The 42,645-nt window shown below is 63.4% G+C and carries 40 protein-coding genes and 1 tRNA gene; 24 read left to right on the plus strand and 17 right to left on the minus strand.

What is annotated here, in order from left to right; all coding sequences use genetic code 11:
* Positions 1–14 precede the first annotated feature (14 nt).
* Positions 15–821 carry an AmmeMemoRadiSam system protein B gene (amrB, locus tag GY769_01825; protein MCP4200657.1) on the minus strand — a complete coding sequence of 269 codons (807 nt, stop codon included), beginning with the start codon at positions 819–821 and terminating at the stop codon, positions 15–17.
* Positions 822–955: 134 nt separating this feature from the next.
* Here amrB and GY769_01830 point away from each other — a divergent pair, with 134 nt between their 5' ends.
* Positions 956–1,450 (plus strand): hypothetical protein, encoded by a 495-nt coding sequence (locus GY769_01830; GenBank protein ID MCP4200658.1) that lies wholly within the window; start codon positions 956–958, stop codon positions 1,448–1,450.
* 771 nt (positions 1,451–2,221) lie between these two features.
* On the opposite strand, the gene GY769_01835 is transcribed toward GY769_01830, so the two are convergent.
* From GY769_01835 to GY769_01850, 4 genes are all read right to left on the minus strand, one after another.
* Entirely contained in the window at positions 2,222–2,407 is a 186-nt protein-coding gene (locus GY769_01835; protein ID MCP4200659.1) for a peptide MFS transporter, read from the minus strand.
* Between the two features lie 136 nt (positions 2,408–2,543).
* Complete coding sequence (locus GY769_01840; protein MCP4200660.1) at positions 2,544–4,070, minus strand: peptide MFS transporter; 1,527 nt, start codon at positions 4,068–4,070, stop codon at positions 2,544–2,546.
* Positions 4,071–4,154: 84 nt separating this feature from the next.
* Entirely contained in the window at positions 4,155–5,513 is a 1,359-nt protein-coding gene (locus tag GY769_01845; protein ID MCP4200661.1) for a sulfatase, read from the minus strand.
* Positions 5,510–6,877: an NAD-dependent succinate-semialdehyde dehydrogenase gene (locus GY769_01850; GenBank protein MCP4200662.1), complete on the minus strand. Its 1,368-nt coding sequence runs from the start codon at positions 6,875–6,877 to the stop codon at positions 5,510–5,512. The genes GY769_01845 and GY769_01850 overlap by 4 nt, the downstream gene beginning before the upstream one ends.
* Before the next feature lie 101 nt (positions 6,878–6,978).
* Between GY769_01850 and GY769_01855 the strand changes: the two genes are divergently transcribed.
* The 3 genes from GY769_01855 to GY769_01865 all read left to right on the plus strand — a co-directional run bounded on the left by GY769_01855 (position 6,979) and on the right by GY769_01865 (position 11,141).
* A tRNA-Pro gene (locus GY769_01855) sits at positions 6,979–7,055 on the plus strand.
* A 102-nt stretch (positions 7,056–7,157) separates the two neighbouring features.
* Positions 7,158–8,954 (plus strand): long-chain fatty acid--CoA ligase, encoded by a 1,797-nt coding sequence (locus GY769_01860; protein MCP4200663.1) that lies wholly within the window; start codon positions 7,158–7,160, stop codon positions 8,952–8,954.
* Positions 8,955–9,008: 54 nt separating this feature from the next.
* Positions 9,009–11,141 (plus strand): fatty oxidation complex subunit alpha, encoded by a 2,133-nt coding sequence (locus GY769_01865; protein MCP4200664.1) that lies wholly within the window; start codon positions 9,009–9,011, stop codon positions 11,139–11,141.
* A gap of 58 nt (positions 11,142–11,199) precedes the next feature.
* Here the strand turns inward: GY769_01865 and GY769_01870 are convergent, their stop codons facing one another.
* On the minus strand, positions 11,200–12,567 hold the full coding sequence (locus GY769_01870; GenBank protein MCP4200665.1) for a PQQ-like beta-propeller repeat protein: 1,368 nt from the start codon (positions 12,565–12,567) through the stop codon (positions 11,200–11,202).
* Between the two features lie 242 nt (positions 12,568–12,809).
* Between GY769_01870 and GY769_01875 the strand changes: the two genes are divergently transcribed.
* Positions 12,810–13,925, plus strand: a complete 1,116-nt coding sequence (locus GY769_01875) for a VWA domain-containing protein (protein MCP4200666.1) — start codon at positions 12,810–12,812, stop codon at positions 13,923–13,925.
* On the opposite strand, the gene GY769_01880 is transcribed toward GY769_01875, so the two are convergent.
* The 5 genes from GY769_01880 to GY769_01900 form a co-directional block, all read right to left on the minus strand.
* Complete coding sequence (locus GY769_01880) at positions 13,922–14,653, minus strand: Stp1/IreP family PP2C-type Ser/Thr phosphatase (GenBank protein ID MCP4200667.1); 732 nt, start codon at positions 14,651–14,653, stop codon at positions 13,922–13,924. The genes GY769_01875 and GY769_01880 overlap by 4 nt on opposite strands.
* Before the next feature lie 70 nt (positions 14,654–14,723).
* Positions 14,724–15,344: a DnaJ domain-containing protein gene (locus GY769_01885; protein ID MCP4200668.1), complete on the minus strand. Its 621-nt coding sequence runs from the start codon at positions 15,342–15,344 to the stop codon at positions 14,724–14,726.
* A 36-nt stretch (positions 15,345–15,380) separates the two neighbouring features.
* Complete coding sequence (locus GY769_01890) at positions 15,381–16,409, minus strand: hypothetical protein (GenBank protein MCP4200669.1); 1,029 nt, start codon at positions 16,407–16,409, stop codon at positions 15,381–15,383.
* Positions 16,406–17,194, minus strand: a complete 789-nt coding sequence (locus tag GY769_01895; GenBank protein ID MCP4200670.1) for a helix-turn-helix domain-containing protein — start codon at positions 17,192–17,194, stop codon at positions 16,406–16,408. The genes GY769_01890 and GY769_01895 overlap by 4 nt, the downstream gene beginning before the upstream one ends.
* A gap of 43 nt (positions 17,195–17,237) precedes the next feature.
* Positions 17,238–17,996 carry a hypothetical protein gene (locus GY769_01900; protein ID MCP4200671.1) on the minus strand — a complete coding sequence of 253 codons (759 nt, stop codon included), beginning with the start codon at positions 17,994–17,996 and terminating at the stop codon, positions 17,238–17,240.
* Positions 17,997–18,037: 41 nt separating this feature from the next.
* Here GY769_01900 and GY769_01905 point away from each other — a divergent pair, with 41 nt between their 5' ends.
* The gene (locus GY769_01905) at positions 18,038–20,128 is read left to right on the plus strand and encodes a hypothetical protein (protein ID MCP4200672.1); all 2,091 of its coding nucleotides are present in this window, start codon (positions 18,038–18,040) and stop codon (positions 20,126–20,128) included.
* Positions 20,129–20,161: 33 nt separating this feature from the next.
* On the opposite strand, the gene GY769_01910 is transcribed toward GY769_01905, so the two are convergent.
* The 3 genes from GY769_01910 to GY769_01920 form a co-directional block, all read right to left on the minus strand.
* Positions 20,162–21,022 carry a hypothetical protein gene (locus GY769_01910; protein MCP4200673.1) on the minus strand — a complete coding sequence of 287 codons (861 nt, stop codon included), beginning with the start codon at positions 21,020–21,022 and terminating at the stop codon, positions 20,162–20,164.
* Positions 21,019–21,597, minus strand: a complete 579-nt coding sequence (locus GY769_01915) for a sigma-70 family RNA polymerase sigma factor (protein MCP4200674.1) — start codon at positions 21,595–21,597, stop codon at positions 21,019–21,021. Before GY769_01915 ends, GY769_01910 begins: the two co-directional genes overlap by 4 nt.
* 86 nt (positions 21,598–21,683) lie before the next feature.
* Positions 21,684–23,423, minus strand: coding sequence for an N-acetylmuramoyl-L-alanine amidase (locus GY769_01920; protein ID MCP4200675.1), 1,740 nt, complete (start codon positions 23,421–23,423; stop codon positions 21,684–21,686).
* A gap of 126 nt (positions 23,424–23,549) precedes the next feature.
* Here GY769_01920 and GY769_01925 point away from each other — a divergent pair, with 126 nt between their 5' ends.
* Positions 23,550–24,848: a CCA tRNA nucleotidyltransferase gene (locus GY769_01925; protein ID MCP4200676.1), complete on the plus strand. Its 1,299-nt coding sequence runs from the start codon at positions 23,550–23,552 to the stop codon at positions 24,846–24,848.
* On the opposite strand, the gene GY769_01930 is transcribed toward GY769_01925, so the two are convergent.
* Together GY769_01930 and lexA are read right to left on the minus strand one after the other, a co-directional pair.
* On the minus strand, positions 24,817–26,193 hold the full coding sequence (locus GY769_01930) for a PilT/PilU family type 4a pilus ATPase (protein MCP4200677.1): 1,377 nt from the start codon (positions 26,191–26,193) through the stop codon (positions 24,817–24,819). The genes GY769_01925 and GY769_01930 overlap by 32 nt on opposite strands.
* 234 nt (positions 26,194–26,427) lie before the next feature.
* Positions 26,428–27,048, minus strand: coding sequence for a transcriptional repressor LexA (lexA, locus tag GY769_01935; GenBank protein MCP4200678.1), 621 nt, complete (start codon positions 27,046–27,048; stop codon positions 26,428–26,430).
* 135 nt (positions 27,049–27,183) lie between these two features.
* Here lexA and GY769_01940 point away from each other — a divergent pair, with 135 nt between their 5' ends.
* The 17 genes from GY769_01940 to GY769_02020 all read left to right on the plus strand — a co-directional run bounded on the left by GY769_01940 (position 27,184) and on the right by GY769_02020 (position 40,484).
* Entirely contained in the window at positions 27,184–27,759 is a 576-nt protein-coding gene (locus tag GY769_01940; protein MCP4200679.1) for a polymer-forming cytoskeletal protein, read from the plus strand.
* A gap of 39 nt (positions 27,760–27,798) precedes the next feature.
* Positions 27,799–28,395 carry a hypothetical protein gene (locus GY769_01945; protein MCP4200680.1) on the plus strand — a complete coding sequence of 199 codons (597 nt, stop codon included), beginning with the start codon at positions 27,799–27,801 and terminating at the stop codon, positions 28,393–28,395.
* A 6-nt stretch (positions 28,396–28,401) separates the two neighbouring features.
* The gene (locus tag GY769_01950) at positions 28,402–29,679 is read left to right on the plus strand and encodes an insulinase family protein (protein MCP4200681.1); all 1,278 of its coding nucleotides are present in this window, start codon (positions 28,402–28,404) and stop codon (positions 29,677–29,679) included.
* Positions 29,676–31,052: an insulinase family protein gene (locus GY769_01955; GenBank protein ID MCP4200682.1), complete on the plus strand. Its 1,377-nt coding sequence runs from the start codon at positions 29,676–29,678 to the stop codon at positions 31,050–31,052. Before GY769_01950 ends, GY769_01955 begins: the two co-directional genes overlap by 4 nt.
* Before the next feature lie 145 nt (positions 31,053–31,197).
* Positions 31,198–33,279, plus strand: a complete 2,082-nt coding sequence (gene fusA / locus GY769_01960) for an elongation factor G (GenBank protein ID MCP4200683.1) — start codon at positions 31,198–31,200, stop codon at positions 33,277–33,279.
* A gap of 554 nt (positions 33,280–33,833) precedes the next feature.
* Positions 33,834–34,322, plus strand: a complete 489-nt coding sequence (locus GY769_01965) for a DinB family protein (protein MCP4200684.1) — start codon at positions 33,834–33,836, stop codon at positions 34,320–34,322.
* 149 nt (positions 34,323–34,471) lie between these two features.
* Positions 34,472–34,753: a type II toxin-antitoxin system RelE/ParE family toxin gene (locus tag GY769_01970; GenBank protein ID MCP4200685.1), complete on the plus strand. Its 282-nt coding sequence runs from the start codon at positions 34,472–34,474 to the stop codon at positions 34,751–34,753.
* Positions 34,754–34,761: 8 nt separating this feature from the next.
* A complete protein-coding gene (locus GY769_01975; GenBank protein ID MCP4200686.1) occupies positions 34,762–35,067 on the plus strand; it encodes a HigA family addiction module antidote protein in 306 nt (101 codons plus the stop codon).
* A gap of 136 nt (positions 35,068–35,203) precedes the next feature.
* Positions 35,204–35,869, plus strand: a complete 666-nt coding sequence (locus GY769_01980; protein ID MCP4200687.1) for a hypothetical protein — start codon at positions 35,204–35,206, stop codon at positions 35,867–35,869.
* A gap of 419 nt (positions 35,870–36,288) precedes the next feature.
* Entirely contained in the window at positions 36,289–36,660 is a 372-nt protein-coding gene (locus GY769_01985; protein ID MCP4200688.1) for a hypothetical protein, read from the plus strand.
* A gap of 147 nt (positions 36,661–36,807) precedes the next feature.
* The gene (locus GY769_01990) at positions 36,808–37,218 is read left to right on the plus strand and encodes a hypothetical protein (protein MCP4200689.1); all 411 of its coding nucleotides are present in this window, start codon (positions 36,808–36,810) and stop codon (positions 37,216–37,218) included.
* A gap of 173 nt (positions 37,219–37,391) precedes the next feature.
* On the plus strand, positions 37,392–37,874 hold the full coding sequence (locus GY769_01995) for a DUF4440 domain-containing protein (GenBank protein MCP4200690.1): 483 nt from the start codon (positions 37,392–37,394) through the stop codon (positions 37,872–37,874).
* 99 nt (positions 37,875–37,973) lie between these two features.
* Entirely contained in the window at positions 37,974–38,360 is a 387-nt protein-coding gene (locus GY769_02000) for a GNAT family N-acetyltransferase (protein ID MCP4200691.1), read from the plus strand.
* A 29-nt stretch (positions 38,361–38,389) separates the two neighbouring features.
* Positions 38,390–38,941: a pyridoxamine 5'-phosphate oxidase family protein gene (locus GY769_02005; protein ID MCP4200692.1), complete on the plus strand. Its 552-nt coding sequence runs from the start codon at positions 38,390–38,392 to the stop codon at positions 38,939–38,941.
* On the plus strand, positions 38,934–39,290 hold the full coding sequence (locus GY769_02010; GenBank protein ID MCP4200693.1) for a hypothetical protein: 357 nt from the start codon (positions 38,934–38,936) through the stop codon (positions 39,288–39,290). The genes GY769_02005 and GY769_02010 overlap by 8 nt, the downstream gene beginning before the upstream one ends.
* An 11-nt stretch (positions 39,291–39,301) precedes the next feature.
* Complete coding sequence (locus GY769_02015; protein MCP4200694.1) at positions 39,302–39,721, plus strand: hypothetical protein; 420 nt, start codon at positions 39,302–39,304, stop codon at positions 39,719–39,721.
* 67 nt (positions 39,722–39,788) lie between these two features.
* Positions 39,789–40,484 (plus strand): alpha/beta hydrolase, encoded by a 696-nt coding sequence (locus GY769_02020; GenBank protein MCP4200695.1) that lies wholly within the window; start codon positions 39,789–39,791, stop codon positions 40,482–40,484.
* Between the two features lie 6 nt (positions 40,485–40,490).
* Here the strand turns inward: GY769_02020 and GY769_02025 are convergent.
* Positions 40,491–42,645: hypothetical protein (locus GY769_02025; protein MCP4200696.1), on the minus strand; the 2,155-nt coding region annotated here is incomplete at its 5' end.

Below are 42,645 nucleotides of genomic sequence, written 5' to 3' on the forward strand. Positions count from 1 at the left end.
ACCTGGGTCGTCATCTAGTTCTCGTAGAAAGCGAACGCCGCGTAGCCGACGACGCGGCTGCGATCGCCAGCGGTATCTCCGGAGTTGCGCAGATCGAGCAGATCGCAGCGCATGCCTCGCCTCCGGGCGCTGGCGAGCAGTCCGTTGACACAGTGGGCTCCGCATGCGTCGCAGGGACCAACGGTCGGCTCCAGAGACAAGACACGCTCGGCGGTGGCCCGATCGGCGGCGACCGCATCGACGTAGGACAAGTAGTGCGAGAGATCCGAGCTGACTACGATTCGCGTCTCCTCTCCACCCCACACCGTATCCAGCACCTCGGCAACCTCTTCGGGGCGGGCGTCGCCGACGACCAGTGGCAGCACGGTGAAGTCGTCCAGAATCATCTGCAGAAACGGCAGCTCGACCTCGAGCGAGTGCTCGAGGGCATGGGCCGACCGGCTCACCGCGACCTGCGGCAGCTCGGCCACTCGATCGGCCAGCTCGGAGTCGACTTCGACCTCACCCAACGGCGTCGAAAAGGCACTCGCTCCGGGCAACCCGAGTCCGCGCAGCGGCTCGCGGTGAGCCGGGCCGAGCACCACCACACGCCGGACCCGATCGACCGAATCGGCCACCGGCGCGAAAGCGGTTCCGGCGATCGGACCGGAATACTCGTAGCCCGCGTGCGGAGCGATGACCGCCTTCGGATCCGAAGCGGCGCCGGCCAGCTCCGACCCCACGTCCAGGTGGGCCCGGACGGTCGCCGCCAGCTCGGCCGGATCGCCCGGATAGAACAACCCGGCCACTGCGGGCTGGCGAACGGGCTGTGGGTCGGCCATGGCGTGCCTCGTGGCTATCCTACCAAGCGGCGCCCCCTCACGGGTCAACCGTGGAAGACCAACCGTGGAGGACCCTGGCACTCGACCAACCTTGCCGCGGTCCGAACTCTTTATCGACGGATTCGACAGTTGCGATGGCGGCGGCCCTCACAACCTTGCTGGCCGTGGCACCGGCCGCAGCGAAGAAGAAGTACAGCAAGGTCAAGGGGCAGGTGGTCACGGTCGAGCAACGGGTGATGACGACCAACGGTGGCGAGCACGACCGCCTGACGATTCGAACCCGCGATGGCGAGCAGATCCGGCTGAATCTGGGCAAGGGTGGCGCCTGCGAAGGCTGCTATCGGGCCGGCGATCAGGTTCGAGCCCGAATCCACTCGACCGGCGAGCCCGGCGCACCGCGAGAGTTCAAGTCGATGGAGATACGGCGCGACGGGAAGTCTTTCGGTCGGACCAACGCCAACGGCGAGATGATACGCAACTCCGGCAAGGGGCGGCCGAGCGCCGGCGACCGGGTGCGCGATCGGGTCCACGAGCCGGGCTCGGCCGGATGTTCCGGTTGTGACTCGGGCCGACACGGTGGAGCGGGTCAAGGGACAGGCGGCGGCAGTCGTGTTCGAGGCGGTAACTAGACACCGCGCTCGATCCAGGCACTCCGAGGGCGGCGCGAGATGCGCCGCCCTCACGGACTTCGGGAACCTCCCCGACCTGACGTGTCTCTAAACTAGAGAGACCCGAACTCCCTCAGAACCGACAACTCCCGAGAAACGCATCGCGGATGCCTCGCCCGAAGAATCGACCAACCATGCCGGGGGCCCTCTTCCACAATCGCCTACCCTACCGGTCCCGCCGCCCGACAGCGGCGCGTACGAGGTCCCCCATTTCGCGTCTTACACGGCGCGTCCCCCCACTGCCTACCCCAGTGGCCCCCGGTGTCGGCTTGGCTTCCCCGCGATGTGAGATCTCGCCCTCCCTTGCCGACGCGGTCTTTCGGGCGAGTTTGAACTAGGATCGCTCCCGTAGCGTGCTGCAATCGACGCGGCCTACGAAGTCCGAAGGGACCGAAGTCGCGCTCGCTCGCACCTGCGCTTCACTCAATGAGGGCGCACTCCAGCCGATTCCGGAGGACTAGAAGCGAGGCGGTGCGGCGCGCAGGCGAGAGCCCGACCAATGCAGGCTGCTCAGCTCGAGCCGGCCTCTGGCGACTCGCGCGCCGTATCGCCGATAACCGGTAGCAGCGTACCTCGGTCGACACCCTTCGCTTCGCTCGAGGGCAAGCGCTGGTCGACCGCTGCGGAGACTCAGCGGCTTCGAAAACCAGTCGGGAGGGGACACGTAGGAAACGTGTCCCCGAGGCGGAGGTCGACCGCGAAAACTGTCGCGCCGATCGGAGCCGTGGCTCGCTACTTGACGCCGACCGCCAACCTGTTGAACGGTTTCGCCAGAACCAGGAACACCAGGCCGCTCACGATTGCAATCGTCGCCACGGTTCCGAAAAGCTGCGGCAGAGGCAGCGCCTCGATATAGCCGGCCACCAGACCCGCGACCAGGTTGCCCAGAGCGGCACCCATGAACCAAGTACCCATCATCTGCGGTGCAGTGGCTGTCAGGCCTGCCGCGTGCCTCTTGCGAGCGAGGCTCGGCGAGCGAGATGAGCGCACCGGTGGCCCACTATCGGCCCAGTGAACAAGAGCCTGGTCGCGCCGGCGCCTGTCCTCTTCTTCCCTAGTTGATGCCCGGAGCGAGCTTCTTGATTGGAATCGAGAAGATCAAGAACAGGAGACCGAACACGGCGACGATCGTGGCAACCGTGCTGAAGAGCTGAGGCATCGGCATCGCCTCGATGTATCCAGCAATCAGGCCGGCGATCAGATTCCCCAGCGCAGCGCCCATGAACCACATCCCCATCATCTGTCCGACGTACCTATCCGGCGACAGCTTGGTGATGCTACTCAGGCCGACCGGACTCAGACAAAGCTCACCGATCGTGTGGAAGAAGTACGTGGCGACCAGCCAGGCCATTGTGATGCCTTTGGAGGGATCTCCGCCGGCGCCCTCGGGAATGTAGTTGGCGGCCCACGCGAGCACGAGAAATCCAACGCCGAGGAGAACCAAGCCCGCGCCGAATTTGACCGGAATGGAGGGATTCCTCTGATCTAGTTTGACCCATAGCATTCCCATTATGGGCGCGAAGATGATGATGAAGGCCGGATTAATGTTCTGCAGCCAACCTGTGGGCATCTCCCAGCCGCCGAAGACCCGGTCGGTGTAGTCCTGACCGAAGAGGTTAAACGAGGAGCCCGCCTGCTCGAAGCCGGACCAGAACATCGCGGCTCCCAGGAAGAGCAGGAAAATGAAAAACACCCTCTTCCTCTCAGAACCGTCATGACATCCGAACAGGATCATGTAGGCAAAATAAAGCACCGAGACGATCAGAACCAAGAGCCCAGTGGCTTGAGCGAAACCGACCAGTGTTAGAGCAAAATAGCTACTCCGGACTAAGTACACGCCCACCACCACGATCACCACAAGGGCCGCGATCGCGGAATAGAACAACCGCCAGGAATTGCCTTGCGACTCTGCGGTTGCGGCTTCTCCCTTGAGCTCGCCGGCACCGGTCAGATGACGGCGACCCAGAATGTACTGAATCACGCCCAGGGTCATGCCGATCCCGGCAACGCTGAAACCCAAGTGCCAGTTCACCTGCTCTCCCAACCACGAGCACACCGTGGGACCCAGCACCGCGCCGACGTTGATTCCCATGTAGAAAATCGAGAAACCGGCATCCCGACGCGCGGGCGTGTCCTTCTGGTAGAGATCGCCCACGATGGCGCTCACGTTCGGCTTGAGAAGGCCGGTACCGACGACAACCAGGAAGAGGCCGAGGTAGAACGACCAGTACTCGGTTCCGGAAAGGACGTAGGGTAACGCCAGAACGTAGTGCCCCGCAGCGATTACGACCCCTCCCATCAGAACGGCCCTTCTTTGCCCGACCAGCCGATCCGCGACCCACCCACCTGGAAGGGCCAGGGCATACACGCCGAAGGTGTACAGACCGTAGATTGCTGCGCCGGTCTGGACGTCCATCCCGAGACCGCCACGAACCAGGTCGGTCATATACAACAAAAGAAGAGCGCGCATGCCGTAGTAGCTGGCGCGCTCCCACATCTCGGTGAAGAAAAGGGTCGAAAGACCTCGCGGGTGTCCGAACCACTGCTTTTGGGATGCGGCGCTGACTTCAGGTTGACTCATACAGGACTCCCCGGTTGTTTCTCAATCGCGCCGCTAGGATATTCGGGAACGTCAGTCTCGGCAAGGCGAGGGACCGGGCAGCGCTCACTCTTCAAAGTTCGAATCGAGTAAACGGCTGAGATCCTGAACCACCGATTCGTACTCCGGAAGCTCGGCTAGATTCAGGTACTCGTCGGGGTCGGCCGAATGATCGTAGAGCTCGACGCCCTCTCCGCCACCGTTCCACTCTGTGTAACGCCATCGCCCGGTGCGCACGGACTCGCCCTTGATGCTGCCGTGGGAGGCCTGGCTGAAAGCGGCGCGAGACCAATCGCGCAGCGGCTCCTCGAGTAGCGGCACAAGGCTTCGTCCTTGTAGATGGCTTGGAGGTTTCAGGCGTGCCAGGGCGACCAGGGTCGGGTAGATGTCCAGCAGCTCCACCAAGCGAGACGATTTCTTGCGCTTGCGCTCCATCTTCGGCGCGTGAACCAGCAGCGGTACGCGGACCGACTGTTCGAACAGCGTGTCTTTTCCCCACCAATCGTGCTCACCCAGATGGAACCCATGATCGGAAGTCAGCACGACAACGGTGTTGTTCCAACCCTCGACCCGATCGAGGACATCAAGGATCAAACCCAACTGCCGGTCTGTGAACGAAACGGCGGCATAGTAGGCTCGCAACAGCTCGCGGCGATCGCGCCGCGTTATCCTGGGCCAGAGTCCCAGGGCGGCTGGAAGCTCCTTGGAACGTTCGCCCGGTGGGTCGTGGAGTCTCAGCCGGCCTAGTCTATAGCGCCGGTAGTGTCGCTTCGGGACCACAAAAGGGGGATGGGGCTTCTGGAATCCCACAGCCAGGAAGAAGGGCTCCCCCGCCGCGTACAGGTTCTCGAGCGTCGCCACGGCTGAGGCCGCGACGCGGCCATCGGCAAAATCTCTGTCTTTGCCCTTCGCCGCTACCCAACTGGCCCACGGGATCTCGCCGCCGGTGACGTTCCGACCCTTGCCCTCTTTGGCCTCGCGTTTGCCGTGAGGGCGATGAAAGATGTCCCAGGACTGCGCGTCATGCCAGGATTCACCGCCGGAGTCGTGGAAGTTCTTGCCGATGCCGACGGTGACGTACCCCCGGCGGCGAAAGAACTGCGGCAACGTGACCACTTCCGGAAGAAGCGTGCGAAAGTAAACCTCGTTGTTCAGAACGCCCGTCGAGTCGGGTCGCAGGCCGGTCAACATCGAGGTCCGGCTGCCGTTACAAGCGGGAAACTGACTGTAGGCGCGATCGAAGCGAACTGTCCGGTGCGCCAGGCGCTCGAGGTTAGGTGCCACCACCTGATCGTTTCCATAGGCGCCAAACTGAGTCGCCAGATCGTCGATCGTAATGAGAACGACGTTGGGCCGCTTCGGAACGGCGGAGGCACTCGCGGCATCTACGCCCATCAAGAGCAGAACAAGAACCGCCAGCCTCATGCCACCCACACCGTCTTGATGTTGACGAACTCGTAGATGCCGAAACTGCCGAGCTCGCGGCCGTAGCCGGAGTCCTTGATGCCGCCGAACGGCAACCTCGGATCGCTGCGAACGAAAGCGTTGACGAAACAGGAGCCCGCGTCGAGGCGCCGCCTGGCGATATCGGTGCCGCGCTCGACATCTCGGGTGAAGACCGCGGCCCCGAGGCCGAAGCCGGTGTCGTTGGCCACTCGAATCGCCTCCTCGTCATCGGCAACCGGCAGGATCGCCGCCACCGGACCAAAGAGCTCGTCTTCGTAGGCGGGCATGCCCGGGGCCACGTCGGTCAACACCGTCACCGGATAGAAGGCGCCCTCGCCGTCGGGAAGCTCGCCGCCCAGCAGGCATCGCGCGCCCCTGTCGACACTCGCGAGCACCTGTTGGTGAAGCTCGTCACGCAGGTCGGCGCGGGCCATCGGTCCGACATCGGTCTCTTCCGAGAGCGGGTCGCCGACGACCTTGCCCCGGAGCACCTCGATTGTGCGCCTCTCGAATTCCTCGCGCCGATCCGCGGTGACAATCCAGCGCTTGGCGGCAATGCAGCTCTGCCCGGTGTTGAGCAACCGGCCGGCAACACAAGCCTCGACGGCGATATCGAGGTCGGCGTCGGAGAGCACAACATACGGGTCGCTGCCCCCCAATTCGAGCACGGTCTTCTTGAGACACTCGCCGGCCTTGGCGGCCACTGCGCGACCGGCGGGAGTGCTGCCGGTCAGCGTGACGGCCGACACCCGCGGATCTTCGATCAAACCGGCCACGGCTCGGCTCCCCACCAGTAGCGTCTGAAACGCGCCCTCCGGAAATCCCGCTTCGACGAAGATCTCTTCGATCGCCACCGCGCAGCCGGGCACGTTCGAAGCATGCTTGAGCAGTCCGACGTTGCCGGCCATGAGATTGGGGGCCGCGAAACGAAACACCTGCCAGAAGGGGAAGTTCCAGGGCATAACGGCGAGCACCGGCCCGATCGGCTCGAAGGCGACAAAGCTCTTGCTGGCGTCGGTCTCAATCTCCCGCGCCCTCAGCAGAGACTCCGCCTCATCGGCGTAGTACCGGCAGACCCACGCCGACTTCTCCGCCTCCGCCCTGCCTTCTCTCACCGGTTTGCCCATCTCCAGGGCCATCAGCTCGGCGTATTGGATCTTGCGGTCCTCGAGAATCCCCGCAGCCAGGCACAGGAGGTCCGCTCTTTCGGCGATCGACCTCGACGCCCAGGCGGGCGCTTCCTCGGCGGCTTTCGCCAGGGCCCTTTCGACCTCCGGTTCTCGATATGCCGGGTACACGGCGGTCAACTCTCCGGTGGCGGGATTGAAGGTCTCGATGGTCATGGCAAAACTCTAGCTCATTCCCCCGATCTTGACCCGCCGCGGGAGCACCGGTATTCTCCCCTTCCCCTGATCCGTCCGCGCGGATCGACACCAACCGCCGTCGGGGCGTAGCTCAGCCTGGTAGAGTGCACGGTTCGGGGCCGTGAGGTCGGAGGTTCAAACCCTCTCGCCCCGACCATTTTTCCCGCAAGATAGCCCACTTGGGGCCGCTGGGACTTAAGATAGAATCACGCGGCCTTCTCGGCCATCTAGATTCGTTTCGTCCTCCAAGGGGGTGCATATGGCTATCCGAACGCTAGCCGATCTTCTCTTCGTCATCGAGTCGTATGACAAGTCCGACTGCCTGATGCATAAGGTCGACGGTCGCTATAGATCCATCTCCTCGCGCGCGCTCGTGGATAGGGTCCAGACGGTCGCCGCGAGCCTGGTCCAGTTCGGCGTCGAGCCTGGGGACCGCGTCGCTTTGATGGCCGAGAACGGGCCCCACTGGCCGACGGTGGATTTCGCGGCGCTGGGCGTCGGGGCGGTCCTGGTTCCGGTCTACCCGACCTTGACATCCGACCAGGCCGCCTACGTGGTCAACGACTGCGGTGCAGAGATCGCTCTGATCCAGGGCCGGGAGCGTCTGGACGGGCTGCTGGAAATCAGGGACGACATGCCCGCGATCAAGAACTTCGTGTTGATCGAAGGCGAGCCGCCGAGCGATGCCATCAAGACTCTGGACAGCCTGACACGCGATTCCGCTCCCATGCCCCTGGAGGAGCTCAAGGAGCGAGCCTCGAGAATCAAGCCCGAAGACCTAGCGACCTTCATCTACACCAGCGGCACCACCGGCAATCCGAAGGGCGTGATGCTAACCCACGAGAACATCGCTTCCAACGTCGAGGCGTGCCTCACTTGCCTCGACATCGAGCCCCACCAGACGGCGCTCTCGTTTCTGCCGTTGTCGCACTCGTTCGAGCGTACGATCGACTACATCTACTTTCGCCAGGGCGTCACGGTCGCGTACGCCGAATCGGTTCAAACCGTGGCCCAGAACTTCGGCGAAGTCCGGCCTCATGTGTTCGTTTCGGTGCCGCGGGTGTACGAGAAAGTCCTCGCCAGAGTGCGAGAGAACGTCTCGAAGAGCTCGCCTCTCAAAAGGAAGATCTTCAGCTGGGCGGTGAGCGTGGCCAAGAAAGCTCTGCCCTACCGCCTCACCCGCAAGACGCCGCCGGGATTTCTCGGCTTCAAGCTCAAGCTCGCCGACAAACTCGTCTTTGGCAAGATCAAGGAGCGCCTCGGCGGCCGTTTCGAGGTCGCCACCTCGGGTGGGGCGCCGCTGGCGAGGGACGTCGCCGAGTTCTTCTGGGGAGCCGGCATCGAGATCTACGAGGGTTACGGCCTGTCGGAGACGTCGCCCGTCCTGACCGTCAACCGGCCCGGGTTCGTCAAGATGGGCACAGTCGGTAGAGCGATCCCCGGAGTCACGCTCAAGATTGCCGACGACGGCGAGATTCTCGCCAAGGGCCCCAACATCATGAAGGGCTACCACAACCTCGCCGAGAAGACGGCCGAGGCGATCGATGCGGAGGGATGGTTTCACACCGGCGATATCGGCGAGATCGACGAGGAGGGCTTCCTGAGGATCACCGACCGCAAGAAGGAGATCATCGTCAACGCCTACGGAAAGAACGTAGCGCCGGCCCCGATCGAAGGCCAGCTCAAGGCCAGCCAGTACATCGAACAGGCGGTCGTCATCGGTGACCGGCGCAAGTTCCTGTCTGCGCTCCTAGTGCCCGATTTCGCCACGCTCGAAGTCTGGGCCGGCAATCAGGGCCTCGGCACGGACGATCGCGCCGCACTGCTGGCGGACTCAAAGGTCCAGGAGCTCTTCGCGGGTGAAGTCCGGAATGCCAACAAGGAGTTGGCCAAATACGAGCGGATTCACGCGTGGGAGCTTCTGTCGCACGAGTTCACCATCGAAAGCGGAGAGCTCACTCCGACCCAGAAGATCAAGCGTCGCGTCATCAACCAGAAATACGGCGAAGTCATAGAACAGGTCTATCGCGACGCCGAGGCCGAGCGCTCGGCCTGAGTACCAAAGCCCGAACGCGCTGAGGCGGCCGGGCGGATCGGGGAGGAATTCACAGTGGGTACGGCATTCCGTCTCGAGATAACCGAGAGCGGTCTCGCGACCGTAGTCTTCGACCTTCCGGACAAGAGGGCCAACGTCTTCACCCGCGAGGCCATGGAAGAGCTCGCCTTGCTTGTCGACGAGCTATCGGGTCGAAGTGAGGTCAGGTGCGCGATTCTGGCCTCGGCGAAAGAGCGGATCTTCATCGCCGGGGCCGATGTCGACGCGATTGCCGGCGTGACCGATCCGGCCGAGGCCGAGCAGGGCTCGCGCCAAGGTCAGGAGCTCTTCGATCGCTGGCAGGCCCTGCCGTTCCCAACGATCGCCGCCGTGCGCGGAACCTGCATGGGCGGCGGGACCGAGATCTCACTTTCGTGCGACTACATCCTGATCAGCGATCGGGAAGACATTCGAATCGGCCTTCCCGAGACCAAGCTGGGAATCGTGCCCGGATGGGGCGGCTGCACCAAGCTGCCGCGCAAGGTCGGCCTCACCGCCGCTCTCGACATCATTCTGGCCGGCAAGGCGGTTCGCCCCGGGAAAGCCTTCAAGATCGGATTGGCCGACGCGCTGATTCCGGACGCCAGCTTCCCACGCGAGGTGCGCAGGTTCGCGGAAGGTGTCATCGCTGGCAAGAAACCGAAATCCCGCGGCTCGAGCCTGCGAGCGAGACTGCTCGAGAAGAACCCACTCGGCCGCAAGATCGTCTTCGACCAGGCACGCAAGCAGGTGATGAAGACCACTCGCGGCCACTACCCCGCACCGCTGCGCGCGCTCGAAGTCGTCAAGACGTCGCTCTCGGACGGACACCAGGCCGGGCTCGAAGCCGAGGCGCGGGCGATCGGCGAGCTCGCCGTCTCGCCAACCGCCAAGAACCTGATCCACCTCTTTCACATGATGGAAGCCGCCAAGAGCGGCGGCCTCGCCGAGGGCGGCAAGCCCATTCAAATCGAGTCGACCGCCGTTCTCGGTGCCGGCGTGATGGGTGGAGGAATCGCCCAGATCCTCGCCGACAAGCTCTCGCTCCCGGTCCGCATGAAGGACATCAGCCACGACGCCCTGGCCAAGGGTGTGCAGCATGCCGCGGGCCTTTTCCGGAAACAGGTCAAGCGCAGGTGGCTCAAGCGCCCCGGAGCGGAACGCAGGCTGGCGCTCATCCGCTCCAGCCTGGACTATTCCGGTTTCAGCGAGGTCGACCTGGTCATCGAGGCGATCGTCGAGAGACTCGACGTCAAACAGAAGGTCTTCGCCGAGCTCGCGTCGATGGTCCCGGAGCACTGCGTCCTGGCCAGCAATACGTCGTCGTTGTCAATCGACCTGATCGCGCGGGACACGCCCAATCCCCAGCGCGTGGTCGGCATGCATTTCTTCAATCCGGTGCACAGGATGCCGCTGGTCGAGGTCGTGGTCGGCGAGAAGACCTCTGCCACGGCGATCAACACCATCGTGGAAGTTTCGCGCAAGCTCGGCAAGACCCCGATCGTGGTCAAGAGCGGTCCGGGTTTCCTGGTCAACCGCCTGCTCGCCTTCACCATGGCCGAGGCCATGTGGCTGCTCGACGAGGGGCACCGGATGGAGGATCTCGACGAGGCCGCGTCGAGCTGGGGCATGCCGATGGGTCCGTGTGCGCTCACCGACGAAGTCGGACTCGACACGGCGGTTCACGTATCGCACATCATGTCCGAGGCCTACCCGGAACGGCTCACCTACCCCGGCTGGATGGACAAAATGGTCGAGGACGGGCGCCTGGGGGCCAAGGCCCAGAAGGGCTTCTATCTCTACAAGAAGGGTCGGAGAACCAGGCCCGACCCCGCGGTCTACGAGCTGCTCGGCATTACCTCCAAGATCGACGACCCCAACGCCGGTCGGATGTCCGAGCGCCTGATGCTGCCGATGGTCAACGAAGCGGCCCGCTGTCTCGAAGAGCAGATCGTCCGGAGCGCCGCGGACCTGGACCTGGCGATGATCTTCGGAACCGGCTTCCCTCCATTCCGCGGCGGGCTCTGCCGCTGGGCCGACGCGCAGGGACTGGACAAGCTGGCGGCCGAAATGGAGCGCTGGGCGACCGAGCTCGGCGACCGCTTCCAGCCCGGCGACGCCTATCGCCGGGTCGTCGAGGCCGGCGGATTCTACGAGAAGTACGGCTAGGCCCTCGAGAGCCAGTCGGGAGGGGACACGATGGAATCGTGTCCCCGAGGTCCCCGAATCAGCGCCCCACGGCCACCAGGTGGTTTCTGGTTCGAAAGAAGAGGATCCCGTCCGAGATGGCCGGAGTCGCCATACAGACCTCGCCCATCTCGTTCGTCGCCAGGAGCCGGTACTCGCGGCCGGCTCTGACGACGTAGACCTCGCCCGTTTCAGCGGTCAGGTAGACCTTGCCGTCACCCGCCACGAGTGAAGCGGTGAATCCCGTGTTTCCTGTAATCCGTTGCTCATAGTGGAGCTCTCCGAACTTGGCGTCGCGAACCCGCAGGATGCCGTTGTCGCGCAGAATGTAGATCAGGCCGTCGTAGACCACCGTCGTGGGCATGTAGGAGCCGCCGCGGGGTGCACTCCAGGCCACGTACTTGTTCGCGGTCTCGCCTTCTTCCAGAGATATATCCCCCACCGCAGTCGTCTTGATGGCGTAGACGGGCATGCCACCCCCATGGGCCTGCGTCACGTAGATCAGATCATCTACCACGTACGGTGTCGGCGTCGGGATATCTCCCCGGCCGTGCATCCGCCACACCTCCTTGCCCGAGCTCAGGTCGTAGCCGCCCATGTGCCGGTAGCCGTTGACGATGACCTGCGATCCGATCTCGCCGACATGCACGGTGGGGGTGCTCCAGGTCGGGACGTCGTGCCGAGCCGTGCGCCAGAGCTCCTTCCCGGTATCGGCGGCAAACGCCGCCAGAAACGAATTCTCCTTGACATCGACCTGGATGATCACCTTGCCTTCATGAATCACCGGTGAGCTGGCGAAGCCCCACTGGTTTCCCGGAACCTCGAAGTAGCCGGCTTCGAGGACTCCGAAGTCCTTCTTCCAGAGCAATTCACCCTCCACGTCGTAGACGAACAGACCCTCCGATCCGAAGAAGGCGACAACGTGTTTGCCATCCGTCGCCACCGTGCAATTGGCATGGGAGGCCTTCGGATGACGCTCGATGCGGGGGACCCCTTCGCGCGCCGTCCGCTTCCAAAGAAGCTTGCCGTCGCGCTTGTCGAAGGCATGGACCATGAACCTATGAGTCGTTTCGTCTTTGACGGAATCGATGTCGCCGTAAAGGCCGACCTTGAGCTCGGGATCTTGCTTGCCGCTGATCGCGGTGGTCAGATAGATGCGATCGCCCCAGATCACCGGAGAAGAGTGTCCGAGACCCGCAACCGGGACCCTCCAAAGGACGTTCGTCGTGTCCGCGACCGACCACTCCGTTGGCAGCGAGGCACCCTGGGCCACGCCGCGGGCGTGGGCACCCCGGAAGCCGGGCCAATTGCCGTCGACTTCAGCCTTGGCGGGTGCGACCAAGACCAGCCTGAGGCAGGTGAGACTGACGGCTAGGGCAACAGTGTGGCGCGAATTGCGGTGGCACATCCTGAATCCTCCTTGCGATTGACCCGGAGCGTCATTATGTACGGTACTGCACTCTCTCTCGTTGCCCGGAGGGTACACTGTCATCGATTGTCGACGGTGGCCGCCGAGGTCCGCCCATCCCCCGCGAGATGATTGCCAGGAGTGGCTTGCAGTTCCGCGCGGTTTCGACCTGGCTCGGGATTTGCTCTTATTTGGGCGATGAGGGCAGGTCGGATGCAAAAACGCACACAGCAGGAGGCTTGATGAGACCCGCAAAGTACTTTTTGTCCGCGCTCGCGCTTGTTGCGGCCTTTCCGTTCTCGGCGACAGCTCAGGAGAGGAGCGCCGGTACGTTCGAGGGCGAAGTCAGTGTCAACGAGGTCCTCCTCGACGTCGTGGTCACAGACAAGAACGGCAACGTGATTCTGGGTCTCGACCGCGACGACTTCATCGTCGAAGAGGAGGACGGCGTCGTGGAGCTGACCGGCTCGACCTTCTATTCGAATCGCCAACTGGTCGATTCGAGCGACGTTGCCGCGACCTTGAAGATCTCCCCCGATGAGATGCCGGTGGACCGCTACTTCATCCTGTTCCTCCACGACCAGCGCCTCGCCGCACCCAGCCTCACCACCAAGTACATGGATCTGGCGCGACGCGCCGAGACGTGGATCCGAACCGAGCTTCTTCCCAACGACTGGGTCGCGGTTGTCCGCTACGACTTCAAGCTCAAGGTCTACACCGACTTCACCCGGGACAACGAGCAGCTCGCGCAGGCGATTCACGACGCGGCCCGAGGCAAAAATCCACCGGAAGTCTGGCCCTCGCGCCTCGAGGAGCGGCGGTCGGAAGGCCCCTCGCTGCTGGCAAACCTGCCCCAGGGCAAGGAGCTCCGGCGCCAGACCAAAAGGCTCTACAGCGGCCTCGAGATCCTCGCCGAAGCCGCGGGCAACGTAGTGGGCCGCAAGAACCTGCTCTTCTTCAGCGCGGGTTTCGGTGAGGTCACCGGCTTCGGCACCGTCCTACCGGACGAACGCTACTACGACGACATGGTGCACACCCTCAATGACAACAACCTTGCCGTCTACTCGATCTCGGTGCTCACCGGCATCGACTTCGCCGGACAGCTGCTCGTAAATACCAGAGGCGTGCAGGACAGCATGAACGTGCTCGCCATCGACACCGGCGGCGAATACCTCTTCAACCACGTGAGCTTCGAGGCTCCCCTGGCCGCGGTACTCGAAGAGAACAGCGGCTACTACCTGCTCAGCTACAGTTCAGAGACACCGGCCGGTCAATCCGGCTACCGGAAGGTCGAGGTCAGAGTGAAGAACCCCGATCTCGATGTAAAGGCTCGCGAGGGCTATCGATTCGGAGCCTAGGAGCCGGAATCTGACTCCGTAAAGCTCACCAACAGCACGGTCACGTTGTCCGGGCCGCCGCCGTCGTTGGCCGCGCCGATGAGCGTCGCGCAGCGCCCGTCCAGGGTGCCGCCGCCGCCGAGTATCTCGGCGATCTCTTCATCCTCGAGAACGCCGGTCAAGCCATCCGTGCAAAGCAGAAAGAGATCACCGGCCTGCACATCGTGGGCAGATTGGTCGACGACGAGCTCCGCCTCTCCGCCCAGGGCGCGAGTCACCACATTCCGAAAGGGATGGCTGCGAGCCTCGTCCAGCGAGAGCTCTCCCGCTGACACCTGCTGACCGACCCAGGTGTGGTCCTCGGTCAGTTGCTCGAGCCGGCCGCCGCGGAGACGATAGGCCCGACTGTCGCCGACATGAGCGATCACCGCGGTGGCGTCCCTGGACATCATCGCGACCATCGTCGCTCCCATTCCGGCCAGGTCCTCGTTCTCCTCCACCGCTTTGAAAACCGCCTGGTTCGCCCGCACCAGCGCTTTGCGAAGCTCGTCCCCGAACGGCTCGAGACTGCCCTTTCGCCCCCAGGCTTTTCTAGGCACCGCCTCGATCGACTCGCAGACCGACAACGTCACCAGCCGCGACGCGACCTCGCCGTTGCCGTGGCCACCCATGCCATCGGCGATCAGAAACAGCCCGCTCTCCGGGCGAATCGCGAAGTAGTCCTCGTTGGTCGAGCGACTCCTGCCCACGTCGGAACGAGCCGCTGCTGAAGAGTGAATGGCCAAACGACTCAGAACCTATTCTCGGGCCGGTATGAACTCAACCGGCCGACTTAGCCATCTGGAGGGCCGTTTGGAAGGCGGCTCGGACCTCGGCATCCTCGCCACCCCAGTCCAACGCCTCCTTGTACAGCCGCGCGGCTTCCGCGTACATGCCGCCGCTGTCAAAAGCCTTGGCGGCCTCTTTGAGGTACTTGGCGTTCATCGGCTCGAACTCGCAGGCCTTGGCGAAGGCGGCCCGGGCCCGCCCTTTGCCGCCGGGGCGCCTCTGACTGGCCACGCCGAGGCTGTACCAGGCCTTGGCGCTGGTCGGAGCCTCTCGCGTCGCCTGTTCCAGGTTCTCAATCGCTTGCGTAACGTCTCCGGAGCGCAGCGACTCGAGGCCTCTCGCTATGTAGACGCGAGCGGCCTCCTCAGCGGTCCCCTGCTGTGCCAGCGACGGACGCGAAAGCTCACTGTCGAGCAGCCTTCTGCGCTCACGATCGGTCAAAACGTTAAAGGCCTCGGTGATCTCCTGGAATTCCTCCTCCGCCTTGACCTTCTCCGCCCCCTGGAAACGATCCGGATGCCTTTCTCGGGCCAGCTCGAGAAACCGCTGCCGAATCTGCTTCTCGGTCGAGTTCTGAGCCACACCCAGAACCACGTAATAGTCTTTGGCCATCCTTATCGCGTATCTCCTAAGAACTCCGCGCAGCGCTCAATTTCGCTTTATTCTATACAACCTGAGCGCGGTGCTTCGAACGGCATTCGCCACGTTGCGGTCCCGGGAGAGCTGCTGCAGGTCCCGAACGGAAAGGCGCGGCACTAGGCGGGCGGCCATCCCGGCCGGCGTGCGCGGGTTCTTTGCCAGTGCGAGCATGATCGAGTACTTACGCATCCAGGACCTGGACTTCCCAATCGTATCCAGAACCTCTGAAGTAACCGCTCGGTTGTTGGCAATCTGCTCCACCTCCAGCTCGTTGACCGGGCTGTTGTGCAGAACCGAAGTCGCGACCATGGGATTCTGGTCCTTGATCAGTATGCCGCGAAGCCCCTTCGACGCGCCCCGGGTGAGCCGCAAGCGGACTGGAATGGGCAAGGTTCGAATCTGCGACTCGGTCAGTCCGATGGTCTCGTCCCTGTCGCCTTCCGCCGGGACCGCACCCCTGACCTCCTCGATTGCCTCGGCCAGTTCCTCGTCGGTGACCGCGTCGGCATCCTGCTCGAGCTCCGCACGCGACTTGCGGGGTCGCCTCTCCCTTGGCAGCAAATGTTCCCGGTACTCGTTGATTCGCCTCTTGGTATAGGCGGTCGCCTGCGGGTTCTGCTCGAGCTCGACGAGGAGCTCCGGGAACTCCACGATCACGTCTTGCCGCAGGAGGAGAACTTCCTGCAGCTCGGGATCGAGGACTGCGGCCAGCTCGCTCAGTAGCTCGGGAGATGTCTGACGCCTCCGCAGAATCGCCTCGAGCACCACCGGATGGCGGAGGTGACGCCCGAGATAGGTCATCACCTCGGGTGTGGTGCCGTCCTCGATCAGAGCTGCCGCGATCCTCGGCTGGAGGCCGCCTAAGGACTCGGCAGCCTTGCGGCGGATTTCCTCCTGCGCCCCCTCGGTGAGCCGGACCTGGAGCTGGATCAACTGCTCGGGCGGCAGCGGCAAGAGACCCGAGGCCGCAAGCAGCTTCGCCTCGTCGCCGCCCTCGAGGACCTCAAGGGCCAGTCCGTGGAGATCGTCGTGTGTCATCGAGAAGCCGAGTCCGACCCGAGGTCGTCGCGGTTGATGACCAGGTCCCGGGTAACCTCCCGATCGGACGGCGGCAGCGTGTACGGTTCGCCGTTGACCTCGACTCGAACACCCTCAGGATTGCCGAGCGTAAGGCGTACCTCTTCATCCGCCTCCAGTCGCATGGACTCCCCCTGAACGTGGAGCTCACTGATGCGGCGCCGGCCGTCCACCGAAGCCTCCACCCAGCAGTCCTCCGTGAAGTCCATGGTTACGACCAAGGCCGCCGACGGCGTCGCGGTGTCGTCGACCGGCTGCGGCGGTGCCGGCGGTAGAACCGGCGCCGCGATCGTCGGCGCGGTCGCCTCTTCCCGGTTTTGCGTCCCCCCCCAGTAGATGAGGAACGCGATCAAAACCAGGGCCACGAGCAAAGCCAGAATCAACAGCCAGGTGTTCTTGGACTCCTTGGTCCGCGGCTTGGCCCTTTCGGAGTCGTCACCGGGTTCGGAATCCGTGGAGGCCTGCTGCGCGGTGAGGTAGGAGTTGACCACCTCGTCCGGATCGAGACCGACGAACCTCGCGTACTCCCGCAGAAAGCCCTTGGCGAACACCGACGCCGGCAAGACATCGAAGCGATCCTGCTCGAGCGCTTCGAGGTACCGGATGCTGATCTTGGTGGCATCGGCGATCTCGCCGAGCGGAACCTCTCGAATCTTGCGCTGGCTCCGTAGCCACGTGCCGAAACTGGCCGCCTCACGGCTTTGGTTTTCCTCCCATGGAGGCTGGCGGCTGTTATGTACGGTCACTTTTCTTCCCAGCTTCACACTCTATTGACGGCCGCCGAGGCGGTCAAATCGCACTCTTCCCATCTCCGGTGTCCATACCCAAGAGCAGTCCGGCCTTGCGCCGCACTACCAGCGCCAGACGACGATCGGCGTACACGTCGCGCAGGTCGGACTTCTTCAGGTACACGAGCAGTCCGAGAGCCGTCGCGACCGGGGCTCTCGGGTTGCGGGCGATGCCATTTCGGATCGGGTACCGGCTGCCCCATTTGCGATCTCGCGCGATACGGCCCAGGACTTCCGGCGCAGCCCGGTCGCCGTTGATCAATGGCGCCAGCAGGCCCTCTGTCATCCTGGGGTTCTCGAGCAGCGCACCGATCACTCGCAGGTTGGGATCGCGCAGGAGGTGACCTATGACTCCGGCCCCGGCCTTGCGCGCGATCGCGATGCGCTCTCCGACTCCCAGCCGCGGCAGTCGCTCGGCGAGACGCCGCTCCGCGGCCCGGCGCACGCGCGGCCGGACGCGCGTACTGCCACCCAGTTCCACCAGATCCCGCCAGTACAGACCTGGCACCAGGTTGAGGACCCTCGGCTCGGGAGTCTTTGGGTGCTGTGCCAGCGCCTTCTGGACTTCGTGCGAAGAGAGCAGCCGGCGCTCGGCGAGCACGAGCTCGATAACCCGCCTCGAAACATGTGGGTTGCGTAGCGCGGTGCGGACTACCTCGGCGTCCAAATCGCCCAGTTCCGCCTCGATCAGCTCGAACATCTCGAGCTCGCCGCACTCCCTCAGTCTGGCGGCGAGCTGGGCGCGACGGGCCGGATCCATTGCGATACTCTACCTTGCCGAAACGTTGCTATTGAGGTCCCATGAGCCTGCCCAAGACCACCAGGAAGCACATCGAGGCCCAGAACTTCGAGGCCGTCGAAGATGATTGGCTGACGCGGCTCGACGAGGAGCCGGACGACCTCGGCTTTTTTACCTCGACCGCACGAGCCCTGGCCTCGTCCAGTGGGCCCGAAGTGGCCCAGCAGCTCCTCGAGCTTCTCGACGAGCAGCTCTCCAGCCAGGGGAGCTGGGAGGAGCGGCTCACCCTGCTCGAAGCAACCGGCGAGATCTCCTTTACCGCCGAAGATCTGAACCGGGAGATCATCTCCACTCTCGAGAAGCTCTATCCCAACAGCGAGATCGTGCAGGTCTTGACCGACAAGATGGGCCTCAGGCGAGCCATCGACGACATCCCCAGAATCTGGCAGAAGGTGCGCCGACTGAGAGGCGTCCTGGCCTATGACGTCGGCGCCATCGTCGCCATGGAGGGCAAGGGTGTCGGCGAGGTGGTCGAGGTCAATGTCCAGCTCGAGAAGCTCAAGGTCAACTTCGAGAATCACTCGGGGCTGAGTATCGGCTTCGGGGCCGCCAGCAAGGTCCTGGAGCCCCTCGCCTCCGACCACTTCTTGCGGCGGAAGATCGAAGCTCCCGACGAGCTTGCCTCACTCGCCAAGTCGGATCCCTCGGAGCTTCTGCGGCTGATTCTGATCGGTCAGCCCAAACTGACCGCCACCCAAATCAAAGGCATGCTGAGCGGGCTGATCGAGGAAAAGAGCTGGAGTTCCTGGTGGGCCAAGGCCCGGAACCACCCCCAACTCGTGGCTGCCGGCAAGGGTGCCCGCCAGATCTACAGCTGGGCCGACAGCGCGGCCGCCGCGGGCGAGGAAATACGCGCCCAGTTCGAGCGCGCGGATCTCAAACAGAAGCTCGAGATCTTCCTCCGGGAGGCCAAGCGAGGCTCGGAGACCGCGCTCGAGCACGGCAACGCCTTGGTCCGGATCGCGGATGCGCGGAAAGAGAAGAAGCCGGACGAGGCCATCCGAATCCTGGCCGCCCTCGAGCGCTCGGACCGCGTGATCGAACGACCTCCCTGGACCATTGAAGACATTCTCAAGACCACCAGGGATCCCGCTGCGGTGGTGCGTGCGATCGGTGACCGCAGCCTGAGGCTCACATGCCTCGGCGCTCTCGTCGATCTTCGGACCGACTGGCCAGGTATCTTCGGCAACGCTCTAGCACACGAGCTGGACGCTCCGGTCCTCGACTTCCTGTTCCAGAAGCTGTGGGTTTCCGAGCGCGAGCAGGCCGAAGAGCTCGTCGATCGCATCCTCAGCCAACCGGCCAAGCGCCCGGCCGCGTTCCTCTGGCTGCTCGAGCACCTCGAACAGACTCCTTACTTCGGCAAACGCAATCCGGCCCGTGCCCTCGGGCAGCTGCTTCGCTCGAAGAGCCTACCGGAGTTCTCCAAGCACAAGGTTGCCATCAAGCGCATCCTCGAGGACGGTGCCGTGACTCAAGCCCTCATCCAGCGGCTCGAGGCCGATCAGGCGGAGAGCGTGCACGAGTTGTTCGAGCGGACTCCGCTCGAAGAGCATCTGCGCGACCGGCTGTTGACCGCGCTGCACCTGCGCTTCCCGGATTACCGAACCGGATCGTCCAATTCCCTCTACGCGACGACCGCCATCATCGAAGAGAAGCGAGCCGAGCTGAAGAACCTCCTCTACGTCGAGATCCCGGCCAATCGCAAGGCAATCGAGGAAGCCCGGGCGCTCGGTGACCTGCGCGAGAACTTCGAGTACAAGTCGGCGCGCCAGAGACACGAATACCTTTCCGCCAGGGTCCATGGCCTCGAAGGCAATCTCGCCCGGGCCCAACCGATCGCACTCGATCAGATCGATTCGTCAAAAGTGCGCATCGGGGCTACGGTAGTGCTCGCGAGCGTCGACGGCGACGGATCGACTCGCGAGGTAACCATCCTTGGACCCTGGGAGAGCAATCCCGACCTCGGCATTCTCTCCTATGAGTCCGAAGCCGCCGACAACCTGCTGGGCAAGCACCCGGGCGAGGAGGTCGCCCTCGGGCGCGACAACTGGCGTATCGAGTCGATCAAGCCTTGGGAAGGCTACGACTAGAGGCCGTCGGCACAGAGCCCGCACCGAAAGAGATCACCCCTGCGGCTTGGGCGCCGGGTACATGACCTCGACGATCCGATCATCGACCCTTAGCCTGACTCTTTCGAGGCTCCGAAAGGCCGCCAGCTCGCCATCGAGGTCGGTGGTCTCCGCACGCAGGTCGATCAACTCCGCGGCCGCCTGGCCTTCCAGTCCAACCTCGATCCAGACGTCGGCCTCCTTGACGAACACGCGCCCCGACAGCGATCGAGTCTCGGTCTCACCGTCGGCGAAGGACGCCTCCATCAACGCCGCGGGCGTGGGCTCGGCCGCGACGGCTGTGCGCTGGCCGGCTTCGGCTCTCGAACGAACTCCCCCCCTTCGATCCTGCTCGATCGAGCCAGCTGTATCGACCGCTGCCGCTTCAGCCATCGGCACGGCTTTGGCTTGGTCGCGGCGACCTGGGCTCGATTGCTCGATCTCCGGCACACCTAGGGTCTCTCTGTCTTCCTCCTCGGGCGCCGAAGCCACGATCACGCGCGTCGTGGTCCGGCCGTGCTCGGAAACACCGAGAGCGAACAGGTACAGAATCGCGCCGAGGGCCAGGACAATCGCGAATACGGGAGCCAGGACCGGTTGCCCCAACCAGCGTCTCAATCCCTCCTCGAGGCGGAAACCGCGGGGCTCCTCGAGCGCCGCCAGGCGCACACGACGCTCGACTGCCGCCGACAGGGTCGGCGGTGGCGCCACGCTCTCCAAACGTCGGACGCCTGCCGCGATCGCGCGCAAACCGGAGAGCCTGTGGCGGCACTCCGTGCAATCGCTGAGATGCCCCTCGACCATGCGCAGCTCGGCCGGCGTCACCTCCTTGTCCGCGTAACTGGACAGTAGCTCGACCGCCAGATGCTGGCTCATACGTTCACCTCCAACCAGCGCCGAAGCTGCTCCCGGCCCCGGGCGATCCGCGACCGGACGGTGCCGATGCGCACCCCCAGTACCTCGGCAATCTCAGAGTAGTTCATGTCTTCAAAATCCCTCAACAAAACGGCCTCGCGATAGTGCGACGGCAGATGCTCGAGACCGACCCGAACCGAGGCCGACAGATCGGTGGCCACGGCGCGCTCCTCGGGCGAACGGCCCTCGTCGGCCGCTCGTTCGAGCTCGGATTCGCTGTCATCCACCCGCTGTGCAAGGTGTCTTCCCCGACGCCGTAAGCGCGTGTTGCTGCAGTTGACGGCAATGCGAAAGACCCAGGTCTTGAGCGACGATCTGCCCTTGAACTTCCCGAGGTGCCGGTAGGCTCGAATAAAGGTCTCCTGGGCGATGTCCTCGGCGTCGGCCGGATTGCCGCTCATTCTCAAAGCCAGGTTGTACACCATGCTCTCGAACTGCTGGTAGAGCTCGCCGAATGCCTGGGTGTCACCGTGGCGATGCCGCTCGAGAAGGTTCGCTTCCCGCGTCTTGAGACTCGCCGATGCGCTGATAGCCATTCTCTCCGGTGCTCGAGGTTCTTGCTTCGGGCCTCCCATGATTCAGACCCCGGATCCTCGAAAAAGTTCCCGAAAAGTGCGACCGGTTAGCGAGCCGTGGTCGCAGCCCAGAGGCTCTCTGATTCGCGGGCATCGCCGTAGTAGGCGATGATTCCGTCCACGATCGCCTCGGCCACCCCCTGTCGGAAGTCCCGGGTCTGAATCAACTTGCGGTCCTCGGGATTGGCCAGATTACAGATCTCAAGCAGCACCTTGGCCGGAACTGCATTGTAGCGCAGGACCGCCGGGAGCCACTCGCGGCGCTTGCGGACGATCTTCTCGCGCACCGGCTTGTCGGCATGAACCGCGAGTCCACGCGCGTCGAGAGCGTCGATGAGGCTCTCGGCCAGATCCCGCGACAGGCCCTCGCTCTTGACGCGTTCTTCCGCGCTGAACACGACCCGGGGCTTCTCCCGCACCTCCCGGCGCGAGGCGTAGGCCATTCCTTCGCGCCCGTAGGATCCCTTGCCGTAGCGAGCTCCTGGGATATAGGCCATGCCGCCGCGCAGCGACGGATGCAACGAGTCCGCATGGATCGAGAGAAAGACGACCTTTTCGGGATCCCCCGCGGCCTTCAACGCCTGGCGCAGGAAGCTGTTCGCCAGATACCAGCGCAGGTGCAAACCGACGGTCGAGTCCTCGATCAAGTAACTGGGATTGGTCAGGACGGTGTGCCGACGCGAGGCGGGCAGCACGTCGCTTCCGGCAATCACGTGCCTGTCGCCGTCGCGAATCGTCGGCTTCACCACCGCGGCGCTCTCGGCTTCCAGCAACTTCTTGACCCGAACCATCACGTCGTAGACGTAGAGACTCTCCCATACGTCTCCATGCGAGGCGCCGACGTCCGAGCCGCCGTGCCCCGAATCCACAATCACGGTCACGCCGCTGAGACGCTTGGCGGTCACACTATTGCGGTATCGTGAGCTGGCTTCGAGGCCGGCCTCGTATTCGCGCCTGCGGGGGTCGGCCGCCGGCAAGAACTCCGGCTCCAACAGCTCGAAGGGGATCTTGACTTCGTATCCGATCGGGATCGCGGTGACCCGGTCGATGCCGCTCCGGTTGGCGATCGTGCCGGCCAGGGCGTTGACGTCCTCGGCATACACGCGCCCCGTAAAACGCACGACCACGCTCGAATAGAGGGCCTCTCCGGGCTTGAGGCTGTAGACGGCGTACTCGCCCTCGTCGTCTTCGTCGTACTCGATGTAGTAGGCCGACTCAGGAGGCAGCGTCGCGCGCAGCGCGGGTCGCAGGAGCCTCGCCGGGATCAGAACTCTCCGGCCGGGCGTCAGCTCATCTTCGCGCAAGCTGTTCTCCAGTCGGATCGCCCGGTAGTTGTCACCCCGGCCGGTAAACCACTCGGCCATTTGCCAAAGGTTGCCCTGCCCATACGTCGCGGGGCTGCCGATCTCGTGGTACCAGCCCTCGGCGGCGGCGTAGTCGTGAGCGAAGAGCGCCTTGACCACCCGCAGCTGCCACTCGGGACGAAGCCCGGAAAACGGGATCCGATAACGGGCCCCGGCGAGCAGCTGGCTGATATCGCCATTTTCCTTCGAGATCCGTTCGACCGCGGCCCGTTCGCCGCAAAACCGCAACGCGAAACCGAGCAGTCCCTCGCCCCGCTCGGGCTCGGCTTCGAGTCGGAGGCTCCTCTCCTCGGTCAGGGTGGCGACCACGCCCTCCTCGACCCGGGCGCGGTAGGTCGAAGCAGCCGAGGGCGTCGCGGCCAGCATGAAGAGGGCCGGGATGACGCCGGCCCGGAGCGCTCGCCTCGAGCCTCGTGAAGGCAAAAGCCTTTTCTTCAAGCTATTTAGACCCGACATCCTAAAGTTGAATTTTAGACTCTGCGGCGGTACGCGGGCAAATCGACATGCCAACAGTCCCGCAGCGTAGTTCGGCTGTCAGAATCAGGAGTCTTGACCAGAGCCTCCGTAGGTGAACGAATTCTGCGCCATCCTCTAGCGGCGCTTGTTGCCGGCCGAGCTGGCCGCTCCGGCCATCCGGCCTGCCATGCCGTCGGCGGCATCGTTCGAGACGCGGTCCTGTCCGTCGATACGATCGACCTGGATATCACGGTCGCGAGCCAAGGAGGTGCCCTGGCCAGCTCGCTCGCGGAGGAGAGCACCGGCACCTGCATCGCCCTCGGGGGTGATCGGTTCTCTTCCTACCGCGTGGTCGCAGGAGACTTCCAAGTCGACGTCTGGGACCGCGCGGGCGGAGGCTTGGTTGCCGACCTCGAACGCCGGGACCTGACCATCAACTCCATCGCTTGGGGCTTCGAGGACGGGAAGCTGCACGACCCGTTCGCCGGCCTCTCGGATCTTGCCGAACGGATGCTACGAGCCACGAAGGGCGATTGCTTCGAGCGCGACCCGTTGCGGGTGCTTCGCCTGGCTCGCTTTCACACGTTTCTCGACGGCTTCAAAATCGACTCGACCACCGCGAATGCGGCGCGAGACGCCGCGGTGCGGCTCGAGCGAACCGCCGTCGAACGAGTTCGAGACGAATTGCACAGGACCCTTGCGGCGGACTCGACACACCTGGCCTTGGGATCGTTGAGCGAGCTGGGAGCGCTCGCGGTTCTGGTGCCGGAGACCGCCGATCCGAGCGCTTCCGCCAGTCTCCTCGAGAGCGCCGGCCGACTGGATCAATACCTCACGTTGCTCGCGGCCGAGCTCTCCGAGAGGGAGTGGAGACGGGAAGACCGACGAGTGGCGGCGATCTCGCTGCTACTGGCCCACCAGAGCGACGGACTGTCGATCACCGCGACCACCGGCCTCGAGAGGCGAGGCCTGACGACCCGAAAGACCCTCCGAGCGGCAATCCGGCTCCTGGCCGACCAGCTACCGAAAAACGAAGACGACCGTCGCCTCTTCATTCTTGGACACGGACCCCACTGGCCGCTGGCCCTCGCGGTCCACGTCGCCATGACGCCCGAGATCGGGGTCTCGGCCGCCAGGCAGCTGGCCATCGAGCTCCAGGTTACCGCGCGTGAGCACCCTTCCCTGGTGCGCGGCGCGGTCCCCCTGCTCGACGGCCACGCGGCCGCGCGCATCTTGGGAGTCGCGCCGGGCCCGGCGGTCGGCGAGGCACTTCGCGGTCTGGTACGTGCCCAGGCCCTCGGCCTGGTCACCACCCGTGACGAGGCCGAGGACTTCCTGCGCAAGCAGAAGCCGATCGCTACTACTTTGCGGCCGCCATCAGGCGCTGATTGAGCTCTTTGATTCGATCCGACAGCTTATCGATCTTCTGCTGCGCCTCTTGCCGTAGCCGGTTGTACTCGCTGGTCAACTGCGACTGCTGCTGGCTCAATTCCTCCATCTGCAGCCTGCTCGACTCGAGGGCCTGCCTCTCCTCGTCGACCGCCTTCTCGAGCCCGGCGATGACCTCGTCTTTTTCAGAGAGCAGCAGATGGTGCTTCTCCTCTTGCTCCTCATAGAGCTTGCGGAACTGCTGCAGCTCGGTGATCTGGGAAAAATCGGCTGTTGATGGACTCATGTTCTCTCCGCCTTCTTCCAGGTTGGGAAACATCTTGCGCAGCTTCAAAGACAAGTCATCGGAATCGGGAGACTGATGCATGGCCTCTTCGTACGAGATCGTTCCATGCACCAGCAAGGAGATCAGCGACTGGTTTAGCGACTGCATGCGGTAGTACGACACCGAAGACTCGATCTCCTCGAGCAGAGGCTCGGTCTCCCCCTTCTCGATGAGGTTCGAGATCCTTGGACTCGCGCGCATGATCTCGAGGGCCGCCACCAGGCCGCTCCCGTCCTGGCGCTCGACGAGCTTCATCGAGATGACGCTCTTGAGCACCTGCGCCAGTTGCAGCCTGACTTGACGCTGCTGGTCTCCCGGAAACGTGTCGAGGATCCGATCGACGGACTGCGTCGCGCTGTTGGTGTGAAGGGTCGAGAAAACCAAATGGCCGGTCTCGGCGGCGGTGATCACGGTGCTGACGGTTTCCGGATCGCGCATCTCTCCGACCAGAATCACGTCCGGATCTTGCCGCAGCGCGTTTCTCAGCGCTTCGGCAAAGCTGATCGTGTCGGTTCCCACCTGGCGCTGCGAGACGGTGGCAACATCATCGCGAAAAAGAAACTCGACCGGATCCTCGATCGAGATCACGTGAACCGGGCGGTTTTGAATCACGTATTTGAGCATCGCGGCCAGCGATGTCGACTTGCCGCTTCCGGTCGGACCGGTAACGAGTACGAGACCGGACTTCATGTGGGTCAGGTCGCGAAGGACATCGGGCAAATCGAGATCCTCGATGCTCTCGATCTCGTAGGGGATTCTCCGGAAGACCGCGGCCAGCGTCCCGCGTTGGTGAAACACGTTGCCGCGAAACCTCGCGAGTCCGGGAACGCCGTATCCGAGATCGACCGACATTTTCTCTTCGAGCGTAACTTTCTGCACCGGGGTCAGAATAGCCGCCACCATCTCGTTGATGACCCGATTGGGCACCGGGTCGGAGTCCACCGGAATCAGCTTGCCGTGAACCCTGAGCAGCGGCGGGCGCTTCGGTCGCAAATGGAGATCCGAAGCTTCCTTGTCGGTCATCAATCGGAGCAACTGGTCCAGGTGCGCTTGGGCGCTGCCCTTCGCCGGTTGGGTCGGTGTCGTAGCCGGTTTCGGAACCGGCGACTTGGGGGGGCTATGGCCAAATGGCTGCATCGCAAAATCTCCGCCGACGAATCCACCCGGCGACTCAGGTTCTCCCATTCAAAGTCTCGGGACTATGACCTCTTCCATAGAAACGAAGTCGCGGAATCCGTCGACCAATGGTAGCGCAGTTTAGAATCTGCGCATGAGGCCGACGACAATGCCCTGGATCGTCACGTCGGCGGCCGGAACCCGAATCGGCCCCATGGTGTGGTTCGCCGGCTGCAGGCGAACCTCCGGTCCTTCGGGGTAGAACCGTTTGAGCGTCGCGTCGCTGCCGATCAGAGCAACCACCATCTCTCCGGCCGTCGCCGCCTCACGGCGTTGCACGACGACGAGATCGCCGTCGTGAATGCCCTCGTCGATCATCGAGTCACCACGAACCTTGAGAACGAAGTGATTGCTGCCGTTGCCGCTGGTCAGCAGATGCTGGGGCACATCGACCCGATCGTGGTCGGCAACGGCCTCGATCGGTTCTCCGGCCGCGATCAGGCCCAGGAACGGAAGCTGCTGCAGGGCTTCGGCCGCCTCGGTCTTGGCGTCCGCCAGCTCGACGCCGCGTTTCTGATTCCAGTGGCGCCGCAAGAACCCCTTGTTCTCGAGCAGTCTGAGGTGCTTGTTGACGGTGCCGTACGAGGAATAGCCGAATTGCTCACAAATCTCACGATGGGTCGGCGAAACACCGCGCTGGTCAACGGTCTCACGAATGAAGTCGAGGATCTGCTTCTGTCGCTCGGTCAGGTACTTCCGCATGGTTCGATCCTACGGCGCAAGTGGAGCGCAAGTCAAGCCCCCGGGCACCCTGAAACCCCTTCCAGAAAAGGGTTTTCTTGACTTTCCGCCACCCAGTGCATAGCTTCAGGGCTCACTCCAAGGAGGAACCGACCCGTGTGGAAAAAGAACGAAGAGACACCGCAGCCGGTTACCGCTGCCCCCCGCCCGGCGGCGCGCCCACAGGCTCCCAGCCAGGCATCCGTGATCGGAGCCAGCATCCGAATCAAGGGCGACCTCACCGGTCAGGAAAACCTGTTGATTCAGGGCCAGCTCGAGGGCGAGGTCCGGCTCAAGTCGAACAACGTGACGGTCGGCAAAGACGGCCGCATCCGGGCGGACATCTACGGCCGCAGCGTCTACGTCGAGGGTGAGGTCAAGGGGCACCTGTTCGGTGAGCAGGAGGTCGTGATCCGGGCCTCGGGCAAGGTCCAGGGCGACATCGTCTCCCCGCGAGTGGTGCTCGAGAACGGCTCGAACTTCAAAGGCTCGATCGACATGGAACCGGCTGCCGCCGCGCAGCCGGAGGCGCCTGCGAAGCCGAAAAAGGCCGCAAGTGCCGGAGCCGGCGGCCCGGCCCCGGTCCAGCCGGCCGCCACCGCCCAACCCACGCCGTCCGCCCAGTCGGACAACGCCGCCGAGAAACCCGCCGCGGCCCAAGGGGCTACCTCAGCGGCAGGGAACCGACAGTAAGAGGTGCGTGTCCAGGGCCCATCAGCCCTGAATCAGGGCGTGGCCGCCGGCGCCGTCGAGGCGAAGCCCGAGGAGCACACCTCGCTGGCGCTGGAGCACGCGCTGGCCCCGATCGGCTCCGACCACGGCTTCGTGCTCGACCTTGGTCCCGCATCGGGCGCAAACGTCTCGTTCTTCGCGGAGCGGAGCTGCAAGCTATTCATCGCCGATCTCAACAGCTCGATCTTCGGATCCGCCAATCCGGCCGATCGCGCCGAAGCGCTCGGCCGGGCGCTCGACCTCGACATCCCGACGAGCGACCCCTTCGATCTGATCCTGCTCTGGGATCTGCTCGACTACCTCGATGACGCCGAGATTCGCATTCTCGGGTCGCGCCTCCGGCCGGTTTGCCACGCGACGACGCTCCTCTACGGGATGATCTCGATCCGCAAGGAGATACCGGACCGGCCGTCTCGATTCGAGATCCGCAACGTGGGCTCGATCCTGTACACGGCGGGCTCGCAGTTCCTGCGTCGGTCCGCCCTTCACAAGGAGCCGGAGCTCGCCAAGCTCCTGCCCGACTTCGAGGTCGAGTCGACCTATCTCTTGCGCCACGGGATGCAGGAGTACCTCTTCCGGCGGCGCCGAGCCGACTAGCTTCGCGTGGCCACCGGTTTCGAGCTCGCGAGCCATCTGGTCCAAAGGAGGCTCGACAATGGCCTACGGGTCGTGCTTATGCTCGACCGCTCGCGCCCGCTGGTCGCCGTCAACCTCTGGTATCACGTGGGCTCCAAGAACGAGAGTCCCGGACGCACGGGCTTCGCCCATCTGTTCGAGCACATGCTCTTTCAGGGCAGCCAGAACGTCGGCACCAACGACCATTTCGCTCTGATCCAACAGGTGGGAGGCGTCGCCAACGGCTCGACGAGCTACGACCGCACCAACTACTACGAAACACTGCCCTCGCACTGCCTCGAGCTGGGTCTGTGGCTCGAGGCGGACCGCATGGGCTTCCTGCTTCCGGCCCTCGACGAGGACAAGCTCCGGAACCAGAAGGACGTGGTCATGAACGAGCGGCGCCAGCGCGTCGACAACCAGCCCTACGGCCGCGCCTTCGAGACGCTTCACGAGCTGCTGTATCCGGAAGGCCACCCGTACCGCTGGCCGGTGATCGGCTACATGGACGACATCGCCGCGACGACTCTTCCCGAGATCCACGACTTCTTCGGCACCTACTACCGCCCGAACAATGCCGTCCTGACGCTGGTGGGCGACTTCGAGGCGGACGCCGCCCTGGAGCAGGTCGAGCGCTACTTCGGGGACCTTCCGGGTGGCCCTGAGCCGCCGACGCCGGAGGTGGCGGCCGCAGAAACACAGCCGATTCGCCATGAGCTTCGCGACGCCGTCAATCTGCCCAGGCTGTACCTGGCCTGGCGGGGTCCCGGACTCACGCAGGACGATTGGCCCGCAGGCGATCTCTATTCCGTCGCCGCCTGCGGCGGCAAGTCGAGCCCTCTCTACCGCGATCTCGTCCTCGAACGCGAGATGGCCCAGGACATCTACGTCGGCATGGTGCCGCTCGAGCTCGAATCGACCCTGCTCGCGGCCATGACGCTACGTCCCGGCATCGACCCGGCCGAGGCGGAGGCGGTTCTCCTCGACACGCTGCGGGCCTGGCGCGCCTCTGCGCCCGACGCCACCGACTTCGAGCGCGCCCAGAACCGGACCCGGGTCGCGCACCTGCATGAGCTCGAGTCCTTCGAGAGCCGCGCCGACCTGCTGTCGATGTTCGCTACCCACTACGGCGATCCGACGCTGGTCGACTCCGAGCTCGAGCGCTATGCCGCCGTCACGCCGAGCGACCTCCTCGAGTTCACCCAGCGCTACCAGGATCCCGAGCGCGCCGTGACCCTCTGGGTGCTGCCCGAGGAGCCATCTTGAACGAGCCGCTCGACCGTTCTCACCCGCCGGCGCCCGAGCCGGCCAGAGGCTTCGAGTTCCCGGCCTGTGAGCACCGCCGGCTGAGCTCCGGCGTGGCCGTCCTCCGGCTCGCCGTCGACGGCATGCCCATGATCCACCTGCGTCTGCTACTCGCGGCCGGGGGGCACCACGCGCCGGCGGACTCTCCGGGCCTGCCCTCTCTCACCGCGGCGCTTCTCGACGAAGGCACCTCGCGGCGAACCGGCACCGAGCTGGCCGCCGAGATCGAGCGCCTGGGAGGATATCTGGCAACAGGAACCGGGTGGGACTCGACCGTCATCGAAACCGAAGTGCTCGAGAAGGACTTCGAGACCGGGATGGCGCTGCTCGCCGAGGTCGCCCGCGAGCCGAGCTTCCCGGATCACGAAGTCGGCCGGGTGCGCCGCCAGCTGCAAGCGGAGGTCAAGCGGCGCGAAGCTCAGCCGTCGTCTGTGGCCGGCATGCGCTTCGAGCGGTCTCTCTACGCTGGCACCGTCTACGACACGCCTTTGATCGGTACCCATGACTCCCTCGAGCGCCTGGACCGGGACGCGGTAGTCGACTTCTATTCGCGGCACGTTACACCCGCGGGTGCCACCCTGGTCGCGGTTGGCAACGTGACCTCGGAGCGACTGATCGAGCAGGCCGAAGCAGCCTTTGCCGGCTGGTCGGGCGGTCCCATCTCGAGACCCCGGATCGAGGCCGTAGCGCAGCAGGCTCTCCGGCTCGAAATCGTCGACCGCCCCGGAGCGGCCCAAACCGAGATCCGGGTCGGGCATGTCGGTATCGATCGAGCTCATCCTCGCTATCTCGAGGCGGCCGTGCTGAGCTGCCTCCTGGGCGGCAAGTTCACCAGCCGCCTCAACCTGAACCTGCGCGAGCAGCGTGGCTTCACCTACGGTGTACGCAGCTCGTTTGGAAAGAGAAGCGGCCCGGCGCCGTTCGTGATCTCGACCGCCCTCGCCAACGAGCACGTCGGCGAGGCGCTGGACGAGATCTTCGGCGAACTGGGGCGCCTCCTGGACGAGGCGCCCAGGGACGAGGAGGTCGCCGACACCAGGGATTACCTGATCGGCAGCTTCCCCTACACCGTCGAGACCCTGCGCGGGCTCGCCGGACGGCTGAGCGATCTCGCGGTCTACGACCTCCCCGACGACTACTATGCGAAATACCCCCGGGCCCTCGCGGCCATTTCCGGGGAGCAGCTTCTCGAAACCGCGCGCGAGCTCCTGACTCCCGACCGGGCTCTGGTGGTCTGCGTCGGCCCCGCCACGGAGCTCCAGGCGCAGCTCGAGGACCGGTTCGAGGTACCTGTATCCGTGATCCGGTCGGCCGACTCCGGCAGCTCCGCGTAGTCGCTCGAAGGACGCCGCGAAACAGCCCGAGGACCGGGCGTCGAACTGCCCGAAATCGCCCTTCCCACCTACCCGCCCGGCCGGGTTTGGGCCCCGCGGGCTGTGCTACGATCGCTAGCCCGAAAATAGAAGGAGGCATCCCAGAATGCAGGTCGAAAGCCCTGAAAACATAAGGAATATCGCGGTCGCTGGCCACAGCGACACTGGTAAAACCACCCTTGTGAGCTCGCTTCTCTACGCGGGCGGCGTCGTCAACCGGCTCAACAAGGTCGAGGACGGCAACACCACCACCGATTTCGATGCTCAGGAGATCGAGCGCGGCATCTCCATCGGCCTGGCGCCGTGCTTCGTGCCCTGGAAGAGCTACAAGATCAACCTAATCGATACGCCCGGCTACTCGATCTTCTTCACCGAAACCCGCGCCGGCGCGCGGGCCGCCGACGCCGTCTTGCTGTGCGTCAACTCGGTTTCCGGCATCGAGGTCTCCACCGAGAAGGTCTGGGAGTACGCCGACGAGATCAAAGCCCCGGTGATGTTCCACCTGACCAAGATGGACCGCGAGCGCGCCGATCTCGAGCACATCCTGACCGAGCTCAGAGAGCGCTTCCACCGCAACGTGGTTCCGGTCCAGCTGCCGATGGGCCGCGAGGACGACTTCACCGGCATCATCGATCTGGTCACCGAGAAGGCGTTCGAGTTCGACAAGGATGGCAACGGCCGCGGCAAGGAAGTGCCCATCCCGGACTCGATGGCCGACACCCTCGAGACCTATCGCACCCAGCTGATCGAAGCGGTCGCCGAAAGCGACGACGCTCTGCTGGAGAAGTTCTTCGAGGACGGCCTATCGGCCGAAGAGCTCTTCAACGGCCTGCGCCGGGCGATCCGCAAACATGAGGTTTTCCCGCTCACCCTGAGCTCGTCTCTTCACGGCGTCGGTCCGGCGGCCCTGCTCGACTCGATCGTCGAGTGCATGCCCAACCCCCTGGAACGAAAGACCTTCCCGGCGTTCAATATCGGTGACGAAGAGGTCGAGCTCGAAACCATCACCGACGGCCCGACGGCGGCCCTGGTCTTCAAGACTCTGAGCGACCCCTTCTCCGGCAAGCTCACCCTCTTCCGCGTGGTTCGCGGCACGGTCAGATCCGACACGCCACTGTGGAACACCCAGAAAGAGACCGATGAGCGCCTCGGTCATCTGCTCTCGATGCAAGGCAAGCACGGCGAGGCCGTGCCTCATCTCATCACCGGTGATATCGGCGGTGTCGCCAAGCTCAAGAAGGCCGCGAGCGGAAACACGCTCTGCGACAAGAAGCAGCCGATCAAGCTCGGCTGGATCGCGGAGCGCGAGCCCGCCATCGCCTACGCCATCGAGCCCAAGGCCAAGGGTGACGAAGAGAAGATCGGCGAGGCCCTCCACCGCCTGATGGAAGAGGACATCACCCTCCACGCGGAGCGCGACCCCGAGACCGCCGAGTATCTACTCTCCGGCACCGGCCAGCTCCACATCGAGATCGCGGTCGCCAAGCTCAAGGAGCGGTTCAAGGTCGAGGTGGTGCTCCACCCCCCCAAGGTCCCCTACCGCGAGACCATTCGCAAGCCCGCCGACGGCCACGGGCGCCACAAGAAGCAGTCCGGCGGCCGCGGCCAGTTCGCCGATTGCCGGATCATCATGGAGCCCACGGAGCGCGGTGGAGACTTCGAGTTCCTCGACGAGATCTTCGGAGGCTCGATACCGCAGACCTATCGACCCGCCGTCGAGAAAGGCATCCAGGAGGCCCGCAAGCGCGGTTTCCTCGCCGGCTACCCGGTGGTCGACTTCCGCGTCCGGCTCAAAGATGGCCAGTACCATGACGTCGACTCCTCCGAGATGGCCTTCAAGATCGCCGGCTCGCTGGCGTTTAAAGACGCGATGGCCCGCGCCGCGGCGGTGATGCTCGAGCCGATCATGAAGGTCGAGATCAACACCTCGGACGAGTTCACCGGCGACATCATGAGCGACCTCGCCCAACGCCGCGGACGCCCGCAGGGCATGGAGACCAAGAGCGGCGCTCAGATCGTCAACGCCCTCGTCCCCATGGCCGAGATGCTCAACTACGACCCCGCTCTCACCGCCATGACCCAGGGCCGCTCCCGCTTCCACATGGAGTTCTCGCACTACGAGGAAGTCCCGCGAAACGTCCAGGACAAGCTGGTGGCCGAGGCACAGAAGGCGAAGGAAGAGGCGTAATCGGGACACGATCATCGGGGACACGATTCCTTCGTGTCCCCTCCCAACTGGTTCTCGAAGCGGCACTCGGTCGCCGTGTCCCCGCACTTGTAGCGGTCGACCACCGCTTGCCCTCGAGCGAAGCGAAGGGTGTCGACCGAACTCTCGTTCCCGCAGTATCTCGGCTCACCGCGCCGATAGTGGGCCGCCGGTGACCTCCCTCCGCTCGCACGGAGAGGCTCGCTCCGGGAGGCACACGGCCGGCCCTTCCTGCTCAGCGAGAGAGCTGAACGCATCGTGTTACCGTCGCCCGAAAGATTCACAATAATGGGTCCATCGGTGCTCTTATCGCAATATCCGATCGGAAGCGAGACAGCAGCGTTATCGTGCATTCTAGGTACGCATAACACGCCAATTCAGAGATGTCTTTTCCTCTACAGAGCCAGGCAGCGTTAGGCTGTTTGCCACCGAAACCGGCCGAGGCCAAAGAGAACATGCAGCATTTGATTCACCGTTCGCATCCACCAACTGGATGCCGATTAACATGTTAGGTATCGCAGAGACGATAGAGACAGATGAATGACGATCGTCGCATGCTTGAGGTAGCAATCGACCGGGTCCTGACCGGCCGAGACATTCACGTTGGGCCCGTGACGGCACTCGAGGGTCTGGACTGGGAAGTGGCTGGCAGGCAAACGGCCGGGTTCCCGCACTCGATTCTTCAGCTTGTCAACCATATGACCTACTGGCAGCACTGGGTGGTGAAGTGGCTGGATGGGCAAGAGCCTCCGATTCCGGAACATGCCAGTGGCGGCTGGCCCGGAAGTGTCAGCCCAGCAACCGAAGCGGAGTGGGAAGCGGCAGTGGCAGGGTTCCTCAGGGAGTTAGATGCCCTAAATCGGCGGTCTCGCGGTGCGGATCTCTTGTCGCAGCTTGGAGAGAAGAGCCGGCTAGAAGTGCTTCAAGCGATTGCCGCACACAACAGCTATCACCTCGGTCAGGTGGTCGCTCTGCGGCAAATGCTTGGCGTGTGGCCAGCCCCTTCTGGTGGCCTGACGTGGTAGCCATCCAGACGGGAAGGAACGCGAGGCGATGCCTAACAACTCGCTGGAGCGAACGCCGCTAGCGTGGCGCCGCTCAGCTCAAAATCCGTTAGGCCTCATTGCGAACCATAACGTTTGACGCTATTAACGTTATGCGTTAATATTAGGCGGTGATCCGGAGCTTCCGCAACAAGGAAAGCGAGAAGCTCTTCGCCCGGCGGCGGAGCCGTGCTGTTCCGGGTGTATTGAGGAGAGCCGCTCTCCGGAAGCTCTTGATTTTAGATGCGGCGGAAGCGATTGAGGATCTGCGAGTGCCACCCGGAAACCGCCTGGAGAAGCTCAGAGGCGACCGCGCGGGGCAGCACAGTATCCGAATCAACGACCGGTACCGGATCTGTTTTGTTTGGAAGAGCGGTAGTGCCCACGATGTTGAGATCGTTGACTATCACTAGGAGTTGTCATGTCGAAGCGAGCATTTGAGCCCATTCATCCCGGAGAAATTCTACTCGAGGAGTTCTTGAAGCCTCTGGGCCTTAGCCAGTACCGGCTAGCGAAGGGCATTAGCGTTTCTCCGCGACGGATCAACGAAATCGTGCATGGCAAGCGCGCCGTGACCGCCGACACTGCACTTCGACTCGCTCGTTTTTTTGGAACGACCGATGGCTTCTGGCTGAATCTGCAGACACGTTTCGATCTCGAGTCTGAAAGGGATCGGCTAGGCAACCTACTCGACGCGCAGGTTGAAGTCCTGGCGAAGGCCGGATGACGCCTAACCCCTCGCTGCACCGGACACCGCCTGCATGCGTTCTTCAACCGTAACCATGTTCGGGTTCACCAGTTCACTGCGGGTGGCCGCCTTCGCCAGCAGTGCTGGTGAGCTCAAACCTCGTTAGGCAGCACTCGTGCCGGATACAGACGCCAAATGGACGGGCGAGATCGGGTGCGAAGGCGGGCCGATTCTCGTCGCGAACACCGATGACTTCCGACATTGGCACGGGGCAGACCCCCTTCCACTCGAAGCCAGGCGTGAGCTTCATTTCAGGATCGTTACCCTCGCAGATGGGCGCCGGCTGCACGCGGCCCTCGATCCCGCGAGCGAGTACGACCGTGCCATCCGAGATCTCGAGTTCGAAGCAGTCCATTCGTTCGGGCCTAACCGTACCTGCTATCTCTGGAGCGTCGAGCCGGGGCTGGTGGCAGTTTCGGTGAACCGCGGGCACGACCGGCTGCATTGGGCCCAAGTGAACTTCGCTGACGGTCCGTCGGACGTTGCCGACGCGTATGCCTACGCGGACGCGAGTGCAGCGCAGACATCGGGGCTCTCATACGCGGTGACTTCGGGGCCAGTCGTAGTAGCCTGGTCGCCCAACAGCGTCCGCGATCTCTCCTCTCCGGATGCCGCGTCACGGGCCACCACCGACGACATCCCGCGAATCCTTGATCTTGCCACCGGGGGCAGCGGAGCGTCACTCTGGCTCGATCCAGGTAGCTACCTCGCTTCATCCGGCTACCACGAAACCGAAGTATGGGGCGTCAGCTGGTGCACGCTCGAAAGGCGTGCTGCCTAAAGAGCGCTTGCAGCTGACAACTCCCAAGCAAGAGCATCGAGCAGCACACCCTGGCGGCACTGCATCGCCTGCGCCCAGGCTGGCTTGGCACCGGCAGGGCGCATCAACCCCGTGCGCGGGATTCCAAGGAGTCCATTCCATCACTGCACCGGGCACCGCCTCGCGTACTCCGGGCCGGGTATAGAATTCGGCGCGGTGGTTGAGTCTCTGAAGCCAGTACTCATCAGCACCGCGGGCGGTGCCGGTGTGCTCAAGATCCACTAGAGAGCGCTGGAATGGTCGGCGAAGGCTTGCCCGATTCATACACCAACGCGAAATCGCGCGTCGCGTAGATGCGAGCTCCGAGTTTCAATCAGTATCTCGTGCGCCGCGGGTATGATCTCCGCAGAGGCAGCGGGCCGTTCCTGTGGCGACTGTTCTTGGGGTCCTGGGTCCAGCCCGGCTTCCACCGGTTCTGGAGGGTTTGGAATCCCCTCTACGGGTATTTTCTGTACCGGCTGTATCTTGTCCTTGGTGGTAACCGCCACCGGCTGGTGGCTACGCTGACGGTCTTCGCTTCTTGCGGCTTTGTTCTGCACGATCTTCTTGTTTTTCTGTTCTCCGGCTACTTTTCTCTCGTTTGCACTTTCGGTTTTGTGTTCTTCGCCATCCTCTCTTTGCTGTCGGCTCGCTTCCAAAAGCTGCTTCGGCAGGGGGAATGGCCTGCTGCTGCTAACGCAGCCGCAAACATCGGGGCTATCATCGTTGGGTTGATTGGCGGTGTTTGGGCCAACAACATCCTTCTTGGATAGAGGCTGTTTGGTAGCAACTCACTACGCCTTGTCACCCGGAGAACTCCTGATGGACGCGGCGCCCTCTGACAAATCGCTGAAGCCGACGCGCTCCCGCGCGCGGCTTGGCTCTGGTCCGTTAGGCAGCTTTCCAGAGGTGTTTCGAGAATGACCATTCGAGGTCACGTTGGAGTCTTTCTGATCGCCACCGTCGTCTGGGCCGGCTTCTGGATCGCTGGCCTGCCTTCCTATTATCAGCAGTACTCCAAGCTTCTGATGATTTGGTTTGACTCGCTTGTCCTGATTCCCATTGCCGCCATCGTCTATTTCGTTCTGAGGCGCCTGCGACCCGAGAGGCGGCTTACGATCGCGCTTTGGCTGGCTTTCTATTTCACATTTCCGCTGGCGATCTATGACTGGCTCTACTGCGGGCTTTACCTGGGTCACGGTATTCGGTTCATCTCGAGATATTGGTATCTGACCGTTTACTACGCGATACCCTGGGTTCTCTTGCCACTTATGGCACTTCTTCTCAATCGCATGCGCCCAGGGCAAATGGAGAATTCGAACGCCGCCTAAGCACTCGTTGCACCGGACACCGCCTCGCGTGCTTCGGGCCGGGTGTAGACTTCGGTGCAGTGGTTAGCTTCAGAAGCGTAGTCCTGACCAGCATCGCCAGCGGTGCCGGTGAGCTCAGAATCCGATCCGTTACGTGCCGCTAGGAAACGGAGTAGAAACATGGGAGGACTCAGATGAAAAAGAGAACACTGGTACTCGGGTTTTGTCTGTCAGCGATCGTGTTGACCTTGCCAGCTTCGGCAGGCAATGGCAAAGAAGCCCTCATCAGTGAACTTGATGCCCTGGGGCAGAAGATGGAGCGCTCGATGGTTGAGGGCGACATCGAGACAACGCTCTCGTACTACGCGGATGATGCAGTCCTTCTTCCGAATTGGGGCGAGAAAGTCGTTGGCAAAGAGGCCATTCGGAAGAAGATGGAGTCCGATCGCGAGGGCGGAATGAGGTTTGAATCCTTTAGTGGGAAAACTGAGGACGCCTGGGAATGCGATGGCAAGGTCTATGCGATTGGTACATACGCGCTCTCATTGAGGTTGCCCGGTATAGAAAGACCGGTTGCCGACAAGGGCAAGTTCATCGCGGTGTGGCGGCGTGGCCACGACGGCAAGCTGGCGGTCATTTACGACATGTGGAATACCGACATTGCCATGGGTAACTAGGCACCTGCTCTGTGTGAGCTCAATATCCGTTAGACGGCGATGGGTAATGCTCTAGACCTTCGACCGGCAACTCCTGAGGATCTCGACTCGCTCTTTGAGTTGTATCGCACCGTCTTTCGCTTCCACATCCAGAGGATCTGGGGCTGGAACGAGGAGTGGCAGCGCTCCAACTTCAGCCGCGAGTTTGAGTCTTCGTCGACCACGGTCGTCGAGGTTGCCGGCCGCACGGCAGGATACGTGCAAACCGACAGGGAATCGAAGCGGCTCTATCTTCGAAACATCGCGCTGTATCCTGATATTCAGGGGCAGGGAATCGGCACGTTTCTTATTGAGCAGTTGCAGCAAGAGTCGAGAGAGTGCGGGGTTCCTCTCGAGCTTGTCTTGTTCCGCACGAATCCCAGGGCGCGCGAGCTCTATGAGCGGCTAGGATTTAAACAAACCGGCCAGACGGACGCCTTTGTAAAGATGTCGTGGCATGCGGCCTAACCACTCTCTGCACGGACCAGGAGGGCACAATGGGAAAGGTCTACGAATACATCGATGACAAGCTGGCGGAGTGGATCGCGCAGCAGCACGTCTTCTTCGTGGCAACAGCACCGCTGAGCGCTGAGGGGCATGTCAACAGCTCTCCCAAGGGTGGGGACTCGTTCAGAGTAGTCAGTGGCTCTGAAGTCGCCTACCAGGACTACACAGGCAGTGGAGTCGAAACCATCGCTCATCTGCGCGAGAACGGACGCATCGTAATCATGTTCTGCGCGTTCAAAGGCCCACCGAAGATCGTGAGGCTTCATGGTCACGGCACAGTTGTCACCAACGACCACACACGGTACGCAGAACTGGCGCGTCACTTCCCCTCAAACCCCGGTACACGTTCAATCATTCATGTGTCCGTAGAGCGGATTTCCGATTCTTGCGGCTACGCGGTACCTCTTTGCGAGTTCAAGAGGCCCAGAGACACGCTTGATCGGTGGGCCGTAAGCAAAGGAGATGAACGACTGAAGGAGTATCGTCGGGAGAACAACGCGCAAAGCCTTGATGGTCTTCCGGGGATCGAGATAGATGCCTAGACGCTACCATCATGTCGGGATTCCAACGGATGTTGTTCGGGCTGACGAAACCTACCTGGAAGACTTTCGAGTTTACGTATCCGGCTACGATTCGAGTCCCTATGGCGTGGAGTGGATGCGGTTCGAATCAGACAGCCCGCTTCCAGAGCTGGTCAAGACCGTGCCGCATGTGGCTTTCGAGGTAGACGATCTGGAGAAAGAGCTCTTGGGGAAAGAGATCCTGATCGAGCCAAACAGCCCTTCGCCAGGTTTGAGAGTCGCTTTCATCGTGGACAACAGAGCCCCTGTCGAGTTCCTGGAGTTCTCGGGCGCCTCGTCTGACAAAGCCAAGGTGCGCGTCCTGCGCTAAACTTTTATCCGATGATCATCCGCTTCAGGAAGGAGTTCGCGCTCCCCTCTGAGCAGGTCTTTGCCTATTTCAAGACCCCGGCGGACTGGGTCGGCCTGTTCGGCTTTGCCGGCGCACCACAGGATCGGGGCAATGGCTGGTGGGCCGTCCCGTTGAAGAGGTTTCCGTTTCCCCTGGTCGCACGAAACACGCGGCTCGAAGAGAATCGGCTAGCGCGTTGGGAGTTCCGCGGGTTCTGGCGCGGCACCGGCGAGGTTCGGCTTACCGATACGGCGACCGGGGTAGTCATCGAGGGCTTCGAGCAGATCTCGGTTCGCTGGCTCGGCATCTTCTCGGTTCTGGCCGAGAAGCTCATCCTGGAGCGCGGCTTTCGGGGCGTGTGGGAGTTCGGCTGGCACCGCCTGCGTAGGATCGAGCAGCAGGCATCCTAGGCCCGGACTCATCCGTTCAGGGGCTGCAGTGATCAACGTCGTTCGCTTCCTCCTCTTCTCTCTCGCTCTGGCCGCAGTGCCGGCCTCCCTGTCGGCCGACTGCGTGATCCTTCTGCACGGGCTGCTTCGCACTTCTGCTTCCATGGAGAAAGCGGCAGCCGCCTTCGAGGCCCGGGGCTATACGACTGCAAACATCGACTACCCGTCTCGCGACCTTCCGGTCGAGGATCTTGCCCCGCTCGCGCTCGAGGCAGGACTGGCCGCGTGCCCGGACGAGGGGACCATACATTTCGTCACCCACTCGCTTGGCGGAATCCTCGTGAGGTACTACCTCGAGAGCCGGCAGATCCCCCGTTTGGGTCGCGTCGTCATGCTCGCGCCTCCGAACCAGGGCAGCGAGGTCGTCGACCGGTTGAGCGACGTTCCGGGCTTCGAGGCCATGAACGGCCCCGCCGGTCTTCAGCTGGGAACGGACGAACACAGTGTCCCGTCCAGACTGGGGCCGGTCAGCTACGAGGTCGGGATCATCGCGGGCACCGAAACGTTCAACCCGATTCTCTCTCAGTACTTGCCGAATCCCGATGACGGCAAAGTCTCCGTTGAGAACACGAAGGTGGAAGGAATGAGCGACTTCATCGTCTTGCCACATTCGCATCCCTTCATCATGCAGGCGCCGGCCGCTATCGAGCAGGCTGTGTCGTTCATCGAATCCGGCCGGTTCGTGCACGACGCACCGGACGAGCCGTCAGAACCCCAGCGCTAGGAAGCGCTACGGACAGCTGGGGGGCCGATACAGGGTCGCGGTGAGGGCCGCGTCGGCCGCGACTTCAAAGCCGTTACCAAGAGCCAAATACTCACCGGCTCGGAGCTCGACCGCTCCGGCTTGCACGAGGACCTCGGGCCCGGCCGTGACCGAACGACACGCCTCTCGCACCATCCAGCCACTCAGAACTTCCTGAGTGATCCAGAGATCGAGTGGCGGCACCCAGCCGCCGAGGTACTCGTCCGCTCCCATGTCACAGTCGGTCGCCGGCCGAAGCTCGCCGTCGCAGTCGAACCTCTGACCGGGAAGGCAGGCGCCCAGCCCGAGAACCGATGAGTAGGGGGTGAGGTGGAAGTCGCCGCCGGCAGGGTCGGCGAAACCCGGGTTGACGGCGATGACCGATGGCTCCGGAAGGTAGAGCCCGCCCCACTGGGTGACAGCCGGAATATCCGAATGCTCGGCGCTGACGTAGACGAAGTCTGACCCGAGTTCCTCGATCCACAGATCGTCGGGGGCGTCCACAGCCCCGAGATTCAGGGCCAGAACCGAGCTGTCGAGAAAGAGCCATCCTTTACCGCTTCCGGTCTGCTGGAAGACCAGGCCGCCGCCGTAACCCGCTTCGTTGCCGGCGACGGTGATGGAGCGGATACGCCCGACGAGAGTCGAGGCGTCGTCGATTCTGAATCGGACTCCCCCGCCGACCCCAGTGGCGGAGTTATCGGTGACCATCGTGTCCCAGATATCGGCTTCCAGGTTGCACGCCACCGGCCGGATCTGCACGCCGCCGCCGGAGTCGGCGGCGTGATTGCCATCGACAACCACCCAGGCAAGATCGAGGTGACCGTAGCCGAGGGTGCAGCGAAACGAGAGCCCGCCTCCGTCTTGAGCCCAGCCGTCCGTCAGGGTCAGGCTCTCGATCTCGAGATCGGCCTTGCCGTCGCTGTCTTCATAGGTGAGTGCCGCGCCGAGTCCGTTGGCGTCGATGACGGTGTCGAAACCCGAGACCTGACGAGTGGTGAAGTCAGAGCTCCAGCCGCCCTGGAGGATCACCGGCGACGGCGGGTCCGTTATGGAAACGGTTTCGAGGTAGGTACCGGTTGTCAGATGCACGACGGTCTTGTAGTGCCCACCGGCGGAGATCGCCTCGTCGATGGCATGCTGAATCGTGCCGCAGGGCACGGCCGAATCGGAGCACGAATTGCCGACGTCACTTCCTCCTGGACGTACCCAGCGCTCGAAGGGGACATACTCGTCCGCTCCGATGTCACAGCCCCAGAGCTCCTCGGGAGGCGGTCTGAGATCGTCGTCCATGTCGAGAGCGGGCGCGATGCGAGCGTAGATCGGCCCGTAGGGGCCCGGCAAGAACAGGCCGCAGATCCCGGCGTCGATCAGGTCTGACGCCTCGCCGAGATGATAGCCGTCGCTCGGCTCGACGAAGAACGGATCGGTGTCGAGCATGCCGCCGATTGGGTTGTAGGTCGCGTTGAAGCCCATTTCCGTGCGCCCGACGTCCGAGTACCAGGCGGTGATCTCCGTCGTTCTGCTATCGCCGATGGCATCGATCTCGTTGTAGCTGTTGCCCCAGGCGATGCTGTTCACCAGACTGACCGTGGTCTGGCCTTGATCCCACGATCGGGCGACGATGCCGGGGGTACCGTTGTCCGTGACGGTCGTGTTGAGCAGGTCGACGTCGGTGGTCGCCTCGTCGTGGCAGCCGTCGCAATACCCGGACCGGACGTAGATGCCGCCCGACTCCGAGGTGTTCTGCGCCAGAATCGAGTTGACGAGGTCGATGTCCGCGGTTCCTTCGCGAATCGAGTTGGCGTAGAGAGCACCTCCCCAGCCCTCGGAGTCGGGCCATTCCTGGGCCTCGTTGCCGAGCACGGTCGAGGACTCTAGCCGGATCTTGGCCACGCCGCCGAGATCGGCCACGGCGGCGAGTCCGCCTCCCTCACCGGCGATATTGGCCTCGATGAGCGAGTTCTTGATCACAAGCTCGGCGATGCCCACCCAGGCCTGAACCGCGGCGCCGCCACCGGTCCCCGCGTGATTCTCGCGCAAAACGACGTGGTCGAGAGTGACCTTGGCCGTGGCTGCCGCCGTCAAGGCCCGAACCGAGACGCCGCCACCGTAGGGACTGCCCGAGGCCGTGCCGTCGCGA

The organism is bacterium (assembly GCA_024224155.1).
GTDB lineage: Bacteria > Acidobacteriota > Thermoanaerobaculia > Multivoradales > JAHEKO01 > CALZIK01.

What these genes read in the sequence shown, in the direction of transcription:
- amrB (MCP4200657.1), bottom strand. Translation starts at nt 821, where the DNA reads ATGGCCGACCCACAGCCCGTTCGCCAGCCCGCAGTGGCCGGGTTGTTC.
- GY769_01830 (MCP4200658.1), top strand. Translation starts at nt 956, where the DNA reads ATGGCGGCGGCCCTCACAACCTTGCTGGCCGTGGCACCGGCCGCAGCG.
- GY769_01835 (MCP4200659.1), bottom strand. Translation starts at nt 2,407, where the DNA reads ATGATGGGTACTTGGTTCATGGGTGCCGCTCTGGGCAACCTGGTCGCG.
- GY769_01840 (MCP4200660.1), bottom strand. Translation starts at nt 4,070, where the DNA reads ATGAGTCAACCTGAAGTCAGCGCCGCATCCCAAAAGCAGTGGTTCGGA.
- GY769_01845 (MCP4200661.1), bottom strand. Translation starts at nt 5,513, where the DNA reads ATGAGGCTGGCGGTTCTTGTTCTGCTCTTGATGGGCGTAGATGCCGCG.
- GY769_01850 (MCP4200662.1), bottom strand. Translation starts at nt 6,877, where the DNA reads ATGACCATCGAGACCTTCAATCCCGCCACCGGAGAGTTGACCGCCGTG.
- GY769_01860 (MCP4200663.1), top strand. Translation starts at nt 7,158, where the DNA reads ATGGCTATCCGAACGCTAGCCGATCTTCTCTTCGTCATCGAGTCGTAT.
- GY769_01870 (MCP4200665.1), bottom strand. Translation starts at nt 12,567, where the DNA reads ATGTGCCACCGCAATTCGCGCCACACTGTTGCCCTAGCCGTCAGTCTC.
- GY769_01875 (MCP4200666.1), top strand. Translation starts at nt 12,810, where the DNA reads ATGAGACCCGCAAAGTACTTTTTGTCCGCGCTCGCGCTTGTTGCGGCC.
- GY769_01885 (MCP4200668.1), bottom strand. Translation starts at nt 15,344, where the DNA reads ATGGCCAAAGACTATTACGTGGTTCTGGGTGTGGCTCAGAACTCGACC.
- GY769_01890 (MCP4200669.1), bottom strand. Translation starts at nt 16,409, where the DNA reads ATGACACACGACGATCTCCACGGACTGGCCCTTGAGGTCCTCGAGGGC.
- GY769_01900 (MCP4200671.1), bottom strand. Translation starts at nt 17,996, where the DNA reads ATGGATCCGGCCCGTCGCGCCCAGCTCGCCGCCAGACTGAGGGAGTGC.
- GY769_01905 (MCP4200672.1), top strand. Translation starts at nt 18,038, where the DNA reads ATGAGCCTGCCCAAGACCACCAGGAAGCACATCGAGGCCCAGAACTTC.
- GY769_01910 (MCP4200673.1), bottom strand. Translation starts at nt 21,022, where the DNA reads ATGAGCCAGCATCTGGCGGTCGAGCTACTGTCCAGTTACGCGGACAAG.
- GY769_01915 (MCP4200674.1), bottom strand. Translation starts at nt 21,597, where the DNA reads ATGGCTATCAGCGCATCGGCGAGTCTCAAGACGCGGGAAGCGAACCTT.
- GY769_01930 (MCP4200677.1), bottom strand. Translation starts at nt 26,193, where the DNA reads ATGACCGACAAGGAAGCTTCGGATCTCCATTTGCGACCGAAGCGCCCG.
- lexA (MCP4200678.1), bottom strand. Translation starts at nt 27,048, where the DNA reads ATGCGGAAGTACCTGACCGAGCGACAGAAGCAGATCCTCGACTTCATT.
- fusA (MCP4200683.1), top strand. Translation starts at nt 31,198, where the DNA reads ATGCAGGTCGAAAGCCCTGAAAACATAAGGAATATCGCGGTCGCTGGC.
- GY769_01965 (MCP4200684.1), top strand. Translation starts at nt 33,834, where the DNA reads ATGAATGACGATCGTCGCATGCTTGAGGTAGCAATCGACCGGGTCCTG.
- GY769_01975 (MCP4200686.1), top strand. Translation starts at nt 34,762, where the DNA reads ATGTCGAAGCGAGCATTTGAGCCCATTCATCCCGGAGAAATTCTACTC.
- GY769_01990 (MCP4200689.1), top strand. Translation starts at nt 36,808, where the DNA reads ATGACCATTCGAGGTCACGTTGGAGTCTTTCTGATCGCCACCGTCGTC.
- GY769_01995 (MCP4200690.1), top strand. Translation starts at nt 37,392, where the DNA reads ATGAAAAAGAGAACACTGGTACTCGGGTTTTGTCTGTCAGCGATCGTG.
- GY769_02005 (MCP4200692.1), top strand. Translation starts at nt 38,390, where the DNA reads ATGGGAAAGGTCTACGAATACATCGATGACAAGCTGGCGGAGTGGATC.
- GY769_02010 (MCP4200693.1), top strand. Translation starts at nt 38,934, where the DNA reads ATGCCTAGACGCTACCATCATGTCGGGATTCCAACGGATGTTGTTCGG.
- GY769_02015 (MCP4200694.1), top strand. Translation starts at nt 39,302, where the DNA reads ATGATCATCCGCTTCAGGAAGGAGTTCGCGCTCCCCTCTGAGCAGGTC.